The organism is Arthrobacter sp. Z5-13 (genome assembly GCF_056499105.1).
Map to the genome: position 1 here is coordinate 1194384 of NZ_CP096460.1, position 55734 is coordinate 1250117.

The following is a 55734-nucleotide window of genomic DNA, read 5'->3' on the forward strand; positions in this document are numbered from 1 at the left end:
CACGGCGGCACAGCCGTGATCAACAGTGGACCTGAGGGCACCGAGGTACGCCTTGGACTGCCCGCCATGGCTGCGGAACAAGGAGAAATGACGTCGTGAGCAGCATTGAAGCAGAGGGAGCGCAGGCGGCTCGGGAAGGCAGCGTCCGGGTTGTCCTCGTCGATGATCATGCCATCTTCCGTTCAGGCCTTAAGGCAGACCTTGACTCCCGGATCTCCGTAGTTGGGGAGGCAGGCACCGTCGAGCAGGCCATTGCTGTGATCGCCCAAACCCGGCCGGACGTCGTGCTCCTGGACGTTCACCTCCCTGGTGGGCTGGGCGGTGGCGGACGTGAAGTCATTGCCGGCTCAAATGCGCTCCTGGGCACAACACGGTTCCTGGCGTTGAGCGTTTCCGATGCCGCTGAGGACGTTGTGGCCGTCATTCGTGCAGGCGCCCGGGGCTACGTCACCAAGACCATTTCCGGTGCCGAAATCACCGACGCCGTCCTGCGGGTGGCCGGGGGAGACGCCGTCTTCTCGCCCCGGCTGGCTGGATTCGTCCTTGACGCGTTCGGCACCTCCCCAGCAGACATCGCCGACGACGAACTTGACCGCCTCTCCGCCCGTGAGCTGGAGGTTATGCGGCTCATAGCGCGTGGCTACAGCTACAAGGAAGTGGCCAAGGAGCTGTTCATTTCCATCAAGACCGTGGAGACCCATGTTTCAGCGGTTCTCCGAAAACTGCAGCTATCCAGCCGTCACGAGCTCACCAAGTGGGCTGCCGAGCGCCGCCTCCTTTAGGCCGCCGGACGCTCCCTCACTTTTCGCGCCCTAAACCCGGACGCTCCCTCACTTTTCGCGCCTTAAATCCGAACGCCCCCTCACTAAGAAAAGTGAGAGAGCGTCCGGAACTGCAGGAAGGGACTAGCTGGCCTTGCCGAGGAAGTCCTGGAGACGGGCTACGCCAATGGCGAGGTCGTCGTCGCCGAGTGCGTAGGACAGCCGGAGGTAACCGGACGGACCGAAGGCCTCGCCGGGTACCACTGCCACCTCAACCTCGTCCAGGATCAGAGCCGCCAGATCGGCTGAGGTTTGAGGCCGTACCAACCCGTTCGACGTCGGGAACTCCTTACCCAGCAAGGCACGCACGTCAGCGTAGACATAGAAGGCGCCTTGCGGCGTCGGGCAATCAACGCCGTCAATCGCATTCAGTCCGGCAACGATCGCTTTACGGCGGCGGTCGAAGGCAACCTTCATCTCATCGACGGCGGTCAGCGGGCCGGAGACAGCCGCGAGGGCAGCGATCTGCATGATGTTCGAGACGTTTGACGTCGCATGGGACTGGAGGTTGGTGGCTGCCTTGATGACGTCCGCGGGACCGATCATCCAGCCGACACGCCAGCCGGTCATGGCATAGGTTTTGGCCACGCCGTTGAGGATGACTACTTTGTCGCCCAGTTCGGGAGCAGCAGTGGCGATCGAGGTGAAGGGAAGCCCGTCGAAGGTGAGGTGTTCGTAGATCTCATCGGTGACCACCCACAGGCCCTTGGAAGCGGCCCACTTGCCGATTTCAGCCACCTGCTCGGGGGAGTAGACGGCGCCGGTCGGGTTCGAGGGGGAAACGAAGAGCAGGATCTTGGTGCGCTCAGTCAGGGCGGCTTCGAGTTGGTCAACGTTGACCAGGTATCCCTGCTCAGGACCCGCAAACACCTCAACCGGGACGCCGCCGGCCAGACGAATCGCCTCAGGGTAGGTGGTCCAGAACGGCGTGGGCACGATGACCTCGTCCCCTGGATCAACGAGGGTAGCGAAGGTGTTGTAAACAGCCTGCTTGCCGCCATTGGTCACCAGGACCTGGGAAGGATCTGCACGGTAGCCCGAGTCCCGGAACGTCTTCTCGGCAATGGCCTTCTTCAGCTCAGGCAGCCCGCCCGCCGGCGAATAGCGGTGGTATTTCGGCTGGCCGGCCGCTTCGATGGCAGCCTCAACAATGTAGCCGGGGGTGGGAAAATCAGGTTCGCCGGCACCAAAGCCAATAACCGGACGTCCCGCCGCCTTGAGCGCCTTGGCCTTGCCGTCAACGGCTAGGGTGGCGGATTCGGCAATGGCGGAAATGCGTTGGGAAACGCGGGCGGCAGACATGGCAGGTCCATTCTCGCTGACAGCACGGCGGCTGGATGTGGGATTCGACGAGTTCTACTCTATGCTGTTCAGCGGATCGTTCGCTGGTGCAGGAGAAAAGTGACCGCATGTTGGTCGTGCCCTTTGATTGGCAGCTGTGAATGGTCCGCAACGAGGCTGGTTCGACGTAGGCGTAGTTCTTGCGTAGAATAGTTCTCCGGTGTTGAAAACATGTTGATGGCGTGCGCCTCAGTGAAGGTTGCTGAAAGTGTCATGCGTGTTTTCGATCCATAGGGTAGTGGCGCAATTGGTAGCGCAGCGGTCTCCAAAACCGCAGGTTGCAGGTTCGAGTCCTGTCTGCCCTGCGCAAGCTGTTCCGGCGATAAGCCGGAGCCAGCGCAGCAACCATGGTTCAGATCAGAGCCGGGTATCCGATCATTGCGAGAATGAGTGAGGACCAGGTGACCGAAACAGCTGCAAGCAGCTCCAAGGGCCGCCCCGCCAAGAATGCCGCCAAGGCCGGCATCTTTGCTCGAATCGCGCTTTTTGTCCGCCAGGTCATCGGCGAACTGAAGAAGGTCGTGGCACCCACCCGCAAGGAGCTGATCAACTACACGCTCGTGGTGCTGGTATTCGTGATCATCATGATGGTCATCGTCACGCTCCTGGATCTGGCCTTCGGGACCGGAGTGGGTTGGGTCTTCGGCGGTTCAGGCCCCACGGACAACTAGGGCGATAGGTCCGCAGGCTGCGTGGACTCCTGAACAAGGAGGTTCCGCGGAGTGTGCGGAATTGAGCCATTTAAATAGGCATGTTAGGCAATGAGGAAGCAGGAGACCAAGTGTCAGAGCAGGAGCTCGAGGTAACCGAGACTGAGCTGGATGGGTCCACGGACAGCACAACGGACGCCACGGCGGGAGCCGTGGAAGAGTCTGAGGCAGAGTTTTCTGCGCCCGATTCCGCCGTTGAAGCTGACGACGAGGACGCCGACGTAAGCGTCGAGGACTCGGACGAGGACTCCGACGACGGGTCCACCGATGCCTTGGCAGCGGCAGCAGCAGCAGCGGAGATCGATCCCGCCGAGGAATTCAAGTCCAAACTGCGCCGCCAGGAAGGTGACTGGTACGTCATCCACTCCTACGCCGGTTACGAAAACCGAGTCAAGGCCAACCTTGAGACCCGCATCCAGACCCTGGACATGGAAGATTACATCTTCGAAATCCAGGTTCCCATGGAAGAAGTCGTTGAGATCAAGAACGCCCAGCGCAAGGTCATCAACCGTGTCCGGATCCCTGGCTACGTCCTGGTCCGCATGGACCTGACGGATGCCTCCTGGGGCGCCGTCCGCCACACTCCCGGTGTCACCGGCTTCGTGGGTAACGCCCACAACCCGGTTCCGCTGCGCCTCGACGAGGTCTTCTCAATGCTCGCTCCGGTCTTCGAAGAAGAGCAGGCCGAAAAGGGCAAGCCGGTCAAGCACGCCGCTGCTCCGGTGGATGTTGACTTCGAGGTTGGCGAGTCCGTCATCGTCAAGGAAGGTCCGTTCGAGACCCTCCCGGCAACGATCTCCGAGATCAAGGTCGACTCCCAGACCCTCGTGGTGCTCGTCTCCATCTTCGAGCGTGAAACCCCGGTTACCCTGGCATTCAACCAGGTCACCAAGATCTAGCGATCACTTTAGATTTCGCTCCGGAACTGCCCGCTTAGCAGCTCCGAAGCGGCCGGCCGCCTCGCCATGGCGGCCACATACCTGAGGCACGCTCCTGTGTCCCAGGACGCATTTGAGAGAAGGACCCTACATTGGCTCCCAAGAAGAAGGTCACCGGCCTCATCAAGCTGCAGATCCAGGCAGGTGCCGCTAACCCGGCTCCGCCGATCGGTCCTGCGCTTGGCCAGCACGGTGTCAACATCATGGAATTCTGCAAGGCGTACAACGCTGCGACAGAAGCCCAGCGTGGAAACGTCATCCCCGTGGAAATCACGGTTTACGAAGACCGTTCATTCACGTTCATCACCAAGACCCCGCCGGCTGCAGAGCTCATCAAAAAGGCTGCAGGCGTCGCCAAGGGTTCAGCTACCCCGCACACCGTCAAGGTTGCCAAGCTGACCCAGGCCCAGGTCAACGAGATCGCCACCACCAAGATGGAAGACCTCAACGCCACAAGCCTTGAAGGCGCCGCGAAGATCATCGCCGGCACCGCACGGTCCATGGGTATCACCGTAGAAGGTTAGGCCCACCGCTGTTGCGGCAAAGTCGGATGAAGAACGACGACGCCGGGCAGCACCCGCCGGGAAACCGGCACCACTGCCGGACAACCGGCACAAACCGTAATGTTGGGCATCCCATCCGGACAAACAGCCGGATATTCAACCGGACATCCCAACTGTGGCAGGGCCCAGCGCGGTCCGCAGACCACAACTGCACAAGGAGAATAAGCAGCATGGCAAAGCGCAGCAAAGCATACGAGGCAGCCGCAGCCAAGATCGACGCGGAAAAGTTCTACGCGCCGTTCGAGGCAGTGACCCTCGCCAAGGACACCAACCCGTCCAAGTTCGACGCCACGGTTGAGGTCGCTTTCCGCTTGGGTGTAGACCCTCGCAAGGCCGACCAGATGATCCGCGGAACGGTGAACCTGCCCCACGGCACCGGTAAAGTCTCCCGCGTCCTGGTTTTCGCAACGGGCGACAAGGCTGAAGCAGCAATCGCTGCAGGCGCCGACTTCGTTGGTTCCGATGACCTGATCGAAAAGATCGCAGCCGGCTGGACCGACTTCGACGCCGCCGTCGCCACCCCTGACCTCATGGGCAAGGTTGGCCGTCTTGGTAAGGTCCTGGGTCCCCGTAACCTGATGCCGAACCCGAAGACCGGTACCGTCACGGCCGATGTCACCAAGGCTGTCAACGACATCAAGGGTGGAAAGATCGACTTCCGCGTCGACAAGCACTCAAACCTCCACTTCATCATCGGCAAGGTTTCGTTCGACGCCGTCAAGCTGGCCGAGAACTACGCAGCAGCACTGGAAGAGGTTCTTCGCCTGAAGCCCTCCGCTTCCAAGGGCCGCTACATCCAGAAGGCAACCGTTGCTACCACCTTCGGTCCTGGCATCAGTGTTGACCCCAACGTCACCAAGGTCCTGACCGAGGTCTAAGGTTCAGCCTCTGGGTTGGGTTTGAATTAAAGAAATAAGAACAAGGGACCGTCCGGCTCACGCCGGGCGGTCCCTTGTTTCGTTTCCACTCTCTTTCGGCCCGCAGTTCGGCCTGCGTATGCTCTAGAGCCCAATGGAGCATCCCACTAGGCTGAACCCGTGACTTCGCCGCAGTACACTATCGAGCCATTGGTCCTCCCTGCCTCGTTGGAGGACCCGGATGCCAAAGATTTCCTCGAGTTCAATGCCCTTACCGATGCCCGTGTGTTTGAGACGTGGGGAAACCTCGACCGTGCCAGCCCGCCGGCCGCTCGCCTGGAAGCGTGGCGTGATGATTCCTACAAGCAGTTCCGGATGTTCTTCATCCGGCACGAGGGCACCATGGCAGCCCGTTCCTGGATCTGGTTCCCGCTGAAGGAGAACCTCGGCGGCGCCCTGGTCCGGGTGGATGTCCTGAGCGCCTATGAAGGCAACGGGATGGGTTTGCAGTTGCTCCGGCACGCCGAGGCCCTCGCAGCTGAGCAGGGGCGCAGGACTCTGCAGAGCTTTACGGAACATCCGGCGGTGTTCGATCCGGACGGGCCTGCGTTGCTTAAACCCGCCACCGGACTTGGAGGAATTCCCGCAGGCGAGCGTCCTGTCCGCTTTGCGCTGGCCGCAGGTTACAGCCTGGAACAGGTCGCAAGGTTCAGTGCTCTGGACATGCCGCTGGCGGAAGCAACCCTCGCCGCCTTGGAGGCCCAGGCTTGGTCTGTAACCGGGGATCAGTACAAGCTGTTGGGGTGGAAAGATCGCTGCCCGGAGGAGTACATGGATCAGCTGTCCATCCTGATGGGCCGCATGAGCACCGACGCCCCTGCAGGAGGTCTGCACATAGAGGCGGCGGATTGGGACGCCGTCCGTGTCCGTCATGTGGAGGACACCTGGAAACTTTCCGGGAGGGAATCGTTCGTGGCGGCCGCCGTGCACAAGGACACCGGAGAGCTGGCAGCCTATTCCGTTCTGCAGTTTTCGGGCACCAAACCATGGATGGCGGAGCAGGATGACACGCTGGTGGCAAAGGCACATCGGGGCCATCGCCTGGGCATGCTCATCAAGATCCACAATCTCCGGCGTCTCATGGCCGCACACCCGTCACTGGAGCGGATCCTTACATTCAACGCGGCGGAAAATGAACACATGCTCGCCATCAATGTTGCGCTTGGGTTCCGGCCCGCGGGGTACGACGGCGAGTGGCAGCGGATGCTTCCATGACCGAACTGGAGGTCACCGCCGTCGTAATCCCCGAGGAAGGGCAGCCGGATAGCCCGCTCAAGGACAACCGGGACACTGCTTGGATAAATGTCCTCATAGCTGTAGATCATCGGCGGCGGGGGATAGGGCGCAGACTCCTGCAGACGGCTGAGGAGAGGGCAGCGGAGCGAGGTCGGCGTATTTTCCCTGTGTGTCAGGCTGTTGTGTGACAGGTTCCCTGTTACCCGGAGTTGGTGCTCAGAGCGGGGGAAAGGTCCATCATGGATTTCGTTATGCCTGTCCGTGTTTCGAATCGGAAGCACTTCACTACCGATCAGAAACACGCGATTCTGGATGAGTACGATAAATGCCTCGAGTGGGGCTCTAAAGCCGCTTTTATCAGGACAGCGGGGATCACCGAGGGCACTATGAACCGTTGGTGCCGCGAGCGGGAGTCCGGGCAGCTGAGGTCCAGATCCGACAATCTAGAGGAGGATCAGCGATTGAACGTGGGCGATAAACAGATGCTCAAACGGGTCCTGAAGGAAAACGAAATCCTCAAGGCCAAGCTGGCGCGGTCCGAGGCTGCCGTGGACATTTTGGGAAAAGCTTCCGCGCTCTTGGACGCGATGGCCAAGAGCGCGGCCGCGACGGATCCAAAAGTGGAGGAGCCGGAGCCGGGCCGGCCGGAGTGGCTGACGCCAAAACCTGGAAAAACATCGCCCTGACCTTTGCCGGGAAACTGATCACGGCCGGCTGGTCCGCGGTGAAGGCCTGCGCCTTGGTGGGTGTTCACCGCACGGCCTGGTACCGGCGTCTGAGCCCATCCACGCCACCGGGAATCATGGTGCCACATGCCGACCGCGACTACCCGAACCGGATCACCGGCGCCGAAGCCGACGCCTTCATGGGGCTGCTGAACTCCAGGGAATACGCCAACCTCTCCGTCACTCAGGCCTACTACCGGATGCTCGATGCGGGGCACTGCTTCTTCTCCATCGCCGCCGCCCACCGCATCGTGGCCCGGAACGGGCAGAATGGTGACCGCCGCGAACAGCGCATGGGAACCGGCCCTAAAAGAGCCAAACCCATTCTGCATGCGACCGCCCCGAACCAGCTCTGGAGCTGGGACATCACTATGCTCCACGGACCGGGTAAACACACCTACCGGCTATACACGATCCTGGACGTGTTCTCCCGCAAAGTCGTCGGCCACCGCGTCGAACATACCGAAACGGCTGCCCTCGCAGCCGCCCTAATCAATGTCGCGGTCACCGAAAACCAGCAGCACCCTTCCGTACTCCACTCCGACAACGGCGCACCCATGCGGGCCGGCAGCACCCTCCAGCTTGCCCAATCCCTGGGCATCACACTGTCCTACTCCCGCCCGCGGGTCTCCGACGACAACCCCTACTCAGAATCCCTGTTCAAGACAGTGAAATACGACCTGGACTTTCCCCGCCGATTCCGCGACCTCCAGCAAGCCCGCGAATACATGACGGCATTCTTCGCTGACTACAACGCCAGCCACCGCCACAGCGGCTTGAACTACTACACGCCCGACACCGTCCACGAAGGACGAGTCGAGCAGGCACGCCGACGCCGCCAGACAACACTCAACGCCTGCCACGCCCGGAATCCTCATCGCTACCGCAACAAACCCACCGCACCAGACGCCCCGGCCGACGCCGGCATCAACTACAAAACCAACCAGCTGTCACAAACAGCTTGATATATACCGTTTTTTCAGGGCTTTTGCGAGGAACCTGCTGACAACGCTCTCGGTTCCCGCGAAGTGCTGCATGCGAAATCCGGCAGCGGAAGCCTCCCTCTGGCTTTGCCTTCCACCATCTTCACCAGGAGAGCAGGCTACAGCCTTGAGCAAGTGGAAACCTCCAGCCCTGGTTGCCTCTGATCACCGCGGCCACAGACTCGGGATGCTGGTCAAGATGGCCAATATCCGCCGGGCGCAGGAAGCGTGGCCCGCGGCGCGCTCTGTCCTGACATGGAATGCCAGTGAAAACCGTCATATGCTGGCGATAAATACTTCGCTCGGATTCAAGGCCTCCGGATTTGAAGGCGAGTGGCAGAAACGGCTGGATGATCCCCTTTATGGCACATGACGTACGGATAGAGCAGCTGTGGATTCCGGATTCTCTGGAAGCAGCTGATGCTGCAGACTTCCTGGCCGCCGTCGAGGTGGGACGGAGAGTCCGAATGGAGACGTGGGGCAGCGATGACCTGGCGTATGCCCCGCTGGAGAAGCTCCTCGAACTGGCAGATCCTTACGAACGCCAAGTAATCCTCGTGGCCAAGATGGGTCGTGAAATCGTCGGAACAGTGGACATCGCGCTGCCTCTCGCGGACAACCAGGACCTGGCGGAATTTACGCTCGACATTCTGCCCGAGTACCAGCGTCGGGGAGTAGGCAAGCAGCTCCTCGAGGCGGCCGAAGATGTGGCGAGAGGAGAGGGCCGGTCAATGATCCTGGTGGATACGAACCATCCAGGCACTTCCCTGAGCGATCTCGAATCCGAGCAACTCGTTCCCGGTACCGGAGATGGCTTTGTGCCGCTGGGGAGCCGTGAGGTGGAATTCGCCCGCCGTTCCGGATACACCCTGCAGCACATCGAACAGTTCAGCGCCTGCACCCTACCGTTGGACACGCAGCTCGTTGCGGAGCTTGAGGCGGAGGCCGAGGCCACCAATGCCGGTCGCTACCGGCTTCACCATTGGACCGACCGTTGCCCGGACGAGTGGCTGGAAGCCGTCGCCGTCCTGGAAAACCAGGCTGGCGTGGATGACCTTCCCCCTGGTCAGGAGCAAGCGGGAATGGTGTTCGACGTCGACGTCCTTCGGGAAGCTGAGGCCGTCACCATGTCGCAGGGAAGGCGCACGGTGGTCACTGCCGTCGAGCACATTGCCTCCGGTGAGCTTGTGGGACTGACAACAATCAGCGTCCTGGCCCAGCGTCAGGACGTGGTGTTCCAGGACGACACCATGGTGTTGGAGCAGCACCGCGGAAACAAACTGGGCCTGCTGATCAAGGTGGCCAACATGGAACGGCTGACGGAGCAGTTCTCGGATGCGCGGGTCATCTACACCTGGAATGCTCCGGAAAACCGCTACCTGCTGACAGTGAACCGGCAGCTGGGCTTCACCACGGCTGGCGTCACCGGGATCTGGCAGAAGGAATTGCCGGACTTCAGGGACAGCAACAGCTGACTTGTCGTGCGGGAAACCAGCTGGTCTGAGGCTGGAGCTCCAGCTGATTCAGACCGGATTTGGCCGAAGGACAGGGCTTCCCGTAAGCTTGAACTACCAAAGACCGTCGGTTGTTGGAATCCACTCTTTCAAACACAACTCACTTCTGCAGTCGTGTGCGGGAAGAGCCAGTGGATTTTCAGACGAAGGACCCTGAACATAGGGCGGCCGGCGCAGGTGAACGAAGTGAAGTTCCGCAGTCCTTCGAGACTGTGTTGAGCCAAGCCCCGTGCATCTGCGCGGGGCGTTTTTAGTTTTAGCTCACTTGAGCGGGGACCCGGAATACCGGCACTATCCCCGGAAGGAGGGTTATGGCAACGCCTACAAAGGTTTCAGCAGTAGCTGAGATCACTAACGATTTCAAGGAATCGAACGCCGCTGTCCTGACCGAATACCGTGGGCTCACTGTTGCACAGCTCAAGCAGCTGCGTGTTTCCCTCGGCCAGGACACCAAGTTCTCGGTCGTCAAGAACACCCTGACCGCAATTGCAGCCAAGGAAGCTGGTGTCGAAGCATTCGACGGCCAGCTTGCCGGCCCTACTGCAATCGCATTCATCAAGGGTGACGCAGTTGCAGCGGCTAAGAGCCTGACGGATTTTGCCAAGACCAACAAGCAGCTGGTTATCAAGACCGGTTACTTCGAGGGCAGGAAGATGGATGCCAGCGAAGTTATCGCTCTGGCAGCCCTCGAGTCCCGTGAGCTGCAGCTCGCCCGTGTTGCAGGTGTCCTCAAGGCTCCTGCTGCCGCTGCTGCACGCATCATTGACGCTCTGCGCCTCAAGCTTGAAGAAGAGAACGGTGCTCCGGCTGTAGCCGAAGCTCCCGCCGCTGAAGAAGCACCCGCAGCCGAAGAAGCTCCGGCCGCTGAAGCAGAAGCTCCGGCTGAAGCTCCCGCAGCAGCCACCGAAGAGAACTAACTCTCTTACCACCAGACTCCGGTGTGAAAGCACGGCCCAAGGCCCCGCTGATCACCATTACAGGAAGGACGCCAACCATGGCGAAGCTCACCAACGAAGAGCTCATTGAAGCTTTCAAGGAACTGACCATCATCGAGCTCTCTGAGTTCGTCAAGCTCTTCGAAGAGACCTTCGAAGTTACCGCTGCTGCTGTTGCTGTAGCCGGCCCCGCCGGTGGCGGCGCTGCTGCAGAGGAAGAGGAGAAGACGGCATTCGACGTCGTCCTCGAAGCTGCTGGCGACAAGAAGATCGCAGTGATCAAGGAAGTTCGCGCCATCACCTCCCTCGGCCTCAAGGAAGCCAAGGACCTGGTTGACAGCGCACCGAAGGCTGTTCTCGAGGGCGTTACGAAGGAAGCTGCCGAGAAGGCAGTTGCCCAGCTCGAAGAGGCCGGCGCACGCGTTACCCTCAAGTAATTCTGTGTCCGGCGGGCCACACCTGAGCCCGCCGCTCGCTTCCGGGAACCCCGTCCACTTAGTGGGCGGGGTTTCCTGCTTAATCCCCGGGTAGTTAACGTGGGGACCCTAGACTGTGCCTTTAGCGATCGCGGACGATCCCCGATCAGCAGAACGCACAGGAGCCCCCTTCATGACAGATCCCGGTTCATCCGTGTCCCGCCGAACAATGCTTGCCGCGGCCCTTGTGGGAGGAGGCGCCGCCGCCGCCTCACTGGCAGGAGCTTCGGCAGCCCAGGCGAAGCCGGGACAGCAGCCAGGCGGGAAGCGCTTCACCCTGACGGTGCTGGGCACCACTGACTTGCACAACAATGTGCTCAATTGGGACTACTTCAAGGATGTGCCCTACACGGACGCCGCGGGCAACCGAATCGGTATTGCGCAGGCCTCCACCCTCATTAAGGCGATGCGGGCCGAGCGGGGAGCGGGAAACTGCCTCACCCTGGACGCCGGCGACACTATTCAGGGAACGCCGCTGGCCTACTACTTTGCCAAGGTCACACCCGCTTCCGGAACAGTCAAGCATCCCATGGCGCTTGCCATGAATGAGGTGGGCTACGATGCCGTTGCCCTCGGTAATCACGAATTCAATTACGGCATCCCGCTGCTCCGCACCTGGGAGAGCCAGCTGAACTTCCCCCTGCTGGGCGCAAACGTCCGCGACGTCACCACTGGCAGGCGCGCGTTCACCCCTTACATCCTCAAACGCATCGATACCGGGAACGGTTGGGTGACTGTCGGCCTGGTCGGATTAGTGACACCAGGTTGTGCCCTCTGGGACCGCGACAACGTTCACGGCCGCCTTGATTTCAACGGAATCGTGGAGGAGGCCAAGCTGGTAATTCCGGAAGTCCGCGCGGCCGGAGCCGACGTCGTTATTGTTTCGAGCCACTCAGGCGCGACGCCGGGATCTTCCTACGGTGATGCCCTGCCGTTCCCGGAAAATGCTTCCACGCAGCTGGCCGAAGAGGTCCCCGGCATCGACGCCATCCTCGTCGGCCATGCCCACGTCGAGATTCCTGGGCGGTTCGTGGTCAACAAGGCCACCGGAAAACAGGTTCTTCTCACGGAGCCCCTGAAATGGGGGATGCGGGTGTCGGTCATGGATCTTGTGCTGGCCAAGGACCGCGGCGGGTGGTCGGTGACTTCAGCAAGTTCCCACCTGCTGGACGCCAAAACAGCGGAAGCGGATCCCGCCGTCGTAAGCGCTGTTCAAGCCGGACACGAGGCAACCGTGAAGTACGTCAACACGGTCATCGGGACTTCGACGGCGGATCTGAATACGGCCACAGCGTGCTGGTCCGATTCAGCCGCGATCGACGCCATCAACTACGTCCAGGCCACCACAATCAAAGCTGAACTTGCCGGTGGTCCGGCGTCGCAGCTTCCGGTCCTTTCCATTGCTGCAGCCTTTTCCCGTACGGTCGACGTCAAGGCCGGACCGCTGACCATCCGAGACGTTGCCGGTCTGTATATCTTCGACAACACCCTGCTCTCCATCAAGGTGAACGGGGCCTTGGTCAAGGACTATCTCGAATGGTCAGCCCGGTATTTCAAGGCGGTCAGCACCGTCACAGTGGCGCCGCAGGATCTCACCAACGCTCCCACCTCCATGGCCCCGGCCGGCACGCCCGATTACAACTACGACGTCATGTATGGCCTGGACGCGCCCCTGACCTATGACATTGACGTCGCACGGCCGGTGGGGGAGCGCATCATCAACCTGAGTTACGGAGGGGTGCCCGTAGGCGCCGGGCAAGAGTTTGCCTTGGCCATCAACAATTACCGGCAAAGCGGCGGAGGCAACTTCCCGGGTGTGAAAGAAGCACCTATGCTTTCCAACAGCCAGCAGGAGATCCGGCAACGGATTATCGACTATGTGCTGGCCACGGGCACGCTTGACTCTGCCGTGTTCAGTCAGCAGAACTGGAGGCTTGTAGTCAACGGCGAGCCCTTGACGGTAACTGCCTAAGCTTCCTCGCTGATGTCCGCGACCACTGCTCCAAGGGCGGCGGTCAGGGCATCAGCGTCCACGAAGGCGCTGTAGCCGTGCTGTCCGGCACCCAGTGAGATCCGGCGCCCCGTTATGGACTGATCGGCGAAAACGGGCCAGGCTGTGGTGCTGCCCAGAGGAGTGATGGTCCCGCGCTCATAGCCGGTCGCGTCGAACGCGACGTCGGCAGCCGGCAGCGAAAGCTTGTTGACTCCCAATAGGTTCCGGAGTTTGGGCCAGGAAATCTGACGGTCCCCGGGCACAAGGGCGAAGAAAAAGGTGCCGTCCTTGTGCTTAACCACCAGGGACTTCACGATGTCTGACGGCCGGATCCCAAGGATGGCGGCGGCCTCCTCGAGGCTCTTAGCCGGGGGGCGCTCCACCAGTTGGACTTCCAACCCCCTGTTCGCAGCGTCGCTCAGGAAACGCTGCCGGCCTGTGGTCCCGCCGTCGTCGTCAGTCATATACGTCTTTCGTTTGTGTCCGCACCCGGGGGCAATCGCCCCGGGGTGGTCTTCGTGAGCGGATCCGCGGTTCCGGGAGACCCCGGTGTCAGTCCCGGTAGAGCAGCAAGGCTTCGCCTTGGCCCCCTCCTCCACAGAGTGAGACGGCTGCTTTGCCTGCGCCCCGCCTTTTCAGTTCGTGCGCAGCGTGGAGGGCAAGCCGCGCGCCTGATGCGCCGATCGGGTGGCCCAATGCGATGGCGCCGCCGTGGAGGTTGCACTTCTCGAGCGGATAGTCCAGATCCTTCAGGGACTGTACGGCAACTGAACCGAAGGCTTCATTGATCTCGATGAAATCAAGGTCGGCGGTGGTCCAGCCGGCCCGCTTGAGTGCGTGCTGGACGGCGTTGGACGGCTGGGAGTGAAGGGAATTGTCGGGCCCCGCCACCTGCCCGGGTTTGCCAACTACAGCCAGATATTCCAGGTTGTTGTCCGCCGCATACTTACGGGAAGTGAGCACCAATGCCGCTGCCCCGTCGGAAAGAGGGGAGGAGTTGCCCGCCGTTATGGTGCCGTCGGTAGCGAAAGCGGGCTTGAGGCCGGCAAGAGTGTCCAGCGTGGTGTTGGGCCGTACGCCTTCATCGGAAGTCAGGATGAGTGGCTCGCCCTTGCGCTGCTTGACGGTTATAGGTGCGATTTCCTGGTCGAACACTCCGTTCCCGGAGGCAGCCGCGGCACGTCGGTGGGACTCGACGGCCACGTTGTCCTGGGCTGTGCGATCGATGCCCAAAACAACGTTTTTGGTTTCGGTGGAGAGCCCCATCGATTGCCCGTCAAACGCGTCAGTGAGCCCATCATGTGCGGCAACGTCCAGCGCCTGGATGGCACCGTAGGTCCACCCCTGGCGTGATCCGGGCAGGATGTGCGGCGCCCTTGTCATGGACTCCTGGCCACCGGCGACGACGACACTTGCGTCACCGCCACGGATCATCCGGGCAGCGTCGATGACGGCGGTCAGCCCCGAAAGGCAAACCTTGTTGATGGTCACAGTGGGAACATTCCAGCCGATTCCGGCCCCCACTGCACTCTGCCGGGCGGGATTCTGGCCGGCACCTGCCTGCAGTACCTGGCCCATGATGACGGCTTCCACCCTGCCTGCGTCCAGGCCGCTGGCTGCAATAGCCGCCCTTATGGCGTGTGCACCAAGTTCGACGGCGGTGAAGCCAGCGAGCTGACCGTTGAGCCGGCCCTGTGGTGTCCGGGCGCCGGACAGGATGACAACGTCATTGTCGTCTGACGAGTAAGTCATGGTGATCTTCCGTTCCTCTAGGTATGGACAGGCTAACCGAGTGTTGACAGGCAATCTGGTGCAGGACAGCCTAGACGCCTGCTGCTTCTCTGTTTAACGTTTCCACTGCCCCCTCAATTCCGTCCAGTCACGGCAGTCTTCAGGGCCGGATAGGTGCCCCCAGCAACAGTGCTTGCATTACGGCGGGAAGTGGGGTAGACACGTAGGCGCATTTGCCGTATTGTGGATATTTGCGTCTTCCCTGTTTACCTTCAGCCTTCATATAGCGGTGGGCTTTGCCTGGCAGCTGTTTGCCGAACGCGCCGTCGACGACGGCTCCTTCTTGAACAGCACGGGTCCCGGATCATATAGCGGAACCGGACTGGTAGCACTGCGGAGAGTTCCGCAGGGTACTTAGCGGGGAAGATCTGAAAACGCCTGAAGGTCTGTGGAAGGATCCCTCTTGGTCGCCTCGAGCACCTCTAATGTAAATAACGCCGCAACCGCTATCAACGCCGACAGCACCGATGGTGCCACTCGCCGGCTCTCATTCGCAAAGATTCACGAACCGCTTGACGTTCCGAATCTGCTTGCCCTGCAGACGGACAGCTTTGACTGGCTCGTTGGCAACGAACGCTGGCAGGCACGCGTTGCGAAAGCTGTGGAAGAAGGCGACCTCAGCGTCGCCACGTCCTCCGGTCTCTCCGACATCTTCGAAGAGATCTCCCCGATCGAGGACTTCCAGGGCACCATGTCCCTGAGCTTCTCCGATCCGGAGTTCGCCGACCCGAAGTACACCATGGCTGAGTGCAAGGACCGGGACGCTACGTACTCGGCACCCCTGTACGTCAAGGCCGAATTCATGAACAACAACACGGGCGAAATTAAGCAGCAGACCGTGTTCATGGGTGACTTCCCGCTGATGACGGAGAAGGGAACGTTCGTTGTCAACGGCACCGAACGTGTTGTTGTCTCCCAGCTGGTCCGTTCGCCGGGCGCCTACTTCGAGCGCACCGCTGACAAGACCAGTGACAAGGACATCTTCACTGCCAAAATCATCCCGTCCCGCGGTGCATGGTTTGAGCTCGAGATCGACAAGCGCGACCAGGTCGGCGTTCGCCTTGACCGCAAGCGCAAGCAGTCGGTCACAGTTCTGCTGAAGGCCCTTGGCTGGACCGAAGGCCAGATCCTCGAAGAGTTCGGCCAGTACGACTCCATGCGCGCAACGCTGGAGAAGGACGCCACGGAAACCCGTGAAGACGCCTTGCTGGATATCTACCGGAAGCTGCGACCAGGCGAGCCGCCCACAGTTGAGGCTGCCCAGTCGCTTCTGGACAACCTGTACTTCAACTCCAAGCGCTACGATCTGGCCAAGGTTGGCCGTTACAAGATCAACCGCAAGCTTGGCATCGACCGCTCCCTTGGTGACAAGGAAGCCTCGGTCCTGCACGTTGAAGACATCGTCGCAATGATCAAGTTCCTTGTGGCCCTGCACGCCGGCGAGAAGACCCTTATGGGCAAGCGCGACGGCCAGGATCACGAGCTGCGTGTTGAAATCGACGACATCGACCACTTCGGCAACCGTCGTATCCGCGCCGTGGGCGAGCTCATCGAGAACCAGGTCCGCACCGGCCTGTCCCGTATGGAGCGCGTCGTCCGCGAGCGTATGACCACGCAGGACGTCGAAGCCATCACGCCGCAGACCCTGATCAACATCCGGCCGGTTGTTGCAGCGATCAAGGAGTTCTTCGGAACTTCCCAGCTGTCACAGTTCATGGACCAGAACAACCCGCTTTCGGGTCTGACCCACAAGCGCCGTCTGTCTGCGCTTGGCCCGGGTGGTCTGTCCCGTGACCGTGCAGGCATGGAAGTCCGAGACGTTCACCCGTCCCACTACGGACGTATGTGTCCCATCGAAACTCCTGAAGGCCCCAACATCGGTCTGATCGGTTCGCTGGCTTCCTACGGACGGATCAACCCGTTCGGTTTCATTGAGACCCCGTACCGCCTTGTTGCCGAGGGCGTCGTTTCCGATGAGGTCCAGTACCTCACCGCCGACGACGAAGCAGAGGTCCTGATCGCTCAGGCCAACGCTCCGCTGGACGCCAACAAGAAGTTCGCCGAAGAGACCGTTCTGGTCCGCGCCCGTGGTGGTGGAGGCGAGCCCGTGCTGGTTCCCGCCGCCGACGTGCAGTTCATGGACGTTTCCCCGCGCCAGATGGTGTCTGTGGCTACCGCCCTGATTCCGTTCCTCGAGCACGACGACGCTAACCGCGCTCTCATGGGTGCCAACATGCAGCGCCAGGCCGTGCCGCTGGTCCGTTCCGAGGCCCCCTTCGTGGGCACCGGCATGGAGCGTGCTGCAGCCGTCGACGCCGGTGACGTGGTCATCGCGAAGAAGGCAGGTGTGGTCACCGAGGTGTCCGCTGAACTCGTCATCATGCTCAACGACGACGGCACGGAAACCAACTACCGCATCAACAAGTTCGCCCGTTCCAACCAGGGCAACTGCTACAACCACCGCGTGTTGGTGAGCGAAGGCCAGCGCCTCGAGGTCGGCGGCATCATTGCTGACGGCCCGGCAACGGACCAGGGTGAACTCGCCCTCGGTAAGAACCTCCTTGTGGCATTCATGTCATGGGAAGGCCACAACTTCGAGGACGCCATCATCCTGTCCCAGCGCATCGTCGCTGAGGATGTTCTCTCCTCCATCCACATCGAGGAGCACGAGATCGATGCCCGCGACACCAAGCTTGGTGCCGAGGAAATCACCCGTGACATCCCCAACGTCTCCGAGGAAGTCCTCGCAGGCCTGGACGAGCGTGGCATCATCCACATCGGTGCCGAGGTTGAAGCCGGCGACATCCTGGTCGGAAAGGTCACCCCTAAGGGTGAAACCGAGCTGACCCCGGAAGAGCGCCTGCTTCGCGCCATCTTCGGTGAGAAGTCCCGCGAAGTGCGTGACACCTCCTTGAAGGTTCCCCACGGCGAGTCCGGAACCGTCATCGGTGTCCGCGTCTTCGATCGCGACAACGACGACGAGCTGCCCCCGGGCGTTAACCAGCTGGTTCGCGTTTACGTGGCTGCCAAGCGCAAGATCACCGACGGCGACAAGCTCGCCGGCCGCCACGGCAACAAGGGTGTTATCTCCAAGATCCTTCCGGTCGAGGACATGCCCTTCCTTGCTGACGGCACCCCTGTCGACATCGTCCTGAACCCCCTGGGTGTTCCGGGACGTATGAACGTCGGCCAGGTGCTGGAAACGCACCTTGGCTGGGTTGCCAAGACCGGTTGGAAGATCGAAGGCGAGCCCGAGTGGATGAAGCAGCTGCCGAACCTGCCGCGCGAAAGTGGCCAGACCACTGTCGCAACGCCGGTCTTCGACGGTGCGCGTGAAGAGGAAATCACAGGCCTCCTGGATTCCACCAACGTGACCCGCGACGGCGAACGCCTGATCAACTCCTCCGGCAAGACCCGTCTGTTTGACGGCCGCTCCGGCGAGCCGTTCCCGGATCCGATTTCGGTCGGCTACATGTACATCCTGAAGCTCCACCACCTGGTGGACGACAAGATCCACGCGCGCTCCACCGGCCCGTACTCCATGATCACGCAGCAGCCGCTGGGTGGTAAGGCTCAGTTCGGTGGCCAGCGCTTCGGTGAAATGGAAGTGTGGGCGCTCGAAGCCTATGGCGCCGCCTACACGCTCCAGGAACTCCTCACGATCAAGTCGGATGACATCCATGGTCGTGTGAAGGTCTACGAAGCCATCGTCAAGGGCGAGAACATCCCCGAACCGGGCGTTCCTGAGTCCTTCAAGGTCTTGATCAAGGAAATGCAGTCGCTGTGCCTGAACGTGGAAGTACTTTCCACGGACGGAACCACAATTGAAATGCGTGACTCTGATGACGCAGTCTTCACGGCTGCGGAGGAACTGGGTATCGATCTGTCTCGTGCAGAGCCCAGTTCCGTAGAAGAGGTTTAGCAGGCGTCCGGGGAAAGCGGTTCGCTCAGCGGCGCCGCTTTTCCCGGATTCCTCCCTCTTTCCGTAACCAAGACTTCAGAATTTAGAGAACAAGAGAGAACAGGGACCATATGTCCAGCGAATCCTCCTTCGGCCTCATGCAAATCGGCCTCGCTACCGCGGAAGACATCCGCGGCTGGTCGTACGGCGAGGTTAAGAAGCCGGAAACCATCAACTACCGCACACTTAAGCCCGAGAAGGACGGACTCTTCTGCGAGAAGATCTTCGGCCCGTCCCGCGACTGGGAATGCTACTGCGGTAAGTACAAGCGCGTGCGCTTCAAGGGCATCATTTGTGAGCGGTGTGGTGTTGAAGTCACCCGCGCCAAGGTGCGCCGCGAACGCATGGGCCACATCGAGCTCGCCGCTCCGGTAACCCACATCTGGTACTTCAAGGGTGTTCCCTCCCGTCTGGGTTACCTCCTTGACCTGGCACCGAAGGACCTGGAAAAGGTCATCTACTTCGCTGCCTACATGATCACCAGTGTCGACGCCGAAAGCCGTCACGAGGAACTGCCCAACCTCCAGGTTGAGCACGACATCGAGAAGAAGCAGTTGGTCGACAACCGCGACTCCGACATCGCCACGATCGCCCGCGATCTCGAGAACGAGCTCGCCCGTCTCGAAGGCGAAGGCGCCAAGGCTGCCGACAAGAAGAAGGCCCGCGATTCTGCGGACCGTCAGATGGCCAACGTGCGTAAGCGCGCCGACGCCGAGATCGAGCGCCTGGAACAGGTTTGGGACCGCTTCAAGAACCTCAAGGTCGCTGACCTTGAGGGTGACGAGGGCCTGTACCGCGAACTGCGTGACCGCTACGGCATGTACTTCGAAGGCTCCATGGGTGCCGAAGCCATCAAGAAGCGTCTTGAGAACTTCGACATGCAGGCTGAGTCCGACCTCCTGCGCGATGTCATTGCCAACGGCAAGGGCCAGCGCAAGACCCGTGCCCTCAAGCGCCTGAAGGTGGTCAACGCGTTCCTGACCACGAACAACAGCCCGCTCGGCATGGTTCTGGACGCCGTCCCGGTGATCCCGCCGGAACTGCGCCCGATGGTCCAGCTGGACGGTGGCCGCTTCGCGACCTCCGACCTCAACGACCTCTACCGCCGTGTGATCAACCGCAACAACCGACTCAAGCGACTGCTTGACCTGGGTGCTCCGGAGATCATCGTCAACAACGAGAAGCGCATGCTTCAGGAAGCTGTTGACAGCCTCTTCGACAACGGCCGCCGCGGCCGTCCGGTCACCGGACCGGGCAACCGTCCGCTGAAGTCCCTGAGCGACATGCTCAAGGGCAAGCAGGGCCGTTTCCGTCAGAACCTCCTGGGTAAGCGTGTTGACTACTCGGGCCGTTCCGTCATCGTCGTCGGCCCCCAGCTGAAGCTGCACCAGTGTGGTCTGCCCAAGCAGATGGCTCTGGAACTCTTCAAGCCATTCGTGATGAAGCGCCTGGTTGACCTCAACCACGCCCAGAACATCAAGTCGGCAAAGCGGATGGTTGAGCGTTACCGCCCGCAGGTCTGGGACGTCCTCGAAGAGATCATCACCGAGCACCCTGTGCTGCTGAACCGTGCACCTACCCTGCACCGTCTTGGCATCCAGGCCTTCGAGCCGCAGCTTGTTGAAGGTAAGGCGATCCAGCTTCACCCGCTGGTTTGTGGCGCCTTCAACGCTGACTTCGACGGCGACCAGATGGCAGTCCACCTGCCGCTGAGCCCCGAAGCCCAGGCCGAGGCGCGCATCCTGATGCTGTCCTCGAACAACATCCTGAAGCCGTCCGACGGCCGTCCGGTGACCCTTCCTTCGCAGGATATGATCATCGGCCTCTACCACCTGACCACCAAGCGCATCGGTTCAGCTGGCGAGGGCCGGATATTCGGTTCAGTCGCGGAAGCCATCATGGCCTACGATCTCCACGAGCTGCACCTGAACTCCAAGGTTAAGATCCGGCTCGAGGGCTTTGTCCCTTACGCCGGCTGGGAAGCTCCTGAGGACTGGGAGCAGGGTCAGACCGCACTGGTTGAGACCTCACTCGGCCAGGTTCTCTTCAACGAGACCTTGCCTGAGGACTACCCGTGGGTTGAGGATGTTGCAGACAAGGGCGAACTGTCCCGGATCGTCAACGACCTTGCCGAGCGTTACCCGAAGGTGGTCACAGCCGCAACGCTGGACAACCTGAAGGATGCCGGTTTCTACTGGGCAACCCGTTCAGGCGTGACCGTGGCTATCTCGGACATCGAGGTACCCAAGGACAAGCCCGTAATCCTCGCCGGTTACGAGACCATGGCCGCCAAGATCCAGGGCCAGTACGACAAGGGCCTGATCGACGACGACGAGCGTCGCCAGGAACTGATCGAAATCTGGAACAAGGCAACCAACGAGATCGCCCAGGCGATGCGTGACAGCCTCTCCCCGATGAACACCATCAACCGCATGGTGTCCTCCGGTGCACGTGGTAACTGGATGCAGGTCCGTCAGATCGCGGGTATCCGTGGTCTGGTGGCCAACCCGAAGGGTGAAATCATCCCGCGTCCGATCAAGTCCTCCTACCGCGAAGGCCTGTCGGTGCTGGAATACTTCATCGCCACGCACGGTGCCCGTAAGGGTCTGGCTGACACCGCGCTGCGTACCGCCAACTCGGGTTACCTGACCCGTCGTCTGGTGGACGTCTCGCAGGATGTCATCGTCCGCGAAGAGGACTGTGGCACCGAGCGCGGTCTGGTTACTCCGATCGCCGTGGCTGACGCCAACGGTGAGCTCACGCTGGACGAGAACGTCGAGAACAGCGCCTACGCACGCACCTTGGCTGTCGACGTCGTCGACTCCAAGGGCAAGGTACTGGCTGCCGCCGGCACCGACTGCGGTGACGTTGTCATTGCCGAACTGTTCGCAGCCGGTATCACCGAGGTCAAGGTCCGCTCTGTTCTCACCTGTGAGTCCAGCGTCGGCACCTGCGCCCTGTGCTACGGCCGTTCGCTGGCCACTGGCAAGACCGTTGACATCGGTGAGGCTGTTGGCATTATTGCCGCACAGTCCATCGGTGAGCCCGGTACCCAGCTGACCATGCGTACGTTCCACACCGGTGGTGCTGTTTCGGCCAGCGGTGGCGACGACATCACCCAGGGTCTGCCCCGTATCCAGGAGCTCTTCGAAGCCCGTACCCCGAAGGGTGTTGCACCGATTGCTGAAGCAGCCGGCCGCATCACCATTGAAGAGTCCGAGCGTCAGATGCGCCTCGTCATCACCCCTGATGACGGCAGCGAAGAGATCGCCTACCCGGTACTGCGCCGTTCACGTCTCCTGATCGAAGACGGCCAGCACGTCACGGTCGGCCAGAAGCTGATCAACGGTCCGGTCGATCCCAAGCAGGTTCTGCGCATCATGGGTCCCCGTGCTGCTCAGAAGTTCCTGGTTGACGAAGTCCAGGGCGTGTACCGCAGCCAGGGTATCGGTATCCACGACAAGCACGTCGAGGTTATCGTCCGCCAGATGCTGCGCCGCGTCACGGTCATCGAGTCCGGCGAATCGGATCTGCTTCCGGGCGAGCTGGCTGAGCGCAGCCGCTTCGAGGACGCCAATCGCCGCGTTGTATCCGAGGGCAAGACGCCGGCTTCCGGTCGTCCTGAACTGATGGGTATCACCAAGGCGTCGCTGGCAACCGAGTCGTGGCTGTCCGCTGCTTCCTTCCAGGAGACCACCCGCGTCCTGACGCAGGCGGCCATGGAAGGCAAGAGCGATCCGCTGCTCGGCCTCAAGGAGAACGTCATCATCGGTAAGCTCATCCCGGCCGGCACGGGTCTCCCGCGCTACACCGAGGTGACTGTCGAACCGACTGAGGAAGCAAAGGCCAATCTCTTCACCGGCCCGAGCGCCTTCAGCGATTTCTCCTACGACTCGCTGGGCGGCGATGGAGCTCCCGAGTTCCACGCCATCCCGCTGGATGACTACGACCTCGGCAGCGACTTCCGCTAAGAGTCAGTCTGTTCAAGTCTGAGAAAGGGATGGTCCCGCACCGAAAGGTGGGGGACCATCCCGTTTAACGCATGGGTAGTGCGCCGGCACAGGGCCGATTAAGGTCTGCTGGCCGTCCGTGTTAGACTGGATACCAATTGTTATTGTGGCAGTGGATGAGTGCGCCGATACAGCTGAAAGGCTGAATCAGAGCGACGTTTCCGGTTTGCAGGGTTCTTGTGCAACGTATGCCACATTTTTGCATGCCTAGGGACCTTTCATGACGCGAGTCGGTCGTTCCCTATGTCTGCGATCAGACTATTAAGGCTTCGCCTCAGCTGCTCTGGAGACTTCTTCAAAGCTCGGGCGGCGGGGCAAAGCAACAGGAGAGCGGCTGTCAGCGGCCGCTCCGGATAAAACGGAGAACACGAGAGTGCCTACGATTAACCAGCTGGTCCGCAAGGGCCGCACGCCTAAGGTCAAGAAGACCAAGGCTCCCGCTCTTAACGGCAGCCCCATGCGCCGCGGTGTTTGCACCCGCGTTTACACAACCACCCCGAAGAAGCCGAACTCGGCCCTTCGTAAGGTTGCACGTGTGCGCCTTAACGGTGGCGTTGAAGTCACCGCTTACATCCCGGGTGTAGGCCACAACCTCCAGGAGCACTCCATTGTGCTCGTACGTGGCGGCCGTGTTAAGGACCTTCCGGGTGTCCGCTACAAGATCGTCCGTGGTGCCCTCGATACCCAGGGTGTCAAGAACCGTAAGCAGGCTCGCAGCCGCTACGGCGCAAAGATGGAGAAGAAGTAATATGCCTCGCAAGGGTCCGGCCCCCAAGCGGCCGCTCGTACTAGATCCCGTTTACGGCTCCCCGTTGGTCACCCAGCTGATCAACAAGGTGCTGGTTGACGGCAAGAAGTCCACCGCAGAGCGCATCGTTTACGGTGCCCTTGAAGGTGCTCGCGCCAAGTCCGGCGGCGACCCCGTCGCAGCCCTCAAGAAGGCTATGGAGAACGTCAAGCCTTCCCTCGAGGTCCGCTCCCGCCGTGTCGGTGGCGCCACCTACCAGGTTCCTGTTGAGGTCAAGCCGGGCCGCTCCACCGCACTGGCTCTCCGCTGGCTGGTTGGCTACTCCAAGGCCCGCCGCGAAAAGACGATGACCGAGCGTCTCCAGAACGAGATTCTGGATGCGTCCAACGGTCTCGGTGCCGCTGTAAAGCGCCGCGAAGACACCCACAAGATGGCCGAGTCCAACAAGGCCTTCGCACACTACCGCTGGTAATACTTCCCGGACGCCGCCGGCTCAGACGAGCCGGCGGCGAACGTGTAGTCCATCCGAAAGGGAGACACCGTGGCACAGGACGTGCTTACCGACCTTAGTAAGGTCAGAAACATCGGCATCATGGCCCACATCGATGCCGGCAAGACCACCACCACCGAGCGCATTCTGTTCTACACAGGTGTGAACCACAAGATTGGCGAAACGCACGACGGCGCTTCGACCACCGACTGGATGGAACAGGAAAAGGAACGCGGCATCACCATCACGTCTGCCGCCGTGACCTGCTTCTGGGAAAACAACCAGATCAACATCATCGACACCCCCGGTCACGTGGACTTCACCGTTGAGGTTGAGCGCTCCTTGCGTGTCCTCGATGGTGCCGTTGCCGTGTTCGATGGCAAGGAAGGCGTGGAGCCGCAGTCGGAGACTGTCTGGCGCCAGGCTGACAAGTACAACGTTCCGCGCATCTGCTTCGTCAACAAGATGGACAAGCTGGGCGCTGACTTCTACTTCACCGTCGACACCATCATCAGCCGCCTCGGTGCCAAGCCGCTCGTTATGCAGCTGCCCATCGGCGCCGAGAACGACTTCGTTGGCGTCGTGGACCTGCTGTACATGCGTGCATTGGTCTGGCCCGGCGACTCCAAGGGTGACGTCACCATGGGTGCCAAGTACGAGATCCAGGAGATCCCGGCTGACCTCAAGGAAAAGGCCGAGGAGTACCGCGCAAACCTCATCGAGGCTGTTGCAGAGTCCTCTGAAGAGCTCATGGAGAAGTACCTCGAGGGTGAAGAGATCACCGTCGACGAACTCAAGGCCGGCATCCGCAAGATGACCATCAACTCCGAGCTCTACCCGGTGTTCTGCGGGTCCGCCTTCAAGAACCGTGGCGTACAGCCGATGCTGGACGCTGTTGTGGACTACCTGCCGAACCCGCTGGACGTCCCGCCGATGATCGGTCACGATCCCCGCGACGAAGAGAAGGAGCTTACTCGTAAGCCTTCCTCTGAAGAGCCGTTCTCGGCCCTTGCGTTCAAGATTGCGACGCACCCGTTCTTCGGTCAGCTCACCTTCGTCCGCGTGTACTCCGGTCACGTTGAAGCCGGCTCCCAGGTGGTCAACTCCACCAAGGGCAAGAAGGAGCGCATCGGCAAGCTGTTCCAGATGCACGCCAACAAGGAAATGCCGGTTGACGGCGCTACCGCTGGCCACATCTACGCAGCAATCGGTCTCAAGGACACCACTACTGGTGACACCTTGTGTGACTCCAGCAACCAGATCGTCCTCGAGTCCATGAGCTTCCCGGAGCCCGTGATCTCTGTTGCGATCGAACCGAACACCAAGGGTGACCAGGAGAAGCTCTCCACGGCCATCCAGAAGCTCTCCGCTGAGGACCCGACCTTCCAGGTTTCCCTCAACGAAGACACTGGCCAGACCATCATCGCCGGCATGGGCGAGCTCCACCTGGACATCCTTGTGGACCGCATGCGCCGCGAGTTCAAGGTTGAGGCAAACGTTGGCAAGCCGCAGGTCGCTTACCGCGAAACCATCAAGCGTGCTGTAGAGCGTCATGACTACACGCACAAGAAGCAGACCGGTGGTTCCGGCCAGTTCGCAAAGATCCAGATTGCGATCGCACCGCTGGACACCTCCGAGGGTGAGCTGTACGAGTTCGAGAACAAGGTCACCGGTGGCCGTGTTCCCCGCGAATACATCCCGTCCGTGGACGCCGGTATCCAGGATGCACTGAACGACGGCGTCCTGGCCGGTTACCCGGTTGTCGGCATCAAGGCCACGCTGATCGACGGCGCGTACCACGATGTTGACTCCTCGGAAATGGCGTTCAAGATCGCCGGTCGCATGGCTTTCAAGGAAGCTGCACGTAAGGCGAACCCCATCCTGCTCGAACCGCTGATGGATGTCGAGGTCCGAACCCCTGAGGAATACATGGGCGAAGTTATCGGTGACCTCAACTCCCGCCGTGGCCAGATGCAGTCCATGGAAGATGCCCAGGGCGTCAAGGTCATCCGTGCGCACGTCCCGCTGTCCGGCATGTTCGGCTACATCGGTGACCTGCGCTCGAAGACCCAGGGCCGCGCTGTGTACTCCATGACGTTCCACAGCTACGCCGAGGTCCCGAAGGCGTTTGCCGACGAGATCATCCAGAAGAACCGCGGCGAATAGTCTTTTCGACTTTCACTGCTAACAAACTCGGGTGCGTTTCCGATCTCCGGAAATTCGCCTGGCGCAGGTGGCCGCGGCCCGGTTAGATGCAACCCGGTCAAGCCGGGCCCGGCCATCCGCGCGAACAGGCTCTAGGGACTAGTATTAGTTCCTGAATCTGCAATTTCACCAATCCAAAGCCCCCCAAGTAGACTTACTGGAGTTTCTGCCGCGACAAGCGCGGTTGAAGGGTAAGTCATTTGAAAACGTTCTAGGAGGAACCTGTGGCAAAGGCAAAGTTCGAGCGGACTAAGCCGCACGTTAACATCGGTACCATTGGTCACGTTGACCACGGTAAGACGACGTTGACGGCCGCCATTTCCAAGGTGCTGTATGACAAGTACCCGACTCTCAACGAGCAGCGCGACTTCGCGTCTATTGACTCTGCTCCCGAAGAGCGTCAGCGCGGCATTACCATCAACATTTCCCACGTTGAGTACCAGACCGAGAAGCGCCACTACGCACACGTAGACGCTCCGGGTCACGCTGACTACATCAAGAACATGATCACCGGTGCTGCACAGATGGACGGTGCAATCCTCGTGGTTGCCGCCACTGACGGCCCGATGGCTCAGACCCGTGAGCACGTTCTGCTTGCCCGCCAGGTTGGCGTTCCCTACCTGCTGGTCGCGCTGAACAAGTCGGACATGGTCGACGACGAAGAGCTGCTGGACCTCGTTGAAATGGAAGTTCGTGAGCTGCTCAGCGCACAGGGCTTCGATGGCGACGACGCTCCCGTAGTTCGCGTCTCCGGCCTGAAGGCTCTCGAAGGCGACCCCGTTTGGGTCAAGTCCGTCGAGGACCTCATGGAAGCTGTTGACGAGTCTGTTCCGGACCCCGTACGTGACCGTGACAAGCCGTTCCTGATGCCGATCGAAGACGTCTTCACCATCACCGGTCGTGGAACCGTTGTTACGGGCCGCGCCGAGCGTGGCACCCTGGCAATCAACTCCGAGGTCGAGATCGTCGGTATCCGTCCGATCCAGAAGACCACCGTTACCGGTATCGAGATGTTCCACAAGCAGCTCGACGAAGCATGGGCCGGCGAGAACTGTGGCCTCCTGCTCCGCGGTCTGAAGCGTGATGACGTAGAGCGTGGCCAGGTTGTCGTCAAGCCGGGTTCCATTACCCCGCACACCGACTTCGAGGCTAACGTCTACATCCTCTCCAAGGACGAAGGCGGGCGTCACAACCCGTTCTACTCCAACTACCGCCCGCAGTTCTACTTCCGCACCACGGACGTAACCGGCGTTATCACCCTGCCGGAAGGCACGGAAATGGTTATGCCTGGCGACAACACTGAGATGACCGTTGCGCTCATCCAGCCGATCGCTATGGAAGAGGGCCTCGGCTTCGCAATCCGCGAAGGCGGCCGCACCGTTGGTTCAGGCCGCGTTACCAAGATCATCAAGTAGTTTTTGCTGATCTTGGATCGGGTGCCTGTGTAAGGGCCTCGTGAACTTGGAAAGCCCCGCTGCTGGTGCAGCGGGGCTTTCCTTTGCTATTATTAATCAATTCAATGGATTTATTGTTGCGTCTAAGGGCAGGCTGCACTAGATCCGTCCAAGTTCCCGCAATGCCCAGTGGAAGGTCCCGTCATGTCGATGGCTTACCGAATCATCGAGTTTCTCCTGATTGGCGGAGTCTTACTGCTGATTGGCTTCCTGTGGGGACGAAAAGCCGGGAACAAAACCACTGCGGCAGGGGACCGGCAACAGCCTCATGTGACAGGGTTTTCCGGAGACGGGTCCTTTCAGGCAGGCTTCCAGGCCGGTCATCTCCAGGGGTGGCGGGACGCTACAACCCCAGCGCCGGCGCCCGCGGCACCACCCGGTCCACCTGACGCGCGGATTGCATCCCAGAAAGCACGGCGGGACCTGGCAGAAGATGGCTTCATCTTCCAACCGGAAACGGTCAACCCCAGCACCTCCATCCATGCAGGCAGTCCGTTCGTAAGCGAGCAGGACCGCCCATGGATACCCCTGGCTGGTCCTGTTCGACAACAGTCGATGCCGCTGCCGCCGTCCGCACCAGCTGCATCGGCCGTAGCCGGTTCCGCGTCTTCCGACCCGGCTTTGTCCCATCAAGGGTTTCCGCCGCCTCCGCCGGTGTGGCCAACTCCTCAGGAGTCCGAGGCGGAACGGCTGGCTCGCAAGGAGAAGCGCGACCGCCAAAACATCAACATCACCCTGTACATTGCGAGCCTCCTCCTTGTTGCCGCCGGTGCATTGTTCCTTGGCACCAATCTGCCAACGCTCCTGAAATTTGTAGGCGTTTGCGGCATCACGGCACTTTTCTACAGTGCAGGGTTTGTGCTGCACCGGAAGGTTCCCCGCCTGCGCCCTGCCGCCGTGGCGTTTGCTGGAACCGGCCTCGCGCTTATCCCGGTGGTGGGCCTGGCCTTGTACAACTTTGCGCTTCAGGACGGGCCCATTGCCTGGCTGACGACGTCGTTGCTTGGCCTCGCCGCCTATTCGTTTGCTGCCGTTCGGTTGGAAAGCCGGGTCCTCGCCTACTTGTCTCTGACCTTTGTTGTATCGAGCACCTGGTCAGGAGTATCCGTTTTAGGCGGTGCATTGGTGTGGTATTTCACCGCGATGATCGGCTTGGCTGTGCTCCTGACGGTTTTGACCTCCCTTCGCCCGCGGTGGCTTCCGCCGCTGTATGTACGGCCGCTGATCCAGTTGCATCCGCTGGTGGTTCCGGTAGTTGCGGTGTCCGTAACCGTGGTTCCGCTCCTGTTCACCAAAGCCGAATACGCCCTGGTGATGTTTCTCTGCGGCCTGTATCTTGCCGTGGTGGCGGCCGTTCCGGGCCGCTTAAGGTTCCTGAATTTCTATGGCGCGCGGGCAGCGCTGACCGTAGCCGGCGCAGCCATCGTCTGGGAGCTCACGGGTCGTCCGTCCTCGCTGGCCTTGGCGATTTCCGCATTGCTGGCAATTCAGGCACTGGCCGTGGGATTTGCCCGTGAGCGCGTGACATGGTGGTTCGGCGGGAACAGCAATCGTTGGAACCTGGACATTGCATTGACTTTCACCGTCCAGCTCATTGGCTCGTGGGCTTGGGTAATTTGGGTCGGGTTTGAAGCAGGTTACCGCCCGGCTGCCCTGCCCGTCTGGCTGCCCCTGTTGGCTACCCTTCTGCTTGGCATGGCATTGGCCACCCGGCTGCGGGGCGTAGCCGAATGGATGCCGGTGGCCACGATCGTTGCTGCCGCCTCGGTGAGCCCCATCCTCGGGAACTGGCAACTGGCCATCTTCCTCATTCTCACCGTCCTGTTCTGGCTGGTCCGGGCGGCTCGGCCTGGAACCCGGCGCCGTTACTTTGTGCTCGGCTCCCGTATCGCAAGCACATTTGCTGTCCCGCTCGTAGCGTTTGAGGTGATGGGGGAGTCCTCCCAACGCATTGCGGGGGCTCTGGTGGCCTTCATTCTTGCCTTGGTGATGCAGCAACTGGCTTCCGCCGCCCTGCTGAAAGAAGGGATTCCCACTGTTGCCCCTGGCGCCACGCTCGCGGGCAGTGCAGCTGCTGGGTTGTTCGCTTTGATCGCCCTGCCGTCTTTCGACGAGACTCCGGGCAAGGCTCTTACTGCAATCGTTCTCCTCGTCCAACTTGGTGCAGCCCTCATCGTCGGCTGGTTGCTGTTGTTGAACGGCCGCCTCGCAACCGCCGGCCGGGAAGATGCAGGAGGCCGTGGGCGGTGGATTCCCACAGTAGGCGAGCTCATGCCATTGGTGGCTTCCTTGATTCTTGTGCCTCTGGCCTTTAGCCAGGTGTCCGTGGCAGCGGGAAACATTGCGCTCCTGCTGTCGGCGGCTTATTTGACCGCATCCGGTGCCAGGCTCTCCGACGTTCGTCATCGCTGGACCTACTGGTGGATGGCCCGCGGGACGTGGACTGTTCTCGGCCTGACTGTATTTGAACAGGTCACGGACGCGGCAGGACCTTTGGTGCTCGCCGGGGAGAGCCTTACCCCGTCCCTCGTTGCGGTCCTTGTATTGGGGGCGCAACTGGTCTTTCCATTGACATCCTGGCACTTATCACCCCAGCGGTTTCCCGGGCACAGGGCAGCGGTTGCAGATGTCGCGGTGGTCTTGGCGCTCCAGGCTTTTGCCGTTCTGCTGCTGGGATCGTCAGCAGAAAATATGGCCATAGGATGGCCGAGTACTCTCTGCACTGTTGTGCTCGCGCTAAGTGCTGCTAGCTCAGGATTCGTTCTCCGCGGGAACATGCCGGCTTCATCCCTTGCTCCGCTGGTGTTGGCCTTTCTGCTGGTGGCCCGTGGGGATAAGCTCCTGGACGTTGAATTCATTCTCGGAATCTTCACGGTTTACGGCACAGCTATGGTTATGGCAGCCGAAGGAAGCCGGACCAAGGGCGCCTATTTCCTGGGAGCCCGCTTATTGTCCGCTGCGTTGGTGGTGGTCCTGGTTTCTGATGTCACCGGTTCTGCTTCGGCGGTAGCAGTCTCACTTGCCTTTGTTCTTGCCGCTCAGCATGCGGTGCGATGGCTCATGCGGGACCGGCTGCCAGAGATTTCTTACCAGCAGGCCGCCGTTTGGGCCACCCTGGCTGTGCAGGCAGCGCTGCCGGTTCACGACATTCTGATGGGGCGGATTTCCTCCGGAGAAGATGCTGGTAGCCTGCGCTGGGTGGTGCTCCTGGAACTGGTGCTGCTGCTGGTCTCCGCGGTCATTGCCAGCCGCTCCTTCGAAGCCCGTGGCGCCGTGTACCTGACTGTCTACGCCGGTGTCTTCGGCGTCGTGGCTCTCGGGCCGCTGCTTCGATCAGGGGCAGGGCCGGAACAGCAGGCGGTTTTTCTGGCCTCTCCCGTACTGACGCACGACGGCGTTGCCTTGGTACTGCTCGCTCTCTCCCTTGCAGGTGCTGCTTTCGGGATTCTCGTCCGACGACGGCACCTTCCCGACGGCCCAACCAGAGCAAGTGGGTTCAGTGGCAGTCACCGGACGATCCCGGATATCGAAGACCGGCTTTGGCTCGCAGCCGCTGGTGCCACGGCAGTGACGGCTTGCGCGGTATCTCCATTGGCTGCCGATTGGATTGCCGGCATGGCTATCGTTGTCCTTTCCATTGTCTGTTTCGTGGCCTCCCACCTTGAACGCATCGTGGCCTTGTACCCGCCGGCCGCTGTTGCCGCGCTGGTGGGCGCCAACCTGGCTGCCTTCGCCATCGTTCCTGTCCGCGACGACCCCTGGGGGAGTTATCTGCCGTGGCTGGTGGGATGCGGACTTGCTGCTGCCATGATGTACCTCGGACGGTGGGCCAACCATGGGCAGCTCGCAACGGACCCCGTGCGGCGTTGGTCATTGGCCGGGGGAGGAATCGCTGGCCTGGCATTTGTAGCCGCAATAGGGCTGGGCGAAGATGCCACTGCAGGGACCTCTGCCGGCTTGGTCGCAGCGGTGTCCCTGGCCTGCTGGCTGGAGGCGCCCGCTACGATGCGGCGGGCAACGGCGGAACTTGGTGCCCTCGCAGTGATTGCATCAGTCCAGCGGGCAGTTCTCTTCAATGGCGGGCCGGGTCAGGGACCGGATCCGTTCTGGGCGGCCCAGTGGTTCGTAATTCTGGCCGCCGTGCTCGCTGCGTTGAGGTTCGCGGCTGGCCAAACCATACCCGCCCGAGTGATCCTCGGCGTGGGTGCAGCCCTCTTATCGGTGAGCGGTATTGCCATAGTTTTCGGAGGAAGTCAAAGCCAGCAGCTCTGGGTTCTGGTACTTTTGGCAATCCTGCTGCTGGTCGGTGCTGCACGTAACGAGCCTCTCTTCGTTTGGTGGGGAGCGGCCGGCGTGACACTCTGCCTGATGTGGGCGATGCGTCAGTACACCTTCGCTCTTCTGGCACTCATGGCCGTGTCTCTCATCATCTTTGCTGTGTGGCGCCTGAACCGAACGAAACCGGCCGAGGCAGATTCATCGGTTGCCTCTGGAAACGTTGAAGTTCCGGGTGCCGGAACGCCGGAGGGTTTCCAGCCGCCCATGGCGTCCGGAGCACCAGAGCGGGCTGCGAACAGCGAAGGACCTGTCGGCGGCCCCTGATAGTGTTGGTTTCGATGAGAGGAGCCGGCATGGGTTGGCTGATATTCCTGGTGGTAGCTGTAGTTGTTGTAGCTGGAGTCTTCTGGGCGAAGAACCACTTCCGCCAAGAGATTGAGCGCGCAAAACGCATCAACAGGGCAAACAAGGACAAGTAGCCCAATTATTTGAGGCGAATCTCTGCCGGGACTGGCTACCAGTCCCGGTTATAACGTCCGGCGCGCTTTGCTGAGAGCCTGCAACCAGTAGAAGGACTCCTTGGGGGTACGCTCCAGCGTGTCAAAATCGACGTGGACCAGTCCGAAGCGCTGGGAGTAGCCGGCGGCCCACTCGAAGTTGTCCAGCAGCGTCCAAACGTAGTACCCCAGCAGTTCCACGTCCTCCGCTATTCCGCCTGGCGCCGTCGCATCCAAGGCATGCGCCAGGTGGCCGGAGAGGTAACTGATCCTGTCGGCGTCGTCGATGGGACCCGACACATGATCGGGTTCGGGAAAACTCGCACCGCTCTCCGTCACGAAGACAGGCGGCAGCGCCGCGCCGTATCTGTCTTTGAGTTCCCGCAGCAGGACGCCCAAGTGCTCCGGCGCCACAGGCCAGCCGAATCCCGTAGTTCCGTACTCCGGGTAGCCCACCTCGTGAAACGGCATGTGGGCGACGGCGGCAGCTGTAGCCGGCAGGCTGACGGCCCCACGGCCCAAGGCGACCTTCACGGGGTAGTAATAGTTGAGGCCGTAGAAATCGAGGGGCTGATGGATGGTGCGGAGGTCGGCGTCGGAAATCTTTCCCATGGAGCGCAACCACGGCCGGGCAACGAGCGGCAGTTTCGGGTACCTCCCGAGCAGGACAGGATCTGCATAGACCCGGTTCATCAGCGTGTCGAACACCTTGGCCACGAGCCTGTCGCCTGGCTTGGAGGTGGAAGGGCGCACAGGGGAGTGCAGGTTGGTGACACCCACGCCGCCTTTGACTCCTGCGGCCCTGAGCGCCTGGACGGCGAGACCGTGGCCCAGCAGCTGGTGGTGAATGGAGGGCAGGGCGTTGAACAGCAAATCCCGGCCCGGTGCATGAACACCGAGGGCGTATCCGTTAAGAGTCACCGATACGGGCTCGTTGAGGGTTACCCACTGGGCTACCCGGTCACCGTAGCGCTCCGCGGCGGCCGCGCTGTACTCAGCGAACCGCTCCGCGGTATTGCGGCTCATCCAGCCGCCCTGGTGCTCCAACGGCAGGGGAGTGTCCCAGTGATACAGGGTGACCATGGGGGAGATGCCGGCGTCGAGCAGTTGGTCAATGAGACGGTCGTAAAAATCCAGGCCTTGGCCGTTGAAAGGCCCGGTTCCGTCAGGCTGGATTCGAGGCCACGAAAGGGAGAACCGGTAAGAATCGACCCCCAGGTCCCGCATCAGCGCTACATCCTCGGCAGAACGGTTGTAGTGGTCGCAGGCAACAGCGGGCGAATGTCCGTCCAGGATGGCACCGGGTTTTTCGGCAAATGCATCCCAGCCGGATGGCCCCCTTCCGTCGGCAGCGAGGGCGCCCTCAATCTGAAAGGAGGCCGTAGCGACGCCCAGCGTAAAGCCTGGCCGCAGCCGGCTGGCCAGACTTTGAACAGACACAGGATCCTGCACAGTCATGCCCTTATCTTCCAATCGGCAGTTGCTGAAGGCAATAACCGGCCTGGCGATCCTAAGGAGAGAGGGGTCCTCCAGGGCCCGCTGAGTGACTGATTCGCTTCTGTGGATAAAATCCGGCATACTAGATGAGTTGTTCAAGCGCTTCTTCGCGTCCCGATCCGGATAATGCCGGGTGTCAGGGTCCAAGTGGAAGACCAAACATAACCCACTCCCCATGGAACTGCGGGCTGCTGCGCGTAAGAAGCGCGACACGCCCGACCGCGGGGGTCGGTTACGTCGGCAGGTTGAGGAACCCGGAAACGTCCGGATTCAGCTTGTGCGGCGGGTGGTAGTTACGACTTCAAATGCTTCGGCAGCCACATGCAACACGAAAGTAAACAGGGCAGCCCTAATTCGGGGGAAGCTACAGACTGAAAGAGAGTCAGGCGACATGGCGGGACAAAAAATCCGCATCCGGCTGAAGTCATATGATCACGAGGTCATTGACGTTTCAGCACGGAAGATCGTTGAGACGGTCACGCGCGCAGGCGCAACGGTTGTTGGCCCTGTGCCGCTTCCGACGGAGAAGAACATTTACTGTGTTATCCGCTCTCCGCACAAGTACAAGGACAGCCGTGAGCACTTCGAAATGCGTACTCACAAGCGTCTGATCGACATCATCGATCCCACGCCGAAGGCCGTTGACTCGCTTATGCGTCTCGACCTGCCTGCCGACGTGAACATCGAAATCAAGCTGTAGGGAGGTGCTGAGAGACTATGACCGCAACCCGTAATGTAAAGGGCCTGCTGGGCACGAAGCTCGGCATGACCCAGGTCTGGGACGAGAACAACAAGCTCATCCCCGTAACTGTGGTCCAGGCTGACTCGAACGTCATCACTCAGCTGCGCAATGCAGAGACTGATGGCTACGTCGCCGTTCAGATCGGCTACGGCCAGATCGATCCCCGCAAGGTCACCAAGCCGCTGGCTGGTCACTTTGAAAAGGCAGGCGTCACGCCTCGCCGTCACGTCGTCGAACTGCGCACTGCAGATGCTGACTCTTACGAGCTGGGCCAGGAGCTTTCAGTTGAGCTCTTCGAAGCCGGCCAGAAGATCGACGTTGTTGGCACCACCAAGGGTAAGGGCTTCGCCGGTGTTATGAAGCGTCACGGCTTCCACGGCGTTGGAGCTTCCCACGGTGCCCACAAGAACCACCGTAAGCCCGGTTCAATCGGTGGCGCATCCACCCCGAGCCGCGTCTTCAAGGGCATGAAAATGGCCGGCCGCATGGGCGCCGTCCGTCACACCACGCTGAACCTCACCGTTCACGCGGTTGACGTCGAGAAGTCGCTGCTCCTGATCAAGGGCGCCGTTCCCGGTGCCCGCGGCCAGGTCGTACTCGTACGCACTGCCGTGAAGGGAGCCTAGTTCAATGACTAGCACTGTCAAGGTTGACCTGCCTGCAGAGATCTTCGACGTTCAGACCAACGTGCCCTTGCTGCACCAGGTCGTCGTTGCACAGCTCGCTGCTGCTCGCCAGGGTACCCACAAGACCAAGACCCGCGCCGAAGTTTCCGGTGCCGGTCGCAAGCCGTTCAAGCAGAAGGGCACCGGCCGCGCCCGTCAGGGTTCAATCCGTGCTCCTCACATGACCGGTGGTGGCGTTGTTCACGGTCCCACACCGCGTGACTACAGCCAGAGGACCCCCAAGAAGATGATTGCTGCTGCACTGCGCGGCGCGTTGTCTGACCGCGCCCGCAACGGACGCATCCACGTTGTTGCTGAACTGGTTGCCGGCACCAAGCCGTCTGCCAAAGAAGCACTGGCAACACTGCGCGGCGTTTCCGAGCGCAAGAACCTGCTCGTTGTCATTGAGCGCGCCAACGATGTTGCAGCACTGTCCGTGCGCAACCTCGAGGAAGTTCACGTTCTGTACGCAGACCAGCTGAACACCTATGACGTTCTCGTTTCTGACGACGTAGTCTTCACCAAGGCTGCCTACGAAGCATTCGTTGCTGACAAGGCTGCAAAGAACGAGGAGGATGCCAAGTGAGTGCAGCCACCATCAAAGACCCCCGCGACGTCGTGCTTGCACCTGTCGTGTCGGAAAAAAGCTACGGCCTGATCGATGAGGGCAAGTACACCTTCCTGGTGGACCCCCGCTCGAACAAGACCGAGATCAAGCTGGCCGTGGAGAAAATCTTCTCCGTCAAGGTCGAATCGATCAACACCATCAACCGTGCCGGTAAGCGCAAGCGGACCAAATTCGGATGGGGTACCCGCAAGAACACCAAGCGTGCGATTGTCACCCTCAAAGAAGGCACTATCGACATCTTCGGCGGTCCGCTCGCGTAGCGGAGACCACTTTAACGAGGAAATGAATTATGGGAATCCGTAAATATAAGCCGACTACCCCGGGCCGTCGCGGCTCGAGCGTAGCGGACTTCACTGAAATCACGCGGTCGACGCCGGAAAAGTCGTTGGTACGTCCGTTGCCCAAAAAGGGTGGCCGTAACAACTCCGGTAAGATCACGACCCGTCACAAGGGTGGTGGACACAAGCGCCAGTACCGTCTGATCGACTTCCGTCGCCACGACAAGGACGGCGTCAACGCCCGCGTTGCCGAAATCGAGTACGATCCGAACCGCACGGCTCGCATCGCCCTCCTGCACTACGTTGATGGCACCAAGCGTTACATCATCGCGCCGAACAAGCTGTCCCAGGGCGACTTCGTAGAGGCAGGTGCCAACGCTGATATCAAGCCTGGCAACAACCTGCCCCTGCGGAACATCCCGGTGGGTACCGTTATCCACGCAGTTGAACTGCGCCCGGGTGGCGGCGCCAAGATGGCCCGCTCCGCTGGCGCTTCTGTACAGCTCGTCGCCAAGGAAGGCCGTTTCGCCCAGCTGCGTCTGCCCTCCGGCGAAATCCGCAACGTCGATGTGCGCTGCCGCGCAACCATCGGTGAAGTTGGCAACGCTGAGCAGTCGAACATCAACTGGGGCAAGGCCGGCCGTATGCGGTGGAAGGGCGTTCGCCCGACCGTCCGTGGTGTAGCCATGAACCCGGTTGACCACCCGCACGGTGGTGGTGAAGGTAAGACCTCCGGTGGACGTCACCCAGTCAACCCGAACGGTAAGCCTGAAGGCCGTACCCGCCGCCCCAACAAAGAGAGCGACAAGCTTATTGTTCGTCGCCGTCGTACTGGCAAGAACAAGCGATAGGAGCCTGGACACATGCCACGCAGCCTGAAAAAAGGTCCTTTCGTTGACCAGCACCTCTTTGTAAAGGTAGCCAGGGAAAACGAAAAGGGCACCAAGAACGTCATCAAGACCTGGTCCCGCCGCTCGATGATCGTCCCCGACATGCTCGGCCACACGATCGCCGTGCACGACGGACGCAAGCACATTCCGGTGTTTGTCACCGAGTCGATGGTCGGGCACAAGCTCGGCGAATTCGCTCCCACGCGGACATTCCGCGGCCATGTCAAGGACGACCGTAAGGGCAAGCGCCGCTAGGCGCCTGCACTTACGTCAAAGACGAGAGAAGGAAAGCAATGGAAGCCAAGGCAATTGCGCGTCACATCCGCGTAACGCCTATGAAGGCCCGGCGCGTCGTCAACCTTGTTCGTGGTAAGCAAGCGAACGAGGCTCTGGCAATTCTGAAGTTTGCCCCCCAGGCAGCTTCTGAGCCGGTATTCAAGGTAGTACAGTCGGCAATCTCCAACGCCCGGGTCCTCGCGGACCGCGACGGCGTGGCGTTTGACGAAGGTGACCTCATCATCAGCGAAGCGTTTGTTGATGAAGGCCCGACCATGAAGCGGTTCCAGCCGCGTGCTCAGGGTCGTGCATTTCAGATCAAGAAGCGCACCAGCCACATCACCGTGGTAGTCGCTACCCCGGAGAAAGAGGAGGCTCGCTAAGTGGGACAGAAAGTAAACCCGCACGGGTTCCGACTCGGCATCACCACCGATCACGTATCGCACTGGTTCGCTGACAGCACCAAGCCCGGCCAGCGGTACAAGGACTTCGTTCGCGAAGACATCCGTATCCGCCAGCTCATGTCCACGGGCATGGAGCGCGCCGGTATCGCCAAGGTTGAGATCGAGCGCACTCGCGACCGTGTCCGCGTGGACATCCACACGGCACGTCCGGGTATCGTTATCGGCCGCCGCGGCGCTGAGGCAGACCGCATCCGCGGCGAGCTCGAAAAGCTCACTGGCAAGCAGGTTCAGCTGAACATCCTCGAGGTCAAGAACCCCGAGATGGAAGCCCAGCTTGTTGCCCAGGGCGTTGCAGAGCAGCTGACCTCACGTGTGGCTTTCCGCCGTGCGATGAAGAAGGCAATGCAGTCAGCACAGCGCGCCGGTGCCAAGGGTATCCGTATCGCTTGCTCCGGTCGTCTGGGTGGCGCAGAAATGTCCCGCTCGGAGTTCTACCGCGAAGGCCGTGTGCCCCTGCACACCCTCCGCGCGAACATCGACTACGGCTTCTACGAGGCCAAGACCACCTTCGGCCGCATTGGCGTGAAGGTCTGGATCTACAAGGGTGACGTCACCGCCAAGGAACTGGCACAGCAGGCAGCTGCTGCACCGTCCCGTGGCCGTGGTGCCAGCGACCGCCCGGGCCGCCCGGGTGGCGCTGACCGTGGTGACCGTCGTCGTCGTACCGACCGTCCGGCAGCCGAAGCAGCTCCTGCTGCTGAAGCCGCTCCGGCAGTTGAGGCTGCACCCGCTGCAGTAGAAGGAGGACAGGCTTAAATGCTTATCCCACGTCGAGTCAAGCACCGTAAGCAGCACCACCCGGGTCGTTCCGGCGCTGCTACGGGCGGCACCAAGGTCTCCTTCGGTGAGTACGGCATCCAGGCCCTGAGCCCGGCATACGTCACCAACCGTCAGATCGAATCCGCACGTATTGCAATGACCCGCCACATCAAGCGTGGCGGTAAGGTCTGGATCAACATCTACCCGGACCGTCCGCTGACGAAGAAGCCTGCTGAAACCCGTATGGGTTCCGGTAAGGGTTCTCCGGAGTGGTGGGTTGCAAACGTCAAGCCGGGCCGGGTTCTCTTCGAACTCTCCGGTGTCAATGAAGAGGTAGCTCGCGAGGCCCTGCGCCTTGCAATCCACAAGCTCCCGTTGAAGGCACGCATTGTGCGTCGCGAAGGTGGTGAATAGAAATGGCAGTAGGGTCGAAGGATCTCGCACCCGCACAGCTGGACGGTTTCGACAACGAGCGTCTCGTTGAAGAACTCCGCAAGTCCAAGGAAGAGCTGTTCAACCTGCGTTTCCAGTCCGCCACCGGTCAGCTGGAGAACCACGGTCGTCTGCGCGCGGTAAAGAAGGACATCGCTCGCATCTACACCGTTCTCCGTGAGCGCGAGCTGGGCATTCGTGCCGAGGTTGCCGCACCGGTTGTGGAAGCCAAGGAAGAAAAGAAGTCCAAGAAGTCAGCAGCCAAGGCTGAGAAGGCTGAAAAGCCGGCCGAAGCTGAGACCGAGGAGGACGCCAAGTGAGTGAAAAGGACGAGAACGTGACGGAAACTGTTTCTGCTGCGGCAGCTACGGCTGAGCAGCGCGGTTACCGTAAGACGCGTCGTGGCTACGTGGTCTCGGACAAGATGGAAAAGACCATCGTTGTCCAGGTTGAAGACCGCGTGAAGCACGCCCTGTACGGCAAGGTCATCCGCCGCACCTCGAAGGTCAAGGCTCACGACGAGCAGAACATCGCCGGCATCGGCGATCTCGTGCTCATCGCGGAGACCCGCCCGCTGTCCGCCACCAAGAACTGGCGGCTCGTGGAGATCCTCGAAAAGGCCAAGTAACACCATCGGCTTTGCTAAAACGAAGCCGGACTGGAAACCCCTGTTCCCTCTGGGAGCGGGGGTTTCCGCGTCTCCCTGTGATGTGGAGGCGCAGAAGAATTGTGCTAGGATATTGAGTTTGTATGGCGCCGTTCGTGCGCCGTCATCAACCTCGTAAACAATCGTGCCACGGCATAGTGCCCCCTTGCGTCCTGATCAGTCAGGATCCGCCTGGGAAGCAAATGTTTTTGGCACGGGAGTTTAGGCCTGGTCTGGCAAAATCCAGGCAGGTCAAGAGACACCCCGATCAACCGTTCCGCAAGGCTCATTCCGTAGGAAGATTTTCGGTCTGAGAACCCGCGCGACGCAAGGAGTAAACAGTGATTCAGCAGGAGTCGCGACTCAAGGTCGCCGACAACACGGGTGCTAAGGAAATCCTTACCATTCGCGTTCTCGGTGGATCTGGCCGTCGCTACGCAGGCATTGGCGACGTCATCGTCGCTACCGTCAAGGACGCAATCCCGGGCGGCAACGTAAAGAAGGGCGATGTGGTTAAGGCCGTCATCGTCCGTACCAAGAAGGAACGCCGCCGTGCGGATGGTTCCTACATTAAGTTTGACGAGAACGCAGCTGTAATCCTGAAGAACGACGGTGACCCCCGTGGCACCCGTATCTTCGGACCGGTTGGTCGTGAGCTCCGTGACAAGAAGTTCATGAAGATCGTTTCTCTTGCTCCGGAGGTGCTGTAGTCCATGGCTAAGATCAAAAAGGGTGACCTCGTTCAGGTCATCACTGGCGCCAAGGCTGAGCGCGGCGGCGACCGCGGCAAGCAGGGCAAGGTTCTGCGCGTATTCCCCGAGACCAACCGCGTGTTGGTTGAAGGCATTAACCGCGTAACCAAGCACACCAAGGTCGGTCAGTCGCAGCGCGGCACCAAGACCGGTGGCATCGAGGTCGTTGAGGCTTCAATCCACATCTCCAACGTGGCCCTGGTTGACCCCTCCACCAAGAAGCCCACCCGCGTCGGTTTCCGCACCGAAACCGTTGAGCGCGATGGCGTGAAGCGTGAAGTGCGCGTACGCGTGGCCAAGAGCTCCGGGAAGGACATCTAATGACTGAGACTCTCGAGACTCCGGCAAGCAAGATCGTTCCTCGTCTGAAGACCAAGTACGCGGATTCCATCAAGAGCACGCTCGTTGAGGAATTCAAGTACGAGAACATTAACCAGGTTCCGCGCCTGGTCAAGGTTGTCGTGAACATGGGTGTTGGAGATGCCGCAAAGGACTCCAAACTGATCGACGGCGCTGTCCGCGACCTCACCCTGATCACCGGCCAGAAGCCCCAGGTCACCAAGGCCCGCAAGTCGATCGCTCAGTTCAAGCTGCGCGAAGGCATGCCCATCGGTGCACACGCAACTCTGCGTGGAGATCGCATGTGGGAATTCCTGGACCGTCTGGTTACCCTCGCACTGCCCCGTATCCGCGACTTCCGCGGCCTCAGCGGCAAGCAGTTTGACGGCAACGGCAACTACACCTTCGGTCTGACCGAGCAGGTTATGTTCCACGAGATCGACCAGGATTCCATTGACCGCGTTCGCGGTATGGACATCACGGTTGTCACCACTGCAAAGACCGATGACGAAGGCCGCGCGCTGCTTAAGGCGCTTGGCTTCCCGTTCAAGACCGAAGATTAATCTAGCTACATAAAAGGTCCGCCTGGCCAGGTACATGGGAAGTGATTCCCTGATCCACCAGCGGAAACCGTTATGAGGAAGGGCAAGAGCCCACATGACTATGACAGATCCTGTCGCAGATATGCTTACGCGTCTGCGCAACGCAAACTCGGCATACCACGATTCCGTGTCTATGCCTTACAGCAAGCTCAAGGCACGCGTCGCTGACATCCTGAAGGCCGAAGGTTACATCGCCTCCTGGAAAGAAGAAGACGCTGAGGTTGGCAAGAAGCTGACCCTCGAGCTCAAGTTCGGCCCGAACCGCGAGCGTTCAATTGCTGGCGTTCGTCGTATTTCCAAGCCGGGACTGCGCGTTTACGCAAAGTCCACCAACCTGCCGCACGTGCTCGGTGGCCTGGGTGTCGCAATCCTGTCCACCTCTTCCGGCCTCTTGACTGACAAGCAGGCCGGCAAGAAGGGCGTGGGCGGCGAAGTCCTCGCTTACGTCTGGTAACGGGAAAGGAAGAGAATAATGTCACGTATTGGACGTCTCCCCATCACCGTTCCTGCAGGCGTTGAGGTCAAGGTTGACGGCTCTGTCGTCAGCGTCAAGGGTTCCAAAGGCGAGCTGAGCCACACTGTGCCCAGCCCGATCGAGGTATCCCTGGAAGAAGGCACCCTGACTGTCGCCCGCCCGAACGACGAGCGCGCCTCCCGTTCGCTGCACGGCCTGACACGCACCCTGATCGCCAACATGATCCAGGGCGTCACCGCAGGCTACGAGAAGAAGCTTGAAATTGTCGGTACCGGTTACCGCGTTCAGGCCAAGGGTTCTGACCTGGAGTTCGCTCTGGGCTACAGCCACCCCGTCAACGTCTCTGCACCGAACGGCATCACCTTTGCAGTAGAGGGTCCGACCAAGCTCTCTGTCTCTGGAATTAGCAAGCAGCAGGTCGGCGAAGTTGCTGCCAATATTCGCAAGCTGCGGAAGCCGGACCCCTATAAGGGCAAGGGCATCCGTTATGCCGGCGAAGTCATCCGCCGCAAGGTCGGAAAGGCTGGTAAGTAACCATGGCCATAGCAATTAACAAGAAGCGTACGAACAAGAGCAAGTCTGCCGCACGCAGCCGTCGCCAGCTTCGTATCCGTAAGCGCCTCTCAGGTACGGCTGTACGTCCTCGTCTGGTCGTCAACCGTTCCGCACGCCACATGTTCGTCCAGGTTGTCGATGACACCAAGGGACTGACCGTGGCTGGCGCCTCCACAATGGAAGCCGACCTTCGTGCATTCGACGGCGACAAGACTGCCAAGGCCAAGCGCGTTGGCGAACTCGTCGCTGAGCGCGCCAAGGCCGCCGGTATCGAAGCCGTAGTCTTCGACCGCGGTGGTAACAAGTACCACGGCCGGATCGCAGCTGTTGCTGACGGTGCACGTGAAGGTGGGCTGTCACTGTGACGGAAGCAAACAAGGAAAAGGACACTGTGTCTGCAGATCAGAAGGCACCTGTTGCCGTAGCTGCTGAAGCCACTGAGACCACTGCCCCCGCAGCCGCTGATGACCGCCGTGGTGGCGCTCGTCGTGGCGAGCGTGGTGACCGTGGCCAGGGCCGCGGCGACCGTGGTGGCCGTGGTGGCCGCGACGGCGGCCGCGAAGCCGAGAAGAGCCAGTTCGTAGAGCGCGTTGTGACCATCAACCGCGTTTCCAAGGTCGTCAAGGGTGGTCGTCGCTTCAGCTTCACCGCACTCGTCGTCGTTGGTGACGGTAACGGTATGGTCGGCGTCGGCTACGGCAAGGCGAAGGAAGTTCCCGCAGCAATCGCTAAGGGCGTTGAAGAAGCCAAGAAGTCCTTCTTCCGCGTTCCCCGCGTTGGCAGCACCATCCCGCACCGCGTGCAGGGTGAAGCTGCTGCAGGCGTCGTAATGCTCCGTCCGGCTTCCGCCGGTACCGGTGTTATCGCTGGCGGTCCGGTCCGTGCAGTACTGGAGTGCGTGGGCATCCACGACATCCTCTCCAAGTCGCTCGGTTCCTCCAACGCCATCAACATCGTTCACGCGACTGTTGACGCTCTGAAGCGCCTGGAAGAGCCCGCGTCTGTGGCAGCCCGTCGTGGCCTGCCGCTGGACGAGGTCGCTCCGGCTGCATTGGTGCGCGCTCTTCTGAACCAGAACCAGAAGGCAGGTGTCTAAGGCATGGCCAAGAACCTGATTCCCTCCGACGCTCAGTTGGAGATCACTCAGATCAAGTCCGCCATTGGCGGCAAGCAGAACCAGCGCGACACCCTGCGGTCCCTCGGCCTGAAGCGGATCGGACACACTGTTGTCCGCACCGCCGACGCCGTGACTGTCGGAATGCTGAACACGGTTCCGCACCTGGTAAAGGTAGAGGAGGCGAAGTAAATGGCAGAGAAGAACACCGCCGAAAAGGCACAGGGCGCCACTGCTGAGAAGCAGAACGCACTGAAGGTTCACCACCTGCGTCCCGCCCCGGGTGCCAAGACCGCCAAGACCCGTGTTGGTCGTGGTGAAGGTTCCAAGGGTAAGACCGCTGGTCGCGGTACCAAGGGTACGAAGGCCCGCTACCAGATCAAGGCTGGCTTTGCCGGCGGCCAGTTGCCGCTGCACATGCGCCTGCCGAAGCTGCGCGGCTTCAAGAACCCGTTCCGGGTTGAGTACCAGGTTGTTAACCTGGACAAGCTCAACGAGCTGTTCCCGGAAGGTGGCGCTGTCACCGTGGAGAACCTGGTTGCAAAGGGTGCCGTTCGCAAGAACCAGCCCGTCAAGGTGCTGGGCACCGGCGACATCACCGTAAAGGTTGACGTCACGGTCGACGCATTCTCGGCCAGTGCGGCCGAAAAGATTGCTGCAGCAGGCGGAAGCACCACCGCGCTCTAAACGAGTGCGGGCAAGCAGTTGCCTATTGCGAAAAAACTTCCGGTTGCCGGGGCTCAGGCCTCGTCAACCGGAAGTTTTTTTATTTTCGGGGCCTCACCGATTATCGGCGGAGCGCATCCACCCGTTAGACTCGGTTGTTGGGTTTATTGACCCTGCTCACATGACTTCATTAAACAACTCAGGAGGACGCTTGCTTAGCGCATTTGGCCGGGCCTTTCGCACGCCTGATCTGCGACGCAAGTTGTTGTTCACGCTGGGAATCATCACAATCTTCCGCTTGGGCGCTTTCATACCCTCGCCTGGTGTGAACTACCAGAATGTCCAGCAATGCTTGTCGAACGGTCAGACCTCGGGCGGTATCTACCAGCTCGTTAACTTGTTCAGTGGCGGTGCCCTGCTTCAAGTGTCCATCTTCGCCTTGGGGATCATGCCGTACATCACGGCAAGCATCATTGTGCAGCTCCTGCGGGTGGTTATTCCCCGTTTCCAGCAACTGTACGAAGAAGGCGCCTCGGGCCAGTCGAAGCTGACGCAGTACACGCGTTACCTGACTATCGCCCTTGGCCTGTTGAACGCGACGACACTGGTGTCGTTGGCACGGTCAGGGCAGCTGCTCCCGGGCTGCAACCTCCCGATCATTCCTGATGACAGCATCATCACCACCATCCTCCTCATCATCACCTTGACTGCCGGTACCGGCTTGATCATGTGGATGGGCGAACTGGTGACTGAAAAGGGTGTCGGCAACGGCATGTCCCTCCTGATCTTCACATCGATCGCCGCCGGCTTCCCCACCTCCCTCAGCGCCATCTGGACGTCACAGGGCCCGGGAACCTTCTTCATGGTGATTGCGATCGGCCTTCTGACTGTGGCCCTTGTGGTGTTCGTGGAGCAGTCCCAGCGGCGTGTCCCCGTACAGTACGCAAAGCGCATGATCGGCCGCCGGACCGTCGGCGGAACCAGCACGTACATCCCCATCAAGGTGAACATGGCCGGCGTCGTGCCCGTTATCTTCGCTTCCTCGATGCTGTACCTGCCGGGCCTGATCTCCCAGTTCAACCAGCCCCGGGCCGGCGAACCCGTCCAGCCGTGGGTTGAATGGATCAACAACAACCTCACACGCGGGGATCACCCCATCTACATGGCGCTCTACTTTGCCATGATCGTCTTCTTTACTTACTTCTACGTCGCGATCACCTTCAATCCTGAAGAGGTCTCGGACAACATGAAGAAGTACGGCGGCTTCATTCCCGGCATTCGGGCTGGCAAGCCAACCGCGGATTACCTGCAGTATGTCCTCTCACGGATCACGTTGCCGGGAGCCCTCTACCTGGGGTTTGTGGCACTGATTCCGTTGGTGGCCCTGGTCCTGATCAACGCCAACCAGAACTTCCCGTTCGGTGGCACGTCGATCCTGATCATGGTGGGCGTCGGCCTTGAAACGGTCAAGCAGATTGATGCGCAGCTACAGCAACGTCACTATGAAGGGCTCTTACGATGACCAGAATGTTGATTATCGGACCTCCTGGCTCCGGCAAAGGAACGCAGGCGGAACGTATTTCGGAGCGGCTCGGCGTCGTAGCGATTTCCACTGGCGACATCTTCCGCGCCAACGTTAAGGGTGAAACTCCCTTGGGCCTCGAAGCCAAGAAGTACATGGACGCCGGAGACTTTGTTCCGGACAGCGTCACTAACAAAATGGTGCGCGACCGCCTCAGCGAAGGGGACGTCGACGGCGGCTTCCTCCTGGACGGTTACCCTCGCACCACGGCCCAGGTCGATTATCTGGACCAGATCCTCGCTGATGGCGATCAGAAGCTCGACGTCGTGCTGCAGCTGACTGCGGACGACGAGGAGCTGGTTACCCGCCTCCTGGGCCGCGCCAAGGAAACCGGCCGCAGTGACGACAATGAAGCCGTCATCCGGCACCGTCTGGACCTTTACCACGAGCAGACTGAAGCCGTTGTGGCCAAGTACGCGGAGCGCGGCATTCTGACCCAGGTCGACGGCATTGGCGCCATCGACGCAGTCACGGACCGCGTCATGCAAGCCATCAAGGCGGCTCAGGCCGCCTAGCGACTACGCTGCTTCAGCTGTAGAGTCAGGGCAGTTGCCAGACTGGCTCACTTCCGGAAGGGCACGTTCCACTCAGGGAGCGTGCCCTTCCTGTTTGTCTTTGGCATCAGGGCGGGGGCAGTGGCCGCGGACGGTCCGGTGTTTTTCCGGAACCGACGGAACGTTCCAGACAATTCGAAACGGGGAAGCGCTTCATGAGTCGAGTCCTCCCTGCGGCTGCCAAAATTTCCGGGCTCGAAGTCTATGTGCCCCCGGGCCGCTTGGACACGGAGCAACTGGAGCAGAAGCTGTCCACGTCCAGCCCCGGCTTCCGGGTCCCCAAGGGAATGATCTCGAGATTGACAGGGATCAGGACCAGATCAGTTATGGCGGAAACCGAGCAGGCCTCTGACCTTGCAGCCATCTCTGCCGTCAAACTGCTGGCAAACAACGGGCTTGAACCGGTCGACGTCGATCTCCTCATCTTCGCGTCGGCCAGCCAAGACATGGTTGAACCGGCCACGGGTCACATAGTGGCCGCTAAGCTGGGCCTCTCATGCCCGGTGATGGACGTCAAGAACGCGTGCAACAGCGTCCTCAACGGACTGGAGGTTGCCGAGGCCCTCATCCGGACAGGGCGATACCGGCGGATACTCCTGGCCAGTGGCGAATCTCCGTCCCGCGCTGTCAGGTGGGCGGTTCCCGATTCCCAGACGTTTGCCTCAGCCTTCCCTGGTTACACCATGAGCGATGCCGGGTGCGCGATGTTGCTGGAACCGGCCAACCCCGATGACAGTTCGGGGTCAGGAATCCTGGGGCTCGGCTTTGCCGCCAAGAGCAGCCATTGGGAGGTTGGCACGCTGGCGACGGGCGGTTCCGTTTCACCGCGGGATCCCGAAGCGACCTACTTCTCTATGGATGGCGAAAAGCTCAAGGATGCGTTCTTGGATCTCGGCAGGGGAATTTTCGATGAGACGCTGGACGGCCTAGGGCTGACCTGGTCCGATTTTGCCGTGGTCTGCGTCCACCAGGTGAGCGCTCCCTACCGGGACATATTTGCCCGTGGTGCCGGTGTGCCACAGGACAGGCTCGTCAGGACTGTGGAAGAGTTCGGCAATATGGCATCAGTGAGTCTTCCCCTGCAGTTGAAGATGGCACAGGATCTTGGGAGGTGCGGCTCCGGAGACCTCGTGGCTCTTGTTGGCCTTGCCGGAGGCGTAAGCCTGGGAATCGCAGTGGTGCGCTTATGACGCAGGCAGGCATTGAGCCAGTCCCGGACAAGGACGCGAAAGTGCATCCGCTTTGTGTGGCTGTTCCAGCCTTGAATGAACAGAAACTGATCAGCCAGACCCTTGAGGCCATGGCTGCCCAGCTCCACAAGGATTTCACACTGGTAGTCGTGGACAATGGATCCACCGACTCCACCACGGCTGTAGTTGAGGAATTTGCGCGGCGGCATCCCGCCATGGACATACGCCTCATCCGGGAGCCCCAGAAGGGGACCGGGGCTGCTGCTGACACCGGCATGCGTTTTGGGGCAGACAACGGGGCCCGCTGGCTGGCCCGGACGGACGCTGATTGCTTGCCTGCGCCCGACTGGACGTTCCGGATTATGAAGGCGTTCGATGACGGCCTGGAAATGATAGCCGGTCAACTGAACCCCAGACTTGATGAAGGCCTTGGTCTTCGCCGGCGCTGGCTTATGCTGCTGGCAGTGGAAGTCGCCTCCTTTTTTGGGCGCATTCGGCCCGGCAACAAGGGAGCCGGTTACCTCGGGCCTTATCAGATGCTGCCGGGCTGCAACATGGCCATTACCGCGGACATGTACCTCCGCTCGGGCGGATTTCCCCGTACCAGTATCGAAGAACTGCACGAGGACAGGGCATTGTCCAACAGTGTCCGTAAGCTCACCCGTGCGTACGCGCTCCGGCGGGACGTTGTGGTGTTCGGCTCCTCACGCCGCGTCATGGCCTGGGGGTTGCCCAACACCCTCGCCTGGTACGCAGACCATCGCTTTCGTCCCGACCACGTCGACATCCGATGACAGCCCTTGCCTCCTGGGAACGGCGCGTACAGCGTGGGGCGCACCCGCTCGCCTATCCGTTGATCCGCGCGGTGGGGACAATCCGACCGGTTTTCCGGCTTCCGGGTCTCGGCGTGCTGGTCAGCGAAGCTTCACTGGTCCGGGAAGTCCTCATGGACGCGAGCTATACAAAAGCCGGGGCCAAAGCGTCCGGGGCCTTGTGGACACCGGTGGTGGGTCCGCGTGCATTGCTGAACATGCACGGTGAAGAACACCTGGACTTGCGGCGCCGCCTGAATGCACTCTTCACCCCGCGGGCCGTGGAGGATATCGTGGCGCCTGCAGCAGCACGCCTCCGGGAGAGATTGGCCACGGGGCTGGAGAACGGGGCGACCGTCGAGTTTGTGGGGCTGGTGAAGGAACTCTCCGGGGGAGTCATCAGCAGATTGCTCGGCATTCCTGACGACGCCCCCGGCCGGCTCCCGGACGGCGAATTTTTCAACCTTGCGTCGTCCATCACCTCAGTGGTGAGGCTGGGCCGGGCACGGCTTTCGGCACCGCAGGTAGCCAAAGCAAAGGCCGCCGTCGAACTACTTGCCGGTCCTGTACGCCAGGCATATCGCGACGATGACCCGGACACGTTCCCCGGCCGGCTTCGTGTCCTGGATCTGAGCGAAGACGAGGCGGTGGGGATCGTCAGTGCCTTTGTGATCGCCGGGACGGAGACCCTGGTGTCCTACGTCCCCCGGCTCGCCGCTCTGCTTTACGACGACGACAGGCTGCCTGCCCTGGCTGCCCAACGCACCGGGCTCCCCGGGATCGTGAACGAAGGGCTCCGCTTCACTGCACCGTCGCCGATGATGCTGCGGGAGGCGAGCAACGATAAATGGCTGGGCGGCGTAAGGATCAAGCGCGGCGAACGGGTCATGCTTTCCACTGTGCATGCGGTAAAGAGCCTTGGCGGCTTTGATCCCGGGATGCCGATTCCGGCTGCCGCCCGCCAGCTCTGGTTCGGCGCGGGAGCGCACTTCTGCATCGGAATGCCGCTGGCTATGGCTGAAATCAACGCGTCGATGACCGTCCTGCTCGATGAGTACAGCAGCCGACCCTGGACCATTCAATCCCGGACCATCAGCCGGAATGTCCTTATTCCAGGCTACAAATCATTGGAGCTGGTCCGTGCATAGCGAAAAAGGAACCCGTGAACAGCAGAGGCCCGAATCGGGAACTGAAACTGACCTGATTGCGGCCGTGTACGAGTCGGCGTCGAAGTACCCCGACAATCCGGCGCTCACAGCACCGCCCAAACGGAACGGCAAGACCGGAAAAACTGTCAATTACCGGGAGCTTGCAGCCGGCATTGAGTCCACAGCGGCGGCCCTGCACAGGGACGGGTTCGGACCAGGCGAGCGTATGCTTTTCTCCGTACGGCCCGGTCCCGCTGCATTTATCCTCGCCTTGGCAGCAGTCCGCGCAGGCGGGTCCATTGTCTTCATCGATCCTGGCGTAGGTCCTGAACTCTTTCGGAAAAGGGCTTCCCTCGCCTCGCCACGCTGGGCTGCCGCCGAGTCACTCCTATATGCGCTGAGCGCGCCGGGTCCCCTCCGCCCGCTGGCGCGGCGCAGGGGACTGCTCCTTCCAAATTATGGGGCTATGAAGGTCCGTCACTATCACTCGGGGCCTTGGCTGCCAGGAGTTCCTTTGAAGTCCAGGAACGTCCGCGAGCTCTCCAAGAAGGGCTACTCCGGCGACGGCGGGACTACCGGGGGGTTCGCCACTTCAGATCCGTTGGTGGCAGCGGCTGATCCCGGGCAGGAAGCCGTCGTCATCTTCACCTCGGGCACCACTGGCCATCCCAAAGGCGTGGTCCATAGCCGCGGAACCTTGGCGGCGGGCTTCCGGCAGTTGAGTACGCGCTGCACATTCTCTGCCGGTGACCGCATCCATTCCGAGCAACTGATGATGGGCCTCCCTGCGTTGATTGCAGGGGCGCACTGGACCATGCCGGCCTACGGTCTTTCCGCCCGGATTGATCCGCTGCGGTTCGCCGCCGAGCTAAGCGCATCGGCCGCACACCGGGGCGCGGCCTCCTACGGACCAGCGAGCCATGTTTTTCTCGTGCCATCGCAGATGGCTCCAATCCTTGACGCCATCGAAGCCGGACAGTTGTCTTGGCCTGCCACTCTGAAGACGGTCATGCTGGGCGCTGCACCCGTTCTGGCCTCGTTTCTTGAACGGGCCATGCGGCTTCTCCCGAATGTCGGCTTTCACTGCATCTACGGCATGACCGAAGTACTTCCCATCGCCATCGCCGGGGGAAGGGAGAAACTGGATTTCGCCTCCGGGATGACTGCCGAATTCCGAACAGAGGGCGGCTTAGGGGAAGGTGACTACCTCGGTGAGCCGCTACCGGGGGTCGAAGCAAGAGTTGCAAAGGACCACGAACTGATGCTCTCGGGCCCGAACATGTGTCTGGGCTACCTCGGCGAGGAAAACATGACAGAGATGGCAACCGGAGACCTTGTCCGGCTGGATCATAGTCCCGATTCCCCTGATGGGGCCGGAGGTGGCCGCACGGCAAGGCTTGTCATGCTCGGCCGTAAGAAGGACATGATTATCCGGGGGAAGACCAACATTTATCCTGGCCTTTACGAGCCCCTTATCACTGGCATCGATGGCGTAGCCCAGGCAGTGCTCATCGGTGTGCCAAATGCCATTGGCGATGAAGCGGTATGCCTGGTGGTCGAGCTCAGTCGCGGTTATTCGCCTGAGGATGTTAAACGGACCATGGAGCGGGAGCTTCCCCTGTTGATTGACGAATCTGCCCTCCCCGATCGGATAGAAATCATCCCCAAACTCCCGGGTTCCGGAAGGCACAACAAAACAGACCGAGTGGCGCTGCGGGCATTGTTTTCGGCGAGCCTCCAGTGAGGATCGCGGTGACTGGGGCAGCGGGCTTTGTCGGGGGAGCCATTGCTGTCGCCGCCGAGGCACGCGGCTGGGAAGTGGTTCGGTATGGACGGCGTCCGCTGCCGGGCCACAGCGTCTGGGACCTGAGCGAAGGCCCGTTGCACTCACCCCCTGCTGTGGACGCCGTTGTCCACGCTGGTGCGCAGGTGGGGGACTGGGGTGCCCCTGAACCATTCCATAGGGTCAATGTGCTTGGCACCGGGGCAGTGGCAGCCACGTTCCCCGACGCCCGCCTGGTTCACATTTCCAGCTCCAGCGTGTATCCGTGGTGGAAGCCGTGCGTGAACAGACCCGAAGAACCGGTCTCCGGCCGCTACCTCAATGCCTACTCTTCCTCCAAAGCATTGGCGGAAGGAGTTGCATCCAAGCATCCACGTGCCGTGATGCTCCGGCCGCACGGTGTTTACGGCCCTGGTGACAAGACGTTATTGCCGCGACTGATTGGCAATGTGCGTCGAGGCCGGATACTTGCTGTCGGGAACGCCAACGTCCTCCACCAACTGACGTCCATCCAGAACCTGGCTGAAGCCGCACTGGCTGCCTGCACTACAGAGATCACCGGAGCTGTGAACGTCGGGGACAGCCATCCTGTGGCCTTGGGCGAAGTCCTTCGTGAAGTTCTCGACGCAACAGGGAATGCCGACGTCGAACTTGCCTTTGTTCCTTTGCCCGCCGCAATGTTTCTGGCCGCGTCAATGGAGGCAGTCGCAGGAGTAACCCGTAAGGCGCCGCGGCTGACCCGCTATGCCGTGAGCCAACTGGGCTTCCAGCGCACTTACTCCCTCGCCCGGCTCCGCGATGAACTTCAGGTCCGGCCTGTTTCGAGCTGCTTCGCGAATGCGGGAGAATGGATCAGAGAAGAGACCCGGGATGACGGACATCCTGCAGAGACGAAGCACTGAGGTATCCATGGCATTCGGCCAGCCCCGCATTGAATACAAGACCGACGCCCAGATACGCACCATGTACCAGGCAGGGCTTGTTCTAAGCCGCGCGCTCGATGCAGCTGCCGCTGCCGCCACTGCCGGCACCACCACCAAGGAGCTTGACGAGGTGTTTGCCGCTGTCCTTAACGAGTCCGGTGCCAAGTCCAATTTCCTGGGCTATCACGGGTTCCCGGCGACCATCTGCACCTCCGTCAATGAGGAAGTGGTGCATGGGATCCCGGGCAGCCGCGTCTTGCGGGACGGCGACATCCTCTCAATCGACGGCGGCGCCATTGTGGAAGGGTGGCATTCCGATTCCGCACGCACCGTCATCGTCGGAACGGCCGATCCCGCCGATCAGCGCCTCTCGGATGTGACAGAGACAGCCATGTGGCACGGGATAGCGGCCCTCGCAACTGGAAAGTTTGTCGGTGACGTAGGTGCCGCCGTAGACGACTACGTCACTTCTGTGCCGGGTAAACCGCTCGGAATCCTGGAAGACTACGTGGGCCACGGCATCGGCTCTGAGATGCACATGGCTCCGGATGTTCCCAACTACAGGACGGGCCACCGGGGGCCGAAGATCCGCCCCGGCCTCTGCCTGGCCATCGAACCAATGCTCGTCCGGGGCGGCATTGACACCGCCGTGCTCGACGACGACTGGACGGTGGTCACCACTGACGGCCAGCGCTCCTGCCAATGGGAGCACTCCGTTGCAGTCCACAGCAAGGGGATCTGGGTTCTTTCCGCTCCCGACGGCGGTGCGGCGCGACTGGCGCCGCTGGGAGTAGTTCCCACCCCGATTCCCTGAGCCTGAGACTTTTTCCCACCCCGGGACATTAACCCAATAGCCGGCCGTTCAAGTGGGCGGCGGCATAAGGGGGAGGGGGCCCATGGGTAAACTGGGGAAATGTCTGTTCGTCGCGGTTCATTGAAGGCTGTCCTGGCAATCGTCGCTTGCTTGTTCCTTGCAGCAACCATGACAGCAGCAAAGGATCCTGCATCCGCTGCCAAGTACTGCTCAGCGGATGTCATCAAGCAGAAGCTTCAATGCCATGACACGCCTGAGGAGCTAAACCGATCACTGGAGCTTGCCGGCGTGGATGCCGGTAAAGCGGATAAAGGCAAAGGCGCATTGCGGCTGAAGTCAGAAGCAGCCGTACAGGCGACGTCTGTCATAGGCACTATTTATGACAACTCCGGTTATGGGGGCGGTTATTTGAACATCGTCGGAAACCCGTGCTGGTCGGGCTATACAGGTTTCATCAACCTGACCTGGACAGGTTGGAATGACCGGTTGTCCTCCTTCATCGGCGGATCGGGCTGCCGCTTGTATCTTCACGAACATTCGAACGGTACAGGGGCCGGTTACGGCTGGGCAGCATCCTCATCCTGGGTTGGCGCCCTGAACGATCGCACTTCCTCCATCAGCTTCTCGCCCTAGGTAAATGGCAGGTTTTTTCAGGTCTCGGACCAGCGAAGGGCCGGGCGATCCTGACAACGAAGCAGAATTGCTCAAAGGGCTTGTAAAGCGTGATGAGAGTGCCTTCGGCGAGGTCTACGACCGGTACGCTGACGGCGTTTTGCGATACCTCGTGAAGTTGACAGGCAGTATCCCCGCTGCGGAAGAGCTGGCACAGGAGACGTTTTTCCTGCTGTGGGAGAAAGCAAAGACCGTGAGCCTCGTTAATGGCTCTCTGCGTCCGTGGATTTTTTCCTCAGCCAAATTCCTGAGCTACAACCACAACCGGAAACACGGGAACCAGCCGACAGCTGACATTGACGAGCTGGATGCCGGCAAAGCATTGGTTGCCTGCTCGGCGGAGAGCATCGTGGTCACCAATGACCAGATTTCCCGGGTCATGGCTGTAGTAGCAACATTGTCTGTCCAGGACCAGGCCGTATTCCGGATGTTCTTCCTGGGCGATGTGCCTCATGCACAGATTGCCGCGGCTACAGGGATCACCACAGCAGCTGTTAAGAACCGCGTACTGCGCATGCGTTCCAAAATAAAAGAACTGTTTAACGAGACCGAGGGGGAGGTGACTCAAAAATGGAGGACCTGAGCGAGAGCCGTGAGCGTGTACGTGCCGCGCTGACCAGCAGGATCAGCGCGGATCTGCGCCGTCGGCGCCAGCGCAGGAACCGCGTCGTAGGGGTCATCATGACACCCTTGGTCCTCGCCGCTGCGACGGCTGGATTCTATATCCTCAATGTGACGCCGGAGCAGGCGAAATACAGCGCTTTCTGCTATTCGGGTCCCTCCGCCAAGTTTTACGCTGAAGAAGTCGTTTTGGCTGCTGGACGTCCTGAGGACAACACCAAGGCCGTCGATCCGATGGAGCTTTGCAGCTCGTTGTGGCGTGATGGCAGAATCCAGCCCGGAGCCACCGTTCGTCCCGCACCGAAACCGCCTGAAACTGCGCCCCCGGAGCGGTCGAAGGTACCCGAGCTGGTCAAGTGCATAAGGGAAGACTGGCGATACGCCGTCCTGCCGGCCCCGGAAAACGTCCCGATATCAACCGAGAAGTTTTGCCCGCAAGTGGGCATGCGCCCGGCCACCCTCGACGTCGAGAAGATGCTCCGGGAGCAGCAAGGCAAATAAGGGCACGTGGAGCACAATGGAGCCATGGGAGCCATCACTGACGTCACTGGTATACGGGTAGGCCAAGTCCAAAAGTCCGGCGATGGCTGGTTAAGCGGGGTGACAGTGATCCTGCCTCCGCCCGGGACTGTTGGCTCGGTTCACGTCCAAGGCGGAGGTCCGGGCACTCATGAAACAGATGCGCTGGATCCCACCACGGTGACGTCCTTCGTTGACGCTGTAGTCCTTACCGGCGGAAGTGCATACGGTCTGGTCGCAGCCCATGGCGCCCAGCGCTGGTGCGAGGAGAACGGCCGGGGCTTCGAAGTTCCCGGGGGTGTTGTTCCCATCGTCCCGGCCGCTGCCATCTTCGACCTCGGACGGGGCGGTGACTTCCAGGCCCGCCCGGATCAGGCAATGGGCTACGAGGCAGCAGCGGCTGCCTTCGCCCAAAACGACGGGCACGAAGTCGAACGAGGCAACGTAGGAGCCGGCACCGGAGCAGCCATGGCCCGCACATACAAAGGCGGAGTAGGCACGGCCTCCATCACCCTGGAGAACGGTGTTGTAGTCGGAGCCCTGGCGGTAGTGAATGCGCTGGGGTTGCCGTTTCTAGCAGGCGGTACGGGCGGTGAGGCTGGCACCGAGCGGACGGGGGCGGAGTCGCAGCAGCTCAACACAACGCTCGTCGTCGTCGTTACGAATGCCGTCCTGGACAAGGCTGAGTGCAAGCGGACGTCGTCGGCAGCTCATGCGGGCATCGCGCGGGCGCTGAATCCGAGCCACACC

General features: G+C 60.8%; 58 protein-coding genes, 1 tRNA gene and 1 pseudogene (2 of these 60 running past the window's edge). 56 read left to right on the forward strand and 4 right to left on the reverse strand.

The window, feature by feature from the left end:
- On the forward strand, nt 1-99 hold the end of the coding sequence (locus M1E02_RS05655; protein ID WP_479377165.1) for an ATP-binding protein. It extends 1395 nt beyond the left edge of the window; only the last 99 of its 1494 coding nucleotides appear in the window; its start codon lies beyond the left edge, outside the window; it ends in the stop codon at nt 97-99.
- Complete coding sequence (locus tag M1E02_RS05660) at nt 96-782, forward strand: LuxR C-terminal-related transcriptional regulator (protein ID WP_479377166.1); 687 nt, start codon at nt 96-98, stop codon at nt 780-782. Before M1E02_RS05655 ends, M1E02_RS05660 begins: the two co-directional genes overlap by 4 nt.
- Nucleotides 783-905: 123 nt before the next feature.
- Here the strand turns inward: M1E02_RS05660 and M1E02_RS05665 are convergent, their stop codons facing one another.
- Nucleotides 906-2123: a pyridoxal phosphate-dependent aminotransferase gene (locus tag M1E02_RS05665; protein ID WP_479377167.1), complete on the reverse strand. Its 1218-nt coding sequence runs from the start codon at nt 2121-2123 to the stop codon at nt 906-908.
- A gap of 271 nt (nt 2124-2394) precedes the next feature.
- On the opposite strand from M1E02_RS05665, the gene M1E02_RS05670 reads away from it, so the two are divergent.
- The 14 genes and pseudogenes from M1E02_RS05670 to M1E02_RS05735 all read left to right on the forward strand — a co-directional run bounded on the left by M1E02_RS05670 (nt 2395) and on the right by M1E02_RS05735 (nt 13131).
- Nucleotides 2395-2467: transfer RNA gene (locus M1E02_RS05670), tRNA-Trp, on the forward strand.
- Nucleotides 2468-2548: 81 nt separating this feature from the next.
- On the forward strand, nt 2549-2833 hold the full coding sequence (secE, locus tag M1E02_RS05675) for a preprotein translocase subunit SecE (RefSeq protein WP_309108159.1): 285 nt from the start codon (nt 2549-2551) through the stop codon (nt 2831-2833).
- A gap of 110 nt (nt 2834-2943) precedes the next feature.
- Nucleotides 2944-3771, forward strand: a complete 828-nt coding sequence (nusG, locus tag M1E02_RS05680) for a transcription termination/antitermination protein NusG (RefSeq protein WP_479377168.1) — start codon at nt 2944-2946, stop codon at nt 3769-3771.
- Nucleotides 3772-3902: 131 nt separating this feature from the next.
- Nucleotides 3903-4334: a 50S ribosomal protein L11 gene (gene rplK, locus M1E02_RS05685; protein ID WP_018773647.1), complete on the forward strand. Its 432-nt coding sequence runs from the start codon at nt 3903-3905 to the stop codon at nt 4332-4334.
- 209 nt (nt 4335-4543) lie between these two features.
- Entirely contained in the window at nt 4544-5251 is a 708-nt protein-coding gene (gene rplA, locus M1E02_RS05690; protein WP_247041875.1) for a 50S ribosomal protein L1, read from the forward strand.
- A gap of 159 nt (nt 5252-5410) precedes the next feature.
- Nucleotides 5411-6505, forward strand: a complete 1095-nt coding sequence (locus M1E02_RS05695) for a GNAT family N-acetyltransferase (protein ID WP_479377169.1) — start codon at nt 5411-5413, stop codon at nt 6503-6505.
- Nucleotides 6502-6714: a GNAT family N-acetyltransferase gene (locus tag M1E02_RS05700; RefSeq protein WP_479377170.1), complete on the forward strand. Its 213-nt coding sequence runs from the start codon at nt 6502-6504 to the stop codon at nt 6712-6714. The genes M1E02_RS05695 and M1E02_RS05700 overlap by 4 nt, the downstream gene beginning before the upstream one ends.
- A gap of 51 nt (nt 6715-6765) precedes the next feature.
- Nucleotides 6766-7212: a hypothetical protein gene (locus tag M1E02_RS05705; RefSeq protein WP_479374577.1), complete on the forward strand. Its 447-nt coding sequence runs from the start codon at nt 6766-6768 to the stop codon at nt 7210-7212.
- The gene (locus M1E02_RS05710; protein ID WP_479374576.1) at nt 7176-8216 is read left to right on the forward strand and encodes an IS3 family transposase; all 1041 of its coding nucleotides are present in this window, start codon (nt 7176-7178) and stop codon (nt 8214-8216) included. The genes M1E02_RS05705 and M1E02_RS05710 overlap by 37 nt, the downstream gene beginning before the upstream one ends.
- Before the next feature lie 166 nt (nt 8217-8382).
- A pseudogene (locus tag M1E02_RS05715) lies at nt 8383-8607 on the forward strand (GNAT family N-acetyltransferase); the annotation flags it as partial.
- Nucleotides 8597-9709, forward strand: a complete 1113-nt coding sequence (locus M1E02_RS05720; RefSeq protein WP_479377171.1) for a GNAT family N-acetyltransferase — start codon at nt 8597-8599, stop codon at nt 9707-9709. The pseudogene M1E02_RS05715 and the gene M1E02_RS05720, both read left to right, overlap by 11 nt.
- A gap of 350 nt (nt 9710-10059) precedes the next feature.
- A complete protein-coding gene (gene rplJ / locus M1E02_RS05725) occupies nt 10060-10665 on the forward strand; it encodes a 50S ribosomal protein L10 (protein WP_247041866.1) in 606 nt (201 codons plus the stop codon).
- A gap of 77 nt (nt 10666-10742) precedes the next feature.
- Nucleotides 10743-11120 carry a 50S ribosomal protein L7/L12 gene (gene rplL / locus M1E02_RS05730; RefSeq protein WP_309108164.1) on the forward strand — a complete coding sequence of 126 codons (378 nt, stop codon included), beginning with the start codon at nt 10743-10745 and terminating at the stop codon, nt 11118-11120.
- A 172-nt stretch (nt 11121-11292) separates the two neighbouring features.
- On the forward strand, nt 11293-13131 hold the full coding sequence (locus tag M1E02_RS05735; RefSeq protein WP_479377172.1) for a 5'-nucleotidase C-terminal domain-containing protein: 1839 nt from the start codon (nt 11293-11295) through the stop codon (nt 13129-13131).
- Here the strand turns inward: M1E02_RS05735 and M1E02_RS05740 are convergent.
- Nucleotides 13128-13616, reverse strand: coding sequence for an aminoacyl-tRNA deacylase (locus M1E02_RS05740; RefSeq protein WP_479377173.1), 489 nt, complete (start codon nt 13614-13616; stop codon nt 13128-13130). The two genes, M1E02_RS05735 and M1E02_RS05740, sit on opposite strands and share 4 nt — an antisense overlap.
- An 88-nt stretch (nt 13617-13704) precedes the next feature.
- Complete coding sequence (locus M1E02_RS05745; RefSeq protein WP_479377174.1) at nt 13705-14904, reverse strand: acetyl-CoA C-acetyltransferase; 1200 nt, start codon at nt 14902-14904, stop codon at nt 13705-13707.
- A 442-nt stretch (nt 14905-15346) separates the two neighbouring features.
- On the opposite strand from M1E02_RS05745, the gene rpoB reads away from it, so the two are divergent.
- The 8 genes from rpoB (at nt 15347) to M1E02_RS05785 (ending at nt 32568) form a co-directional block, all read left to right on the forward strand.
- Nucleotides 15347-18865, forward strand: coding sequence for a DNA-directed RNA polymerase subunit beta (rpoB, locus tag M1E02_RS05750; RefSeq protein ID WP_479377175.1), 3519 nt, complete (start codon nt 15347-15349; stop codon nt 18863-18865).
- Nucleotides 18866-18975: 110 nt separating this feature from the next.
- Nucleotides 18976-22875, forward strand: a complete 3900-nt coding sequence (locus M1E02_RS05755) for a DNA-directed RNA polymerase subunit beta' (protein ID WP_479377176.1) — start codon at nt 18976-18978, stop codon at nt 22873-22875.
- A 412-nt stretch (nt 22876-23287) separates the two neighbouring features.
- Nucleotides 23288-23662, forward strand: coding sequence for a 30S ribosomal protein S12 (gene rpsL, locus M1E02_RS05760; RefSeq protein WP_011692814.1), 375 nt, complete (start codon nt 23288-23290; stop codon nt 23660-23662).
- A 1-nt stretch (nt 23663) separates the two neighbouring features.
- Complete coding sequence (rpsG, locus tag M1E02_RS05765) at nt 23664-24134, forward strand: 30S ribosomal protein S7 (RefSeq protein ID WP_011692813.1); 471 nt, start codon at nt 23664-23666, stop codon at nt 24132-24134.
- Between the two features lie 69 nt (nt 24135-24203).
- On the forward strand, nt 24204-26318 hold the full coding sequence (gene fusA / locus M1E02_RS05770) for an elongation factor G (RefSeq protein ID WP_479377177.1): 2115 nt from the start codon (nt 24204-24206) through the stop codon (nt 26316-26318).
- A gap of 263 nt (nt 26319-26581) precedes the next feature.
- On the forward strand, nt 26582-27772 hold the full coding sequence (tuf, locus tag M1E02_RS05775; RefSeq protein WP_247041846.1) for an elongation factor Tu: 1191 nt from the start codon (nt 26582-26584) through the stop codon (nt 27770-27772).
- A gap of 183 nt (nt 27773-27955) precedes the next feature.
- Nucleotides 27956-32413: a hypothetical protein gene (locus M1E02_RS05780; RefSeq protein ID WP_479377178.1), complete on the forward strand. Its 4458-nt coding sequence runs from the start codon at nt 27956-27958 to the stop codon at nt 32411-32413.
- A gap of 29 nt (nt 32414-32442) precedes the next feature.
- On the forward strand, nt 32443-32568 hold the full coding sequence (locus M1E02_RS05785; RefSeq protein ID WP_479377179.1) for a hypothetical protein: 126 nt from the start codon (nt 32443-32445) through the stop codon (nt 32566-32568).
- Between the two features lie 48 nt (nt 32569-32616).
- Here the strand turns inward: M1E02_RS05785 and M1E02_RS05790 are convergent, their stop codons facing one another.
- Nucleotides 32617-34044: a GH1 family beta-glucosidase gene (locus tag M1E02_RS05790; RefSeq protein ID WP_479377180.1), complete on the reverse strand. Its 1428-nt coding sequence runs from the start codon at nt 34042-34044 to the stop codon at nt 32617-32619.
- 430 nt (nt 34045-34474) lie between these two features.
- Between M1E02_RS05790 and rpsJ the strand changes: the two genes are divergently transcribed.
- The 32 genes from rpsJ to M1E02_RS05950 all read left to right on the forward strand — a co-directional run.
- Nucleotides 34475-34783 carry a 30S ribosomal protein S10 gene (gene rpsJ, locus M1E02_RS05795; protein WP_038464699.1) on the forward strand — a complete coding sequence of 103 codons (309 nt, stop codon included), beginning with the start codon at nt 34475-34477 and terminating at the stop codon, nt 34781-34783.
- A gap of 17 nt (nt 34784-34800) precedes the next feature.
- Nucleotides 34801-35451 (forward strand): 50S ribosomal protein L3, encoded by a 651-nt coding sequence (gene rplC / locus M1E02_RS05800; RefSeq protein WP_003803812.1) that lies wholly within the window; start codon nt 34801-34803, stop codon nt 35449-35451.
- A 4-nt stretch (nt 35452-35455) separates the two neighbouring features.
- Entirely contained in the window at nt 35456-36076 is a 621-nt protein-coding gene (rplD, locus tag M1E02_RS05805; protein WP_247046533.1) for a 50S ribosomal protein L4, read from the forward strand.
- Nucleotides 36073-36378, forward strand: coding sequence for a 50S ribosomal protein L23 (rplW, locus tag M1E02_RS05810; protein ID WP_011692807.1), 306 nt, complete (start codon nt 36073-36075; stop codon nt 36376-36378). Before rplD ends, rplW begins: the two co-directional genes overlap by 4 nt.
- 29 nt (nt 36379-36407) lie before the next feature.
- Complete coding sequence (gene rplB / locus M1E02_RS05815) at nt 36408-37247, forward strand: 50S ribosomal protein L2 (protein WP_214968817.1); 840 nt, start codon at nt 36408-36410, stop codon at nt 37245-37247.
- A 12-nt stretch (nt 37248-37259) separates the two neighbouring features.
- Nucleotides 37260-37541, forward strand: coding sequence for a 30S ribosomal protein S19 (rpsS, locus tag M1E02_RS05820; RefSeq protein WP_018773666.1), 282 nt, complete (start codon nt 37260-37262; stop codon nt 37539-37541).
- A 38-nt stretch (nt 37542-37579) separates the two neighbouring features.
- Complete coding sequence (gene rplV, locus M1E02_RS05825) at nt 37580-37945, forward strand: 50S ribosomal protein L22 (protein WP_003803798.1); 366 nt, start codon at nt 37580-37582, stop codon at nt 37943-37945.
- Nucleotides 37946-38782 (forward strand): 30S ribosomal protein S3, encoded by an 837-nt coding sequence (rpsC, locus tag M1E02_RS05830; protein ID WP_479377181.1) that lies wholly within the window; start codon nt 37946-37948, stop codon nt 38780-38782.
- Complete coding sequence (rplP, locus tag M1E02_RS05835) at nt 38783-39199, forward strand: 50S ribosomal protein L16 (RefSeq protein ID WP_003803795.1); 417 nt, start codon at nt 38783-38785, stop codon at nt 39197-39199.
- Between the two features lie 2 nt (nt 39200-39201).
- The gene (gene rpmC / locus M1E02_RS05840; RefSeq protein WP_281507255.1) at nt 39202-39537 is read left to right on the forward strand and encodes a 50S ribosomal protein L29; all 336 of its coding nucleotides are present in this window, start codon (nt 39202-39204) and stop codon (nt 39535-39537) included.
- Nucleotides 39534-39845: a 30S ribosomal protein S17 gene (rpsQ, locus tag M1E02_RS05845; RefSeq protein WP_247046530.1), complete on the forward strand. Its 312-nt coding sequence runs from the start codon at nt 39534-39536 to the stop codon at nt 39843-39845. The genes rpmC and rpsQ overlap by 4 nt, the downstream gene beginning before the upstream one ends.
- Nucleotides 39846-40204: 359 nt before the next feature.
- Nucleotides 40205-40573: a 50S ribosomal protein L14 gene (gene rplN, locus M1E02_RS05850; protein ID WP_003803789.1), complete on the forward strand. Its 369-nt coding sequence runs from the start codon at nt 40205-40207 to the stop codon at nt 40571-40573.
- A gap of 3 nt (nt 40574-40576) precedes the next feature.
- A complete protein-coding gene (rplX, locus tag M1E02_RS05855) occupies nt 40577-40936 on the forward strand; it encodes a 50S ribosomal protein L24 (RefSeq protein WP_066436866.1) in 360 nt (119 codons plus the stop codon).
- Nucleotides 40936-41517: a 50S ribosomal protein L5 gene (gene rplE / locus M1E02_RS05860; RefSeq protein ID WP_479377182.1), complete on the forward strand. Its 582-nt coding sequence runs from the start codon at nt 40936-40938 to the stop codon at nt 41515-41517. The genes rplX and rplE overlap by 1 nt, the downstream gene beginning before the upstream one ends.
- 94 nt (nt 41518-41611) lie before the next feature.
- Nucleotides 41612-42010 (forward strand): 30S ribosomal protein S8, encoded by a 399-nt coding sequence (gene rpsH, locus M1E02_RS05865; RefSeq protein WP_056425243.1) that lies wholly within the window; start codon nt 41612-41614, stop codon nt 42008-42010.
- Nucleotides 42011-42028: 18 nt separating this feature from the next.
- Entirely contained in the window at nt 42029-42565 is a 537-nt protein-coding gene (gene rplF / locus M1E02_RS05870) for a 50S ribosomal protein L6 (protein ID WP_458111613.1), read from the forward strand.
- Between the two features lie 2 nt (nt 42566-42567).
- Nucleotides 42568-42951 (forward strand): 50S ribosomal protein L18, encoded by a 384-nt coding sequence (gene rplR, locus M1E02_RS05875; RefSeq protein ID WP_479377183.1) that lies wholly within the window; start codon nt 42568-42570, stop codon nt 42949-42951.
- Complete coding sequence (gene rpsE, locus M1E02_RS05880; protein ID WP_479377184.1) at nt 42948-43682, forward strand: 30S ribosomal protein S5; 735 nt, start codon at nt 42948-42950, stop codon at nt 43680-43682. Before rplR ends, rpsE begins: the two co-directional genes overlap by 4 nt.
- A 3-nt stretch (nt 43683-43685) precedes the next feature.
- Nucleotides 43686-43892: a 50S ribosomal protein L30 gene (gene rpmD / locus M1E02_RS05885; RefSeq protein WP_056626615.1), complete on the forward strand. Its 207-nt coding sequence runs from the start codon at nt 43686-43688 to the stop codon at nt 43890-43892.
- Nucleotides 43893-44387 (forward strand): 50S ribosomal protein L15, encoded by a 495-nt coding sequence (rplO, locus tag M1E02_RS05890; protein ID WP_247046525.1) that lies wholly within the window; start codon nt 43893-43895, stop codon nt 44385-44387.
- Nucleotides 44388-44577: 190 nt separating this feature from the next.
- The gene (gene secY / locus M1E02_RS05895) at nt 44578-45888 is read left to right on the forward strand and encodes a preprotein translocase subunit SecY (protein ID WP_479378074.1); all 1311 of its coding nucleotides are present in this window, start codon (nt 44578-44580) and stop codon (nt 45886-45888) included.
- 5 nt (nt 45889-45893) lie between these two features.
- Complete coding sequence (locus M1E02_RS05900) at nt 45894-46463, forward strand: adenylate kinase (RefSeq protein ID WP_479378075.1); 570 nt, start codon at nt 45894-45896, stop codon at nt 46461-46463.
- 194 nt (nt 46464-46657) lie between these two features.
- Nucleotides 46658-47692 carry a 3-oxoacyl-ACP synthase III family protein gene (locus M1E02_RS05905; protein WP_479377185.1) on the forward strand — a complete coding sequence of 345 codons (1035 nt, stop codon included), beginning with the start codon at nt 46658-46660 and terminating at the stop codon, nt 47690-47692.
- Complete coding sequence (locus M1E02_RS05910; protein ID WP_479377186.1) at nt 47689-48486, forward strand: glycosyltransferase family 2 protein; 798 nt, start codon at nt 47689-47691, stop codon at nt 48484-48486. The genes M1E02_RS05905 and M1E02_RS05910 overlap by 4 nt, the downstream gene beginning before the upstream one ends.
- The gene (locus M1E02_RS05915) at nt 48483-49652 is read left to right on the forward strand and encodes a cytochrome P450 (protein WP_479377187.1); all 1170 of its coding nucleotides are present in this window, start codon (nt 48483-48485) and stop codon (nt 49650-49652) included. Before M1E02_RS05910 ends, M1E02_RS05915 begins: the two co-directional genes overlap by 4 nt.
- A complete protein-coding gene (locus M1E02_RS05920) occupies nt 49645-51396 on the forward strand; it encodes a class I adenylate-forming enzyme family protein (RefSeq protein ID WP_479377188.1) in 1752 nt (583 codons plus the stop codon). Before M1E02_RS05915 ends, M1E02_RS05920 begins: the two co-directional genes overlap by 8 nt.
- A gap of 8 nt (nt 51397-51404) precedes the next feature.
- Nucleotides 51405-52337, forward strand: coding sequence for an NAD-dependent epimerase/dehydratase family protein (locus tag M1E02_RS05925; protein WP_479377189.1), 933 nt, complete (start codon nt 51405-51407; stop codon nt 52335-52337).
- 7 nt (nt 52338-52344) lie between these two features.
- Nucleotides 52345-53172 carry a type I methionyl aminopeptidase gene (gene map, locus M1E02_RS05930; protein ID WP_479378076.1) on the forward strand — a complete coding sequence of 276 codons (828 nt, stop codon included), beginning with the start codon at nt 52345-52347 and terminating at the stop codon, nt 53170-53172.
- A 99-nt stretch (nt 53173-53271) separates the two neighbouring features.
- Complete coding sequence (locus M1E02_RS05935) at nt 53272-53805, forward strand: hypothetical protein (RefSeq protein WP_479377190.1); 534 nt, start codon at nt 53272-53274, stop codon at nt 53803-53805.
- A gap of 4 nt (nt 53806-53809) precedes the next feature.
- Entirely contained in the window at nt 53810-54427 is a 618-nt protein-coding gene (locus M1E02_RS05940; RefSeq protein WP_479377191.1) for an RNA polymerase sigma factor, read from the forward strand.
- Nucleotides 54415-54966 carry a hypothetical protein gene (locus tag M1E02_RS05945; RefSeq protein WP_479377192.1) on the forward strand — a complete coding sequence of 184 codons (552 nt, stop codon included), beginning with the start codon at nt 54415-54417 and terminating at the stop codon, nt 54964-54966. The genes M1E02_RS05940 and M1E02_RS05945 overlap by 13 nt, the downstream gene beginning before the upstream one ends.
- 24 nt (nt 54967-54990) lie before the next feature.
- A protein-coding gene (locus M1E02_RS05950; protein ID WP_479377193.1) for a P1 family peptidase crosses the window boundary here: on the forward strand, nt 54991-55734 show its 5' portion. Its footprint extends 210 nt past the window's final position; the window shows 744 of its 954 coding nt (coding positions 1-744); it begins with the start codon at nt 54991-54993; the stop codon falls past the right edge of the window.

What these genes read in the sequence shown, in the direction of transcription:
- M1E02_RS05665 (WP_479377167.1), bottom strand. Translation starts at nt 2,123, where the DNA reads ATGTCTGCCGCCCGCGTTTCCCAACGCATTTCCGCCATTGCCGAATCC.
- secE (WP_309108159.1), top strand. Translation starts at nt 2,549, where the DNA reads ATGAGTGAGGACCAGGTGACCGAAACAGCTGCAAGCAGCTCCAAGGGC.
- rplA (WP_247041875.1), top strand. Translation starts at nt 4,544, where the DNA reads ATGGCAAAGCGCAGCAAAGCATACGAGGCAGCCGCAGCCAAGATCGAC.
- M1E02_RS05700 (WP_479377170.1), top strand. Translation starts at nt 6,502, where the DNA reads ATGACCGAACTGGAGGTCACCGCCGTCGTAATCCCCGAGGAAGGGCAG.
- M1E02_RS05705 (WP_479374577.1), top strand. Translation starts at nt 6,766, where the DNA reads ATGGATTTCGTTATGCCTGTCCGTGTTTCGAATCGGAAGCACTTCACT.
- M1E02_RS05720 (WP_479377171.1), top strand. Translation starts at nt 8,597, where the DNA reads ATGGCACATGACGTACGGATAGAGCAGCTGTGGATTCCGGATTCTCTG.
- rplJ (WP_247041866.1), top strand. Translation starts at nt 10,060, where the DNA reads ATGGCAACGCCTACAAAGGTTTCAGCAGTAGCTGAGATCACTAACGAT.
- rplL (WP_309108164.1), top strand. Translation starts at nt 10,743, where the DNA reads ATGGCGAAGCTCACCAACGAAGAGCTCATTGAAGCTTTCAAGGAACTG.
- M1E02_RS05735 (WP_479377172.1), top strand. Translation starts at nt 11,293, where the DNA reads ATGACAGATCCCGGTTCATCCGTGTCCCGCCGAACAATGCTTGCCGCG.
- M1E02_RS05740 (WP_479377173.1), bottom strand. Translation starts at nt 13,616, where the DNA reads ATGACTGACGACGACGGCGGGACCACAGGCCGGCAGCGTTTCCTGAGC.
- M1E02_RS05745 (WP_479377174.1), bottom strand. Translation starts at nt 14,904, where the DNA reads ATGACTTACTCGTCAGACGACAATGACGTTGTCATCCTGTCCGGCGCC.
- M1E02_RS05755 (WP_479377176.1), top strand. Translation starts at nt 18,976, where the DNA reads ATGTCCAGCGAATCCTCCTTCGGCCTCATGCAAATCGGCCTCGCTACC.
- rpsG (WP_011692813.1), top strand. Translation starts at nt 23,664, where the DNA reads ATGCCTCGCAAGGGTCCGGCCCCCAAGCGGCCGCTCGTACTAGATCCC.
- M1E02_RS05780 (WP_479377178.1), top strand. Translation starts at nt 27,956, where the DNA reads ATGTCGATGGCTTACCGAATCATCGAGTTTCTCCTGATTGGCGGAGTC.
- M1E02_RS05785 (WP_479377179.1), top strand. Translation starts at nt 32,443, where the DNA reads ATGGGTTGGCTGATATTCCTGGTGGTAGCTGTAGTTGTTGTAGCTGGA.
- M1E02_RS05790 (WP_479377180.1), bottom strand. Translation starts at nt 34,044, where the DNA reads ATGACTGTGCAGGATCCTGTGTCTGTTCAAAGTCTGGCCAGCCGGCTG.
- rpsJ (WP_038464699.1), top strand. Translation starts at nt 34,475, where the DNA reads ATGGCGGGACAAAAAATCCGCATCCGGCTGAAGTCATATGATCACGAG.
- rplC (WP_003803812.1), top strand. Translation starts at nt 34,801, where the DNA reads ATGACCGCAACCCGTAATGTAAAGGGCCTGCTGGGCACGAAGCTCGGC.
- rplD (WP_247046533.1), top strand. Translation starts at nt 35,456, where the DNA reads ATGACTAGCACTGTCAAGGTTGACCTGCCTGCAGAGATCTTCGACGTT.
- rplB (WP_214968817.1), top strand. Translation starts at nt 36,408, where the DNA reads ATGGGAATCCGTAAATATAAGCCGACTACCCCGGGCCGTCGCGGCTCG.
- rpsS (WP_018773666.1), top strand. Translation starts at nt 37,260, where the DNA reads ATGCCACGCAGCCTGAAAAAAGGTCCTTTCGTTGACCAGCACCTCTTT.
- rplV (WP_003803798.1), top strand. Translation starts at nt 37,580, where the DNA reads ATGGAAGCCAAGGCAATTGCGCGTCACATCCGCGTAACGCCTATGAAG.
- rplP (WP_003803795.1), top strand. Translation starts at nt 38,783, where the DNA reads ATGCTTATCCCACGTCGAGTCAAGCACCGTAAGCAGCACCACCCGGGT.
- rpmC (WP_281507255.1), top strand. Translation starts at nt 39,202, where the DNA reads ATGGCAGTAGGGTCGAAGGATCTCGCACCCGCACAGCTGGACGGTTTC.
- rplX (WP_066436866.1), top strand. Translation starts at nt 40,577, where the DNA reads ATGGCTAAGATCAAAAAGGGTGACCTCGTTCAGGTCATCACTGGCGCC.
- rplE (WP_479377182.1), top strand. Translation starts at nt 40,936, where the DNA reads ATGACTGAGACTCTCGAGACTCCGGCAAGCAAGATCGTTCCTCGTCTG.
- rpsH (WP_056425243.1), top strand. Translation starts at nt 41,612, where the DNA reads ATGACTATGACAGATCCTGTCGCAGATATGCTTACGCGTCTGCGCAAC.
- rplF (WP_458111613.1), top strand. Translation starts at nt 42,029, where the DNA reads ATGTCACGTATTGGACGTCTCCCCATCACCGTTCCTGCAGGCGTTGAG.
- rplR (WP_479377183.1), top strand. Translation starts at nt 42,568, where the DNA reads ATGGCCATAGCAATTAACAAGAAGCGTACGAACAAGAGCAAGTCTGCC.
- rpmD (WP_056626615.1), top strand. Translation starts at nt 43,686, where the DNA reads ATGGCCAAGAACCTGATTCCCTCCGACGCTCAGTTGGAGATCACTCAG.
- rplO (WP_247046525.1), top strand. Translation starts at nt 43,893, where the DNA reads ATGGCAGAGAAGAACACCGCCGAAAAGGCACAGGGCGCCACTGCTGAG.
- M1E02_RS05900 (WP_479378075.1), top strand. Translation starts at nt 45,894, where the DNA reads ATGTTGATTATCGGACCTCCTGGCTCCGGCAAAGGAACGCAGGCGGAA.
- M1E02_RS05905 (WP_479377185.1), top strand. Translation starts at nt 46,658, where the DNA reads ATGAGTCGAGTCCTCCCTGCGGCTGCCAAAATTTCCGGGCTCGAAGTC.
- M1E02_RS05910 (WP_479377186.1), top strand. Translation starts at nt 47,689, where the DNA reads ATGACGCAGGCAGGCATTGAGCCAGTCCCGGACAAGGACGCGAAAGTG.
- M1E02_RS05915 (WP_479377187.1), top strand. Translation starts at nt 48,483, where the DNA reads ATGACAGCCCTTGCCTCCTGGGAACGGCGCGTACAGCGTGGGGCGCAC.
- map (WP_479378076.1), top strand. Translation starts at nt 52,345, where the DNA reads ATGGCATTCGGCCAGCCCCGCATTGAATACAAGACCGACGCCCAGATA.
- M1E02_RS05935 (WP_479377190.1), top strand. Translation starts at nt 53,272, where the DNA reads ATGTCTGTTCGTCGCGGTTCATTGAAGGCTGTCCTGGCAATCGTCGCT.
- M1E02_RS05940 (WP_479377191.1), top strand. Translation starts at nt 53,810, where the DNA reads ATGGCAGGTTTTTTCAGGTCTCGGACCAGCGAAGGGCCGGGCGATCCT.
- M1E02_RS05945 (WP_479377192.1), top strand. Translation starts at nt 54,415, where the DNA reads ATGGAGGACCTGAGCGAGAGCCGTGAGCGTGTACGTGCCGCGCTGACC.